Source organism: Aeromicrobium sp. (genome assembly GCF_014378035.1).
GTDB lineage: Bacteria > Actinomycetota > Actinomycetes > Propionibacteriales > Nocardioidaceae > Aeromicrobium.
In genome coordinates this window covers 1-40475 of the sequence record NZ_JACMOM010000383.1, presented here as the reverse complement: position 1 = coordinate 40475, position 40475 = coordinate 1, and the positions used below count along the sequence as shown (strand labels likewise).

Below are 40475 nucleotides of genomic sequence, written 5' to 3'. Positions count from 1 at the left end.
TCGAGGTGGTGATGCTGACCGGCGACAACCGGATCACAGCCGAGGCAGTCGGTCGCCGCCTCGGCATCTCCCGCATCGAGGCAGAGGTCCTTCCGGAGAACAAGAGCGACATCGTCAAGCGGCTCCGCGAGGAGGGACGTGTGGTCGCGATGGCCGGCGACGGGGTCAACGACGCACCTGCCCTGGCTGCCGCCGACGTCGGGCTCGCGATGAGCTCGGGAACCGATGTCGCGATGGAGAGCGCCGGGGTGACGCTCCTGCAGGGCGACCTCACCGGCATCGTGCGCGCCCGCAGACTGTCACAGGCCACCATGTCGAACATCCGCCAGAACCTGGGGTTCGCGTTCGTCTACAACGTGGCGGGCATCCCCGTCGCCGCTGGCGTCCTCTACCCCGCCTTCGGGCTGCTTCTCTCCCCCATCATCGCGGCGGCTGCCATGGCCCTGTCCTCGGTCAGCGTCATCACCAATGCCTTGCGACTTCGGACGCAAAACCTCGAGTGAAAGCCCGTCGGATTCGATGGCGTCGTCAAGACTCGCATCACCGGAGTCGTCGATTGATCACGCTTGCCGAAAGACCCCGACGCAGGGCCTTTCGCCTCTTGGGGCCCCGTGAACGGGAGACGAGCGTGTGAGACATGAATACTTCTGCCACTCCTGCGCAGGTCAAGCGTCGCTCTCGTTGGTTCGCATTGCTCGTGCTGTTGCTCGGGGTCGGGATTGGAGCAGCCATCACGGCGGTGGTCGTGACCCCAGATGGTGATCCGTCCAGCGGGAGCTCCGCGGCTCAGCTCTCACAAGTTCAGGCATCCTGCCGTGACTGGATGGATTCGTCACAGGGCGACGGTGGGACCGACGACCGGTGGTGCGCAGACATGTTCGCGTGGATGCGTGACCAGTCGAGCGGCTCGATGATGAGCTCCATGATGTGGCAGGGCCCAGAACAGATGCGCATTTCCTGCCGCGAGTGGGTCAACCAAGATGGGGCGAATGCTGGAGCCTCTGCCCAGCAACGATGCAGCGCCATGGTCGATTGGATGAGCAGCCACATGTCGACCCGGGGAGGCAACTGGATGATGCAGGGTCGCTGACCTCAGTGGGGACCTGCCCTCGGTGTGCCCGGTGACCACGACGGCCAGTCCGACCGCTGTCGCATCCGATGCCTGCGCCCGCATTGTGCCTTGGCCCTGGACCCCGTCTCAGCGACATCGAGGTGATGTTCCCCTTGATCGAGGACATCACCAAGGCCGTCCGTGCGGTGTTCGTGATCGACCCTGCCGGCGTGATCCGCACGATCCGTACCGGTGCGAGCACCCAGATGACGAGCCTTGCGAACGACGCTGTGAGAGAGGACCGGTCCACCGATCACCACGTAGAGCGGTCAGGTCAAGCATCAGACGGCGGCACCGACGGTGGAGCCGGACGCTGACTGGGACGCTCGGTCGCAGGCACGCACCAGGGCATCGTGGACGAGCTGTTCGTTCCTGACCTCGGAGACGTCCAGTGATTCATCGACCACTGCCCTGGTGAATCCGAAGGTGATCGGCCACGGGGACGATTGCTGGTGTGCCAGGTCAGCGATTGCCAGCAAGTTCCTGCACGCTTGATCAAGGCTCTGCCCGCTCGACAAGAAGAGGACACCGCCGAAGTCGTCAGCGATCGACTCACCGAGAACGGCCAATGTCGATTGGGCGACCTCGAAGGGTGGTGGCTGTGTGCGGTTCGTCGAGCCCGAGATGATCATGTTGACCCTCAGCAGCACCGCGGACGTATCGACATCGGCGTTGACCAGTGCGGCTGAAAGCGCCATCAGCGCGTTGGCTGTCGCGGCGTGGGTCACACCCTGGCTGTGCGACTCCAGGTCAGGCATCGCCACCGTGAGAATCGGCGTGACGCCTTCCGCCAGCGATGCCGCAGCGCCCGCCGCCAGCTGCGCCGCCGCGATGTGGACCCCCCCGCGGGGCACCCTCCCGACCGGCAGGTTCGCTCGCCACTCGGCGAGCTTCACCTTGCGGGAGGCCATGGCGGCGAGGCGGCGGCGCAGATCGCCGGTGGTCCGCCCGCCCGGCAGACGTATGCGTACTCCGACCTCGACACCGTGCAAGTGGGGTGCACCGTCGAGCACGGTGTCCGGCGAGACGATGACAGCCGACAGAAATGGTGACAAGCCGGTCGACTGCAGGACCAATTCGGTATAGCGATCGAAGCTGAGCCCCGGCCACGGCGGCGCCGTGACGGCAGCATGGGCGTAGTCGTCGAGAACCAGCACCCCTCGGTCGTGAGCCATGAAGGACGCTGCCTTGCTCGCCATAGTGTTCACGATTCTGCTCCCTGAAGGCTCTGTGGAGCACCGACGCTAGCCAGGACGACGATCGTCGGTCACCACCCTTAGGGATGGACTGCCGGGTGAGTCGAGGTCTTGCACCCGGTGTTGCCGAGAGCCTTGTCGCGGCGCAGATGTCCGCTGCTCGGACCGAACGTGGTCGCCGCTGTTCTCGTCGGTCGTCCCCTCATCCGCTGTTCAAGCGATGCGGGCTCGAATCCATGCCGTGAGAGCACCGACTTCCAGAGCGCGCGTAGGGTGGCGAATCCGACCAGACCAACCGAGGTGACAGATGGCACGACCGATGATCGTCCAGACCGACGCGCAGATGGGCTTTCATTGGGCTGACCTCACGGGCCAGCCCATCACGCTCTCGGCGCTGGCCGCCAACGACGACGAGCCCGATCGCCTCCTCCCGACGCACCTCGAGGCTCTCGACGACACGCTGATCCAGGCCGCCGGGGCCTACGGTGAGATTCTCGGCGGCGGGCGAGCCCCGGCCGACCGGGCGGAGGAAAAGGGACTCCGCTCCCTGCATCGCGCCATCGATCGGCTGTGCCACGAGTACGCCGATGCCCTCACCAGCCTCGGGCTGGTGACCGAGGTGCGCGGCGGTCAGATCATCGGTACCGCTGCCTTGATGAGCATCTGGGCGCGGCAGGCTCTCGGCCTTCTCGGCCCTGCGCCGTTGGAGGGGCAGCTCGACGAGCCCGACCTGGGCGTCATCAGTGGATTCGGCGACATCCAGACAGTCGATGTCGATCGACCGTGGCTGGGCGGTCGGTGGATTGTTCGCACGGAGACCGGTCGTCGACTGCCCGCCACTCTTTCCATGCTCATGTTCGACAGTTCCGGGGTCAACAAGGACGCGTCACTGAAGGAACATCGGGAGCTGCTCATTTCGACGACTGTCGGCAGCGACAGTCCTGACGCAGACCGCGTCGCCGCGTCGTGTGCGATTGACTGGCTGCTCTACGACTGGTTGATGGCACACCGCGATGGCCCCGACAGCGGAGCGGTTGAGGTTCCTGGCGGCGTCCAGGATGCGACGATGATCGTGTCGGCGGCCGCCGCCTCGGCACGCGCTCGCGCCGTGATCGACCCCGGACTGATCGACCTGCCGGTCGCCTAGCGGGGATGCCTGGGGACGCCGCTTCGTACGGTGGTCCCTCAATCTGTAGGACGGGTGAAGCGGTCACGTCACGCCGACAGGGGCACCGGCCACCCAAAGGCGGGCCCGTGTCCCTGTCGGCGCGACCGCTAGGGGGCCGCCTTGTCGAAGACGCTGCTCCCGAAGACGTCCTCGGATGTCAGGGTGACGAGGTCGTCCCTGATCAGCGGGCGTTTCAGCTCGACCAGCCTCTTGGCCTGTCGAAGTCGGCAGCGCTCCACGGCATTCCTGACGCTCCGCGCGTTCGAGAAGCGTGGTTGTTGCATCCTGAGCTCCAGGTACGTCGAGAAGGCCTCCTGCGCCTCGTCGGCGAAACGGAAGTTCTCTGCGCTCACCATCAGATCTGCTATCTGCACGAGCTCGGCATGGTCGAAGTCGTCGAAGGCAATGTGGTGGGCGACGCGCGACGACAGACCAGGATTGGCCGAGAAGAACGTGTCCATCCGATCGGGGTATCCCGCAAAGATGACGACAAGGTTCGCCCGCTCGCTCTCCATCTCCTGGAGCAGGATCTCGATGACCTCCTGGCCGTAGTCCCGTTCGTTCTCCGGTCTGAACAGGTAGTAGGCCTCGTCGATGAACAGGACTCCGCCGGCAGCCTTCGCGATCGCCTCCTTCGTCTTGGGGGCCGTGTGACCGATGAACTGGCCGACGAGGTCATCGCGCGTCACGGTGTGAACCTTCGGCGTGCGGATGTAACCGAGGGCGTGCAGCATGCGCGCCATCCGCTGCGCCACTGTGGTCTTGCCCGTCCCAGGCCCGCCGGTGAAGCTCATGTGCAAGGTTGGCCTGGAGGACGAGAGCCCGAACTGTTGACGGGCGCGGTCCACCAGCAGGAGAGAGGCGATCTCGCGCACCCGCCGTTTCACGTTGGTCAACCCCACCAGCTCATGATCCAGCGTCGTCAGCAGCTCGTCGACCTCCTTGGTCACCTCATCGGCCGACAGATCGAGCACATCGCCGTCCGCCAACATCATCTCCGCTGGATCGAGGTCATCGTCGGGCGCTTGGCTGGGCAGCGTCGTGCGGAACTCTTCTGAACCCGGACGGTAGTAGCCGAACCCGGACGGTTTTTGTCGTTGGTTGCTCGCCACTGCTCTACTCCTTCGTTGACTCATATCGGTTTCCCGCTGGACCCTCAGTCGCATACGAATGAACGCCATAGGACTGTTGCCGGTCCTTGCCCTCGGTCCTCGTGAGGAGGAAACCCGGCTCGATGTCGGGACGGTGCACCAGGAAGGAGATCGCCGTCGTCTGCCGACCAAGCCGCGCATCGTAGGCCAGAACCCTGATGTAGTGCTGCGGAAAAGTCGCCCGGCAGGCGTTGATCTCGGCGAGAACCCCATCCGGTTCATCGAGGTCGAACAGGGGAAGTCCCCACATCTCCCAATAGATGTTTCGCGGGTGCGGGTCGTCGGTGTACTCGACCGACAACGGCCAGCCCTGGTGGAGGGCATAGCGGACCTGCGCGGCGATCTCCTCATCGCTCAGGTCAGGAAGGTAGGAGAAAGCTCCGTGGCGTAGTTTCATGACAACTCCTGAACACTGGCCGTCGCGACGGCGTCGGGGGCATCGGTCGAGGTGTAGTCGAAAGTGACATCGCCCCAGGTCGCGAGAGCGACTTCGAGCGGCCGGCAGCTCTCCGCCGCCTTGCGAAGCATGTCTGGGCCTTCGATGAGAAGATCCCTGCCTTCGTTGCGGCCTTTGACCACCGCCTCGAGCGCGACGCGGTTGGACTCGGCCCCCGCGGCGATGCCCAACGGATGACCGATCGTTCCGCCGCCGAACTGAAGGACGACATCGTCGCCGAACAGGTCGAGCAGCTGATGCATCTGCCCGGCATGGATGCCACCCGAGGCCACCGGCATCACACCGGGCATGCTGGCCCAGTCCTGGTCGAAGAAGATGCCATTGGCCGGGTTGACCGGAATGTGATCGTCGCGAAGGGTGTCGTAGAAGCCCCTCGTCGTGGCCGGATCACCCTCGAGCTTGCCGACAACGGTCCCGGCATGCAGATGGTCGATGCCAATGAGTCGGCACCATTTGGACAACACGCGAAAGCTCACTCCGTGCGTCTTCTGCCTCGTGAACGTCGAGTGACCGGCGCGGTGCAGATGCAGGAGGACCCCGTTCTTGCGCGCCCAGTGCGACATCGACTGCATCGCTGTGTAGCCGATGGTGAGGTCGATCATGACGACGACGCTGCCAATCTCCTTGGCGAACTCTGCGCGCTCGTACATGTCCTCCATGGTGGCGGCGGTGATGTTGAAGTAGTGGCCCTTCAGCTCGCCGGTCTCGGCCATCGCCTTGTTGACGCCTTCCATGCCAAACAGGAAGCGGTCGCGCCAGCGCATGAACGGCTGCGAGTTGATGTTCTCGTCGTCCTTGGTGAAGTCCAGACCGCCGCGGCAGGCTTCGTAGATGACACGGCCGTAGTTGCGCGCCGACAGCCCGAGCTTGGGCTTGATGGTCGCGCCGAGCAAGGGGCGGCCGTACTTGTTGAGGAGCTCGCGCTCCATGACGATGCCGTGCGGCGGACCCTGGAAGGTCTTGACGTACGCAACCGGTATGCGCATGTCCTCCAGGCGCAGCGCCTTGATGGGCTTGAAGCCAAAGACGTTGCCGATGATCGACGAGGTGAGGTTCGCGATCGAGGACTCCTCGAACAAGTCGATGTCGTAGGCGATGTAAGCGAAGTACTCACCCGCCCGGCCGGGAACATCGTCGACCCGGTAGCACTTGGCCTGATAGTGGGAGTTCGCGGTCAGCCTGTCGGTCCACACGACTGTCCAGGTGGCCGTCGACGACTCCCCGGCCACGGCAGCGGCCGCCTCGATCGGGTCGACTCCGTCCTGCGGGGTGATCCGGAAGACCGCCAGCACGTCGGTGTCCTTCGGCTCGTAGTCGGGCGCGTAGTAACCCATGCCTGCATAGCTCTGGACACCCGGATCCCACCGGTCCTTGATGGTGCTGTCATCGATCATCGTGCGCCTCCATCTGGATTCCTGACCCTCAGGTCCCGCCTCAAGAATGGTCGCCAAACGCCTAAACAACAAGTGAATCTTTAGTTCGCACACTTAACCTTTTGGTTGATCTTGGTTAGACTTCGACGCATGACGCAGGTGACCTGGGGACGAATGCGAACGTTCCTCGCCGTGGTCGAACACCACAGCATCCGTGACGCGGCGGCGGCGCTGCATGTCACCGAATCGGCCGTGTCGGCCGCGATCTCTCACATGGAGAAGAGCCTGTCAGCCGAGCTCTTCGTCCGCGACGGACGAGGGATCCGGCTGACTGAGAGCGGCCGAATCTACGCCGGATACTGCCGGACGATCGTCGCCATGGTCGAGCAGGCTTCCGAGGCGGTCCGATCAGCTGGACACGGCCGGCTTCGCATCGGTGCAGTCGCCACGGCCAGCGAATCTGTCCTTCCGACGTTGCTGGCGTCATTTCGTGACCGTCACCCTGAGATCGAGCTGACCTTGACGGTCCTTCCTCGCGACGACCTGTTCGACGCCCAGACCCACCACGAGACCGATCTGGTGATCGCCGGCCGACCGCCCCCAGACTCGAATCTGACCACGCGGGCGATGCGCGCCAACAGGCTGATCGTCGTCGGTGCTCCTGACAGCTTCGATCATGCGTTGGCGGCGACCTGGCTCCTGCGGGGTCCTGGCTCGGGGACCCGCGACACGGCGCTTGGCCTGCTCGCACAGCTCGACGCGGCCCCGCCGACCTTGACCCTGGGCACGCATGGCGCCGTCGTCGCGGCCGCCCGTGAAGGACTTGGCGTGACCCTGGTGCATGCCGACGCGGTCGAGGACGACCTGAGCAGAGGACTGCTCGCCACGTTCCCGTTGCGTCACACCCCCCTCGACCGCCCATGGCATGTCGTGACCACGGATCTGCTGACCGGTTCGGCGTCGCTGTTCCTTGCCCACATCACTGACTCTGCCCTGGTGGGCAGCTCGGCCTTTCACCTGCTCAAACCCCCGGTGGGGTGATCCCGGAGCGGCCTCGGCCCGCAAGGCTGCAGGCGTTGATTCATTCCCACACCTGGAGGGCCCATGCACGAGCTCCACGCTGTCGCGACGCACCTGGTCGGATCTGGCCGAGGGATTCTCGCCGCCGACGAAAGCGTCAAGACCATGTCGATACGGCTCAATGCCGAGGGCATAGCGGCGTCCCCGACCGCACGACGCGACTATCGTGAGCTGCTGCCCACGGCGCCGGACCTGGCGGCATCGATCAGCGGGATCATCCTGTGCGACGAGACGTTCAACGACTCGCTCGCCGACGGCACCCCCTTCCCGCAGGCATGCCGCGCCCGCGGCATCCTTCCGGGCATCAAGGTGGATACCGGGACGTCACGCCTACCCGGCGGTGGCGGCGCGACAGTCACCGAAGGCCTGGACGGGCTTGGCGCCCGCCTCGCCACCTACGCGGCGTCCGGTGCCGCCTTCGCCAAGTGGCGCGCCGCCATCGACATCGCCACGGCAACCGATCTGGTGCTGGAGGCCAACGCCCACGCCCTTGCCCGCTACGCAGCCCTCTGCCAGGAGCACGGGATCGTCCCGATCGTCGAGCCCGAGGTCCTGTGCGGAGGAGGCCACACCATCGGCGACTGCGCCGAGACCACCTCGCGCGCGTTGACGATGCTCTTCGACCAGCTCGATCGCCAGCGCGTCGACCTCGCCGGTATCGTGCTCAAACCCAACATGGTCACACCGGGACTCCACGCTCCCGCGGCCAGCCCGGCCGAGGTTGCTGCGGCCACCAACGCGGTTCTGCGCGCCACGGTCCCTGATCATGTTCCCGGCATCGCCTTCCTGTCTGGCGGGCATGCGCCACTCGAGGCTTGCCGCTACCTCCTCGCAAGCAACGCGGTCGCCCCGACACCGCCCTGGCACCTCACGTTCTCCTTCGGCAGGGCGCTGGTCAACGACGCCTTGCACGCCTGGCAAGGCCAGAAGGCCAACATCCGGGTTGCCCAGGATGCCCTTCTGCTCAATTGCGCGAACGCCGCCGCGGCACGTGCCGAGAGCTCCGAGCTCGTTCGCCGGTGAGGCCGGTTGTCACAACGGAAGCTCGACGATGACGGCGGTACCCCGGCCGGCGACCGAGTCGATGCGCAAGGATGCGCCGATCAGGGCGCAGCGCTCGGCGACCGACGAGAGGCCAAAGTGCTCGCCGAGCGCATCCACACTTCGCTGTGCCCGCGCTGAAGCCAGATCGAATCCCACACCGTCATCGGTGATCGCCAGGACCACTGCATCCCCTGCCCGGCGCAAGGACAGCACGGCATGCCCCGCCTCGGCGTGTTTGACGACGTTGTTGATGCCTTCCTGTGCGATCCGGAACAACACGGCAGCGCAGTGGTCGGGGACGTCGGAGATCTCGTCCAGATCGGTGCGAAACTCGATGTCGAGCTGGGGCGAGACCTGGGTCAGCGACTCCAGTGCCGACACCAACCCCAGATCCTCCAGGATCAGGCTGTGCAGGCCCCGAATCGCTGCGCGCGTCTCGTCATACGCAAGGGTGGCGAGTCGGCGGGCGGCCGAGATCTGGACCTGAGCATCACCGATCCTGCGTTCGGCAGGTCCGGTCGCCGCCAAGCCCACATCGGCCGCGGACAGGTGGAAGGCGAGCGAAGCACGCGCCTGGGTGACGCCGTCGTGGAGGTCGCCGGCAATGCGTCGGCGTTCGGCCTCCTGCGCCGATGATGCCTGCTCGATGAGCCGGTTTCGCTGCGCCTGGTGCTCCTCGACGTCGCCGAGCAGGCCCTCGGCGAACAGCCGGAGACCGATCAGATCGGCATACACCTGCGCTCTCTTCAGGTCGTCCTCGGTGAAGGAGGTCGACCCGCGACGGTGTACCGAGATCACCCCCACGATCCTGGACGCCGTCCCGTGGGCAGGCGCGCACATGCGGGACACCGTCTGATCCGGCCGCAGGCCCAACAGCGCCCGGTGCACCTTGTTGCGGGGCGAATCGTCGACGAGCGTGACCGCATGTCCTTTCGATGCCACCAGCCCGGTCACTCCATATCCGACCGGAATCTTCAACTGTTTCTCGAGACCGTGGGCGGCCGGGTGCACCGCACCGACGTTCAGCTCGTTCTCGTTCTGGTCGATGAGGAAGACGATCGATCCGTCCGCGTCAAGCGCCTCGGTGAGAAATCGAGACACCGCCGGAAGATTCAGCTCACCGGGGACCAACAGCAGTCGATGTAGTGCGGACACGTCCTTCACTGATAGAGACCTTCTCTCAACGCCACGGCGATCGCACTTCCCCGGTCCGACACTCCGAGCTTGCGATACAGGCCGCGGATATGAGTCTTGACGGTGTCTTCGCTGACGATGAGCTTCGCGGCGATGCCCTTGTTCGAGTGACTTGAGACGAGCAAGGCGAGCACCTCAGACTCGCGTTGGGTGAGCCCCAGGTGAGCACCGGGCCAGAACTCGCCCGCATTGATGCGAGCCGCCGACATCGCTATGCGTCCTGCCAATGACGGATCGATCACCACTTCACCGGTCGTCACCCGGCGCAGGTGCCCCACAAGCTCGACCGCGTCGATGCGTTTGAGGATGTAGCCGGAGGCGTCGACCCTCAGCGCCTGATACAGGTACTGCTCGTCGTCGTAGACGGTGAGGAAGACGACGTGGAGTGCGGGATTGGCCGCTTTCGCCTGCTGACACAGATCGAGGCCGCTGTCCTTCCCGAGCCTGATGTCACACAGCAGCACATCGGGGTCGAGTCTCGCCGTCAGCTCAAGCGCCTCCAGCTGGTTCGTCGCCATCCCGAGGACCTCGACGTCCTCGGGGAATTGCGACAACATCGCCGTGACGCCCTGAAGCACCATCTCGTGGTCATCGGCCAGGACAACCCGGACTACCTGCTTCATCACGTCAACAGAGTAGGTGGGCTTGTCAATGGTGTCCTCGATGGCGGATGACCCTCACGGTCGCTCGTCGGTGTGGGTTGCGTCCTCGGGTATCCGAGCCCGGCCACGTCATCACCCATTCCACCCACCGGGGTGAATACGCCCGCACCGCCGTTGCGGTGTTCTTGTGTGAATCAATTCACGAAGGGCTGGATCACCATGCGACAGAAGAACCTCATCGTCCCCTCCATACTTGCCGCCGACTTCAGCCAGCTCGGGACCGAAGTCGAACACCTCTGCGAGGCCGGCGTCGACCGCATCCAGTGGGACGTCATGGACGGCGTCTTCGTGCCGAACCTGACCTTCGGCCCGGACGTCATCGCGGCCGCTGGCGAGCACTCGACGGTGGGCTTCGAGGCCCACCTCATGGTTGCCAATCCCGACAGGCTGCTGCACCGCTACATCGACGCAGGCTGCGAGGTCGTCATCGTCCACGCCGAGGCCTGCCCGCACCTGCATCGGACCTTGGGTCGGATCCGCGAGCTCGGCGCGCGCGCCGGCGTTGCCCTCAACCCGCACACTCCTGCCTCCGCCGCAGCGCACGTCCTGTCCGAGACCGACCTCATCCTGGCGATGACGGTGAACCCCGGGTTCGGCGGTCAGACCTATATCCCGACGGTCGAGGCGAAGATCGCCGAGATTCGCACCATGATCGACGAATCGGGGTACTCGATCGAGCTCGAGGTCGACGGAGGGATCACCGACCGCACGATCGTCGGCGCGGCCGCCGCGGGCGCCGACGTCTTCATCTCCGGCAGCTGGCTCTATGGCTGGGCCGCAGGCAAGACCGCTGGAGTCCACGAGCTGCGAAGTCGCGCGGCCTGGGCCCAGACCCACCACGACGAAACGGCTGCCTGACATGACGATCACGACCCCCGACACCCACAAGACCACGCCGCGTTCCGGCGCCATCGACCAGCTCGCGATCGACACGATCCGCTTTCTCGCCGCCGACATGGTCGAGGAGGCCAACAGCGGGCACGCCGGTATGCCGATGGGCGCAGCCCCCATGGCCTGGACGCTGTTCAGCCGACACCTTGCCCACAATCCAGCCGACTCCGCCTGGGCAGACCGCGACCGATTCGTCCTGTCGGCCGGCCACGGGTCCGCTCTCCAGTACGCGCTGCTCCATCTGTTCGGCTACGGCCTGCCGCTGTCGGAGCTGCGGCGTTTCCGCCAGCTCGGATCCGCCACGCCCGGTCACCCCGAGCTCGGCCACACCGACGGCGTCGAGACGACCACGGGCCCGCTCGGACAGGGGCTGGCGACCGCGGTGGGAATGGCTCTGGGCGAACGCATGAATGCTGCCCGCTACCCCGAGATCACCGGTCACCACACCTACGCGATCGTCGGGGACGGCTGCCTCATGGAAGGTGTCAGCCACGAGGCCGCCTCACTTGCCGGGCATCTTGGTCTGGGCCGTCTGATCGTGCTGTTCGACGACAACGACATCACGATCGACGGGCCAGCCGGCCAGTCATGCAGCGACGACCAGCTGATGCGCTTTGCTGCCTACGGCTGGCACGTCGCGAGGGTCGACGACGGGACCGACGTCGACGCGATCGATGCCGCCCTCACGGCCGCAAAAGCCGCAGAGCGGCCGAGCTTCATTGCGATCCGTACGGTCATCGGCCACGGGGCACCCGGGATCGAGGGCACGTCGAAGGCGCACGGAGCACCCTTGGGCGCCACGGTTCTCCGCGCGGCCAAGAAGAACGCCGGATGGGGAGACCAGCGTTTCGTTGTCCCGGCGGAGGTGCGCGAACGGTGCGCCGAGCTCGCGATGGCCGGTGCGCGGCAACAGGCCGCGTGGACGCGGCGGTATGACACTTTCGAGCACGCCAGCCCCGTGCGTTGCGCCGAATGGGTTCGCGCCCAGGACCGGGAGCTCCCCGAGCATCTTGAGGAGATTCTCGACGGCATCGAGACCGGCATCGACCGCGCGACCCGGCAGACGTCCCAAGCGGTTCTCGCGGCGGTCGCCGCGCAGATGCCTGAGCTCATCGGCGGCTCGGCTGACCTCGCCGGGTCGACCGGCACCGTGACCGGGCAGGATGCCGTCTCGGCACTGGACTTTGCCGGCTCCGTGATTCATTTCGGTATCCGCGAGTTCGCGATGGCCGCGGTGCTCAACGGGCTGTCCCTGCATGGCGGTTTCCGTCCATACGGGAGCACCTTCCTGGTCTTCAGCGACTACCTTCGTCCCGCGCTGCGACTGTCCGCATTGATGAGGCAACCGGTCGTGTACATCCTGACCCACGACTCGGTCGCTGTCGGTGAGGACGGCCCGACGCACCAACCGGTCGAGCACATCGAGTCACTTCGGCTGATCCCGGGCGTGCGCGTCTTCCGACCTGCCGACGACCACGAGACCATCGCCGCGTGGCGAGCCGCGCTCAGGCACACCAGCGGACCGAGCGTGCTCATCCTCAGCCGGCAGACGCTTCCCTCCCTGGAATCCGCCGACGGCACCGAACCGGACTTCCTCACCTCCACGGGCGCCCGCGTGGTGAGGCAAGCCGAGCAGCCCGACATCGACATCATCGCCACCGGCTCGGAGGTCCACCTTGCCGTGGAAGCAGCGGTGGCGTTGCACGCGCGGGGGCTGGTCACCCGCGTGATCTCGGCACCGTGGCGAGAACGCTTCGCCGAGAACAGCGGAGTATTCGGCCGGGCACCGGTCGTCATGTCCGTCGAAGCCGGGACCACGCTCGGCTGGCAGGGCCTCACCGGCACCAACGCCATCGGTATCGACGAGTTCGGCGCGTCCGGTCCCGGCGACGAGGTCCTCGCCCACTTCGGCATGAGTGCAGACAACATCGTCCGGCGGGCTGTGGCGGCCGCGAACGCGCACCACTCAGCGCCTCATGACAACGATCAACACCCAACCGAAGGGAACTCCTGATGCCAGAGAAGATCATCCAGATCGCACGTTCGCAGGCCGATGGCTCGTCGAGACCGGTCATGCTTGCCATCGCCGGTGACTCCGCTTCCGGCAAGACCACGTTGACGAAAGGGTTGACCGAGGCGATCGGTGAGGACCGCTGCCTCTCGATCTGCGTCGACGATTACCACAAGTTCGATCGTGCAGAGCGCAAGAAGCTGCCCTTCACCCCGTTGCACCCAGACTGCAACTACATCGACATCGTGGAGCAGCACCTGCAGCTCCTGGCACTCGGACGCCCGATCCTCAAGCCGGTGTACGACCACGCGACCGGCACGTTCACCCGACCCGAGTACGTCGAGCCGAAAGAGTTCGTCATCGTGGAGGGCTTGCACCCGTTGGCAACGAAGCTGACCAGGGCGTGCTTCGACGTGACGGTCTTCCTCGACCCGCCTGAAGAGATCCGGCACAAGTGGAAGGTTGACCGGGACTGCGGCAAGCGGGGATACACGCCCGAACAGGTCACCGCCGACCTCGAACGGCGCGAACCCGAGTCGGCGCTGTTCATCCGTCCGCAGCGCCGTTTCGCCGACATCGTGATCCGATTCGCTCCTGTCCCGGGCCGCGAGGATCCGCCCGGATCACCCCTGTCGGCCGAGCTGATGCTTCGCCCAACGATCCAACACCCAGCACTGGACTCGGTGCTGAACGATGATCACACGAGCGCCATGCATCTGAAGATCATCCGTGACCGGGACGGGACCCCGACCGACTGCCTTCTCGTGCACGGGCACGCCTCCGCGGAGGAAGCCCAGCTCTTGGAGAAGGCGATCTGGACGGAGCTCGGTACCGACGGCGGCGCGCCACCTGACCACATCGGCGAGATCAGCCCGGGGACGCGAAGCGAACCCCTGGCCCTCACGCAGCTGATTCTGCTCTATCACCTCTTGCAGGTGCGCGCCAACCAGCGGCGGGCGGCCTGACCGCGATCAGGTCGCTGGCGACCCGGTCACCCCTGCGACCACCCAGCGGGTGGATGCAGGGCCGCCCGGGGACGTGCTCAACTTCGGCTCACGAGCCGGATCGACATCTACCGAAAGAAGTCACCCATGCCCGAACGCGAAAGACCAGACCGCAACCTTGCCCTCGAGCTGGTCCGAGTCACCGAAGGCGCCGCCATGGCAGCAGCTCGCTGGGTCGGCCGAGGCGACAAGAACGGCGGCGACCAGGCCGCAGTCGACGCGATGCGTGCCCTCATCAGCACCGTTTCCATGTCAGGGGTCGTCGTGATCGGTGAGGGCGAGAAGGACAAGGCGCCCATGTTGTTCAACGGTGAGACGGTCGGCAACGGCGGAGGGGTCGCGTGCGATGTCGCAGTCGACCCCATCGACGGCACGACCCTGATGGCAAACGGGCAGCCCAACGCCGTGGCCGTCATAGCCGTGGCGCCGCGGCACACGATGTTCGATCCCTCGGCAGTGTTCTACATGGACAAGATCGCCACGGGGCCGGAGGCCGCGGGTGTCATCGACATCAACGCCCCCGTCGAGGAGAACATTCGGGTCGTCGCCAAGGCCAAGGGGCTCAAGGTGGCCGATGTCACCGTCGTGATCCTGGACAGGCCGCGCCATGTCGATCTCGCGCGACAGGTACGAGCGGCAGGCGCTCGCATCCGCTTCGTGTCTGACGGTGACGTGGCCGGAGCGGTGATGACGGGTCTGCCGGGGACGGGCGTCGACCTGCTGATCGGGATCGGCGGCACCCCGGAGGGCATCATTGCCGCTGCCGCCATGAAGTGCATGGGCGGTGAGATCCAGGGACGACTCCGCGCTTCGTCCGACCTCGAGCGCTCCCGTGCCCATGACGCCGGCCACGACCTGTCTCGCGTACTCACCACCTCCGACCTGGTGAAGGGCGATGAGGCCTACTTCAGCGCAACCGGCATCACTGACGGTGAGCTGGTGCGGGGGGTGCGCTACGAGCACGGTGCGATCCTCACCTCGACCGTTGTCATGCGGGCGAAGTCCGGGACGATCCGCACGGTCGAGTCACGCCACCGGCCCGCGCTTCTCGGCGAGTACTCGGCCGTGGACTTCGACCGGAACACCTGATGCCCACCCGCGGTCGCGTGGCCTTGGCCACGTTGAGCGCGGTCATCTTCGATGTCGACGGGACTCTGGTCGACAGCGAGCGTGACGGCCATCGCGTCGCCTTCAACCAGGCATTCGCCGATTTCGGACTTCCCGACCACTGGGGCGTGGACGTATACGGAAGGCTCCTCACCGTGACGGGGGGCCGTCAACGCCTCCGGGCCCATCTCGAGTCAAGGGGCTACGCCGGCGAGCAGGCGGCCGGTCTCGCCATCGAGCTTCACAAGGCGAAGACGCGGATCTTCACCCGGATGGTCCACGAGGGTGCGATCCAGCTGCGGCCCGGTGTTCGGCAGCTGGTCGAGAGTCTGCACGACGACGGAGTCCGGCTGTTCGTCGCCACGACCGGGAGCAGGGACTGGGTCGAGCCGCTGGTGACTCACCATTTCGGCACCGGCGTCTTCGAGCTCCTCGTCACCGGCACCGAAGTGCACGCACTCAAACCAGAGCCACAGGTCTACCTCACAGTCATGCGCGAGGCGGGCCTGCAACCGGCCGGTGTCGTCGCGGTGGAGGACTCCGAGAACGGCCTGCGGGCGGCGCAAGCGGCCCAGCTGCCCTGCCTCGTCGTGACAAATCCCTACACCGAGAATGACGACCTCAGTGCCGCCGATGCCGTCCTCGACAGCTTTGGGCCCACCGCCCACCAGATTTCGGGCAAGCCCGTGCCCTTGGTCGAGGGGGCGGTGACGGAGGCCTCGCTTCGCGCGCTTGCCGACTGCCCGGAGCGTCGAGCCGACCATGCGGTCCACCCCGCACCGGCAGTCGAAAGCGGCGTGTATGTCGGTACGACTGAAGGGCGCGAAGATTGCCCCTTGCCGCACGCCTCTGCCAGGTCTACCGTGAGGGAAATTGAAGTAGGGGGCCCATGCCCGAGTTGACGATCGCCCTCAGCGACCGGAATCACTCTCTTCGCATCAACGAAGTTCGACCCCCACGCGTCTCTCAGCCAGGCTGCGTTTTCGAAGTCGAAAAAAAGAAATCGCGATGACCGGCCACCACGGGCGACGTTCGCGCCGCCGATTCGACGTCTCCGGAGTCGTGCAGGGGGTGGGATTTCGGCCATTCGTCTATGCGGCCGCCGCCGAGCTCGAGCTCACCGGGACAGTCCACAACGATGTCGCAGGTGTCGTGATCGACGTCGAAGGCCTCCCCGAGCGCCTGATCGACTTTGCCCGTCGCCTCACCGATGCTCACCCGCCCCTGGCGGTCGTCGAAGCGGTCGTGATGACCGATCTGGAGCCTCGTGGAGGGACTGGCTTCTCCATCGGAGCCTCCTCGGCCTCCGGCGGACATCGCACCTTCGCCTCCCCCGACGTCGCTACCTGCGACGACTGTGTCGCCGAGCTCAGGGACCCCACGAACCGCCGTTTTCGTCATCCCTTCATCACGTGCACCAACTGCGGCCCCCGCTTCACGATCATCACCGACCTTCCGTACGACCGTGGAAGCACGACCATGGTCGACTTCCCCATGTGCGAGGCCTGCCAGCACGAATATGAGGATCCAGCAGACCGCCGTTTCCATGCCCAGCCCATCGCCTGCCACGACTGCGGCCCGACGCTACGGCTGGTGTCTGCTGGTGCCGCCGACGAGCTCGGCGAGCAGGCGCTGAGCAGAGCCCGCACGCTGCTGCAAGAGGGAGGCATCGTGGCGGTCAAAGGCCTCGGTGGCTACCACTTGGCATGTGATGCGGGCAATGAGACTGCCGTCGCCGAGCTGCGACGCAGAAAGGCCCGCGGCGGCAAACCCTTCGCGATCATGGTGCGCGACCTCCGTCACCTTCGACGCATCGCCGAGGTCAGCGATGACGAGGAAGCCATCCTCACCGGTGGTCGCCGGCCGATTCTGCTCTTGCGGAGCCGCTCGCACCCCTCGATCGCCGCATCCGTCGCACCCCACAACCCCGATCTGGGCGTGCTCCTGCCTTACACCGCGACTCACGAGCTCCTCATGGGGCGCGATGGGCACGGCACCCAGGTGCTCGTCATGACCTCCGGCAACGTCTCCGGTGAGCCGATCGTGACCGATGACGCCCAGGCGATGACGCGACTTGCCGGGCTGGCCGATGCCTGGCTCATGCACAACCGGAGGATCACCGTTCCGTGTGACGACTCGGTGGCGCGGTTCACCGCCGGAATCGAGCTGCCCATCCGCAGGTCACGCGGCTATGCGCCGCTGCCGATCGCGCTCCCCTTCGAGGTCGAACCGATACTCGCGGTCGGCGCTGACCTCAAGAATGCGTGCGGGGTCGCCCAGGGCCGCTACGCCTGGATCAGCCAGCACCTTGGCGACATGGACGACCTCGCCACCATCGAGGCCCTGACCGCTTCGGCTGCCCATCTGGAGATGCTGACCGGCGTTGAGCCGGCCCAGCTGGTGGCCGACCTCCACCCCGCCTACCGTTCCCCGGCCTGGGCCAAGACCCAGGCCGCGGGCCGACCCATCGTGAGAGCGCAGCACCATCACGCCCACATCGCCTCCGTCATGGGCGAGCACGGAGTCCCCCCGGAGCAGCGCGTCATCGGCATCGCGTTCGACGGCACCGGCTACGGCACAGACGGGGCGGTCTGGGGCGGAGAGGTCATGATTGCCGACTACAAAGGATTCCAGCGGTCCGCCCACCTCGCGTACGTCCCGCTCGCCGGTGGCGATGCCAGCGTTCTGAGGCCCTATCGGATGGCTCTGGCCCACCTGCACAATGCCGGTGTCCCGTGGTCTGCGGATCTACCCTCACTCGCTGCTTGCCCTGACAACGAGCGCGCGATCCTGCGGCACCAGCTCAGCTCCGGCTTCGGTTGTGTGCCGACCTCGAGCATGGGCCGGTTGTTCGACGCCGTTGCGTCGCTTGCCGGAGTCCGTCACGAGGTCGAGTACGAGGCGCAGGCAGCGATCGAGCTGGAGGGCCTCGCCCGCGGCGTCGATCCCGAAGGCGGCTACCGGTTCGCCTTGGTGCCGGGAGACCACCAGGATGCCCCCACGACCGCCGACCCCACACCCGTCGTCGGGGCCATCGTCTCGGACGTGCGCGCCGGAGTCCCTGCCCCCGTGATCGCGGCCCGGTTCCACGATGCCGTCACCGCGCTGATTGTGACCCTCGCCCGCCAGTCACGAGCAGAAACCGGCCTGAGCACCGTCGTGCTCGGAGGAGGCGTCTTCCAGAACGCACTTCTCCTGCCCTCAACAGTGGCCGCTCTCCGAGAGGACGCTTTCGACGTCCTGCATCCCCACCTTCTTCCGCCGAACGACGGCGGAATCTCCCTCGGCCAGATCCTCATCGGTGCTGCCGGCTGAGAAAGCAATACAACGAATGGAGCACGAGATGTGTCTTGCAGTTCCGGGCCGCGTCCTATCTCTCTTTGAGAAGGACGGCCAACAGATGGCTCAGGTCGACTTCGGTGGTGTGCGCAAAGAAGTCTGTCTCGCCTACATTCCTGACGCCCAGATAGGGGAATACGTCGTCGTGCACGTCGGATTCGCGATCCAACGTCTCGACGAGGCGTCCGCCATCGAGACCCTCGCCAACTTCGACAAGCTCGGCATTCTCGAGGAGGAGTTCGGTGATGGTTTCGCCCTCGCGTCCCGACAAGCCGGAATCCACGAAACAGGAGTAGTCACATGAAGTACCTCGACGAGTTCAGCAACCCGGATCTGGCCAAGAAGCTGATCGACGAGATCCACGAGATCACGACCCAGAAGTGGGCGATGATGGAGGTCTGCGGTGGTCAGACCCACTCGATCATCCGCCACGGCATCGACCAGCTCCTCCCCGACGGAGTCGAGATGATCCATGGGCCCGGTTGTCCGGTGTGTGTCACGCCTCTGGAAATCATCGACAAGGCGCTCGCGATCGCGAAGAGGCCCGAAGTCATCTTCTGCTCGTTCGGCGACATGCTCCGGGTGCCCGGCAGCAGCGAGGACCTCTTCCACATCAAGAGCGCCGGCGGAGATGTTCGCGTCGTCTACTCCCCACTTGATGCACTGACGATCGCCCGGGACAATCCCGACCGCGAGGTCGTGTTCTTCGGCATCGGTTTCGAGACGACGGCCCCCGCCAACGCGATGACCGTCTATCAGGCCAAGAAGCTCGGTATCCGCAACTTCTCACTGCTCGTCTCGCACGTCCTCGTGCCGCCTGCCATGTCGGCGATCATGGATTCGCCGAGCTGTCGCGTCCAGGCGTTCCTCGCCGCGGGTCACGTGTGCTGCGTCATGGGTACGAGCGAATATCCTGCGTTGACCCAGAAGTACAAAGTGCCGATCGTGATCACCGGCTTCGAGCCGCTCGACATACTCGAAGGCATCCGGATGACAATCAAGCAGCTCGAAGAAGGTCGGTACGAGATGGAGAACGCCTACGTGCGTGCCGTCCCGGACGCCGGGAATCCGGTGGCGATGGAGATGCTGAACGACGTCTTCGAGACGACCGACCGTACCTGGCGCGGTATCGGCATGATTCCGCAGAGCGGCTGGCAGCTGTCGCCGAAATACCGCGATTTCGACGCCGAATACAAGTTCGAGGTGCGCGATATCCATACGGAGGAATCTGAGCTCTGTCGCGCTGGCGAGGTGCTGCAGGGGCTCATCAAGCCACATGAGTGCGCCGCGTTCGGCAAGGAGTGCACGCCGCGCAAGCCGCTCGGCGCGACGATGGTGTCCTCCGAGGGCGCCTGTGCCGCCTACTACACGTACCGCCGACTTGATCTCGTGGAGGTCTGATGACCGAGGCAATTCACAAGCCCGACCTCGACTTCGAGGGTTGGGTGTGCCCGATGCCACTTCGGGACTACCCCAACGTCGTGATGGGCCACGGTGGCGGTGGCGTGATGTCCGCCGAGTTGATCGAACAGCTCTTCCTGCCGGGCTTCGGTGCCGCGGCCGCCGCCGAGATGGGCGACTCCGCCGTGCTCAGCGTCGGCGCAGGACCCCGGCTGGCCTTCTCGACCGACTCCTACGTCGTCAAGCCGATGTTCTTCCCCGGCGGCTCGATCGGTGACCTCGCGAACAATGGCACCGTCAACGATCTGGCCATGTCAGGTGCCGTGCCGATGTTCCTGTCGACCGCGTTCATCCTGCAGGAAGGCACTCCGCTCAATGTTCTCGGCCGCATTGCCGAGGCGATGGGAGCCGCGGCGCTGGCGGCCGGCGTCAAGCTCGTGACGGGCGACACCAAGGTCGTCGACCACCGAAGCGGCGACGGCGTCTTCATCAACACGGCCGGGATCGGAGTGATCGCGGACGGCGTCGACATCAGGCCAGATCGAGCCGAAGTCGGGGATTCAGTGCTGATCAGTGGGGAGATCGGTGTCCACGGTGTCGCCGTCATGAGCAGCCGCGACGGGCTTGAGTTCGGTACGACGGTCGAAAGCGACTCGGCGGCACTGAACGGGCTCGTCCAGGACATGATTGCGACGGGAGCGGACATCCGCGTCCTGCGTGATCCAACTCGCGGAGGTGTCGCGGCATCACTCAACGAGATCGCGAAGGCCTCAGGTGTGGGGATCGAGTTGATCGAGCGCGAGCTACCCATCCCCCAGACCGTCAAGGATGCGTGCGGCCTGCTGGGTCTCGATCCGCTTCAGGTCGCCAACGAGGGCAAGCTGGTCGCAATCGTGCCAGCCGAGGCCGAGGCCATCGTGCTCGAAGCCATGCGAAAGCACGAGTTCGGTGGTCTTTCCCAGAAGATCGGCGCCTGCGTCTCAGAGCATCCGGGCATGGTCGTGGCTCGAACGGGTCTTGGCGGCACCCGGGTCATTGATCTGCCGATCGGTGAGCAGCTTCCTCGCATCTGCTGAGCCGTCGTCATCAGCGGGTTGCGCGTTCGAGCTGAGCGCGCAACCGCTGCGCTGCCTCGCCCTGGCTGTCGTCATGTGTCCTGTCTTTGCGCGCTCGCGCGACGCACTCCTGACCCGGAAGACATGCCATCTCGACCGTCGGACTATCGCGAAGACGCAGCCGCTATCAGGAAAACGCAAATCATTGCTCTTCCAGCGCACATAGGTGACTCTGAGTGAGTAATCGCGTGATCGGCGCAATCGACAAGGAGGGTGTATGTTCCCGCTGTCCAAGCACGGGCTGGCCGACCCTTCCCTGCCGCCGCGCGTGAAGAACCGCATCCGCTCCCGTGGCGTGCCCACCGCGCTGCTCGGCCAGGACGTGCTCAGCACCGATGACCCGGCCGAGGTGAGCAATCTCGTTGCTCGGCTGCTTGGTCCGAACCACCTTGTCATCCACCCGCCCATCGACGAGTTCTATGCCACGATCAACGCGATTCGCCTGCGTGACGTGACCATGGCGTACCTGGACGTGCGCGCCGAAGTCACCTTCGACATCCCCCTCACCAGCGATGTCTACAGCGTCCACATGCCGATGAATGGTTCGGCTGATTGCAGTTACAACGGCATCAAGGTCGAGGCCAATCCGTTCCAGGCACTCGTCGTCAACCCCGGCACCGACCTCCAGATGACGATGCAGCCAGACTCACCGCAGCTCATCATCCGGATCGAGACCCAAGCCTTGCGCCGACAGTTCGCCAGCATGCTGGGTCGAGGCGTCGGCGGCGCGATTCAGTTCGCACCGATCATGCCGCTGCTCACGGGTGCCGCCAACCGCTGGCACGGCTCGATCCAGCTGTTGTCGAGTGAGGTCATGACCCCCGACTCCCTGATCCAGCGCGGCATCGGCGCCGGCCCTCTCGAGGAGCTGATCATCTCCTCGCTCCTGTGGGTCCACGAGTCGACCCACCACGACGAGCTCACCCGGCCGGCCGGACCGACGGGTCGGCGCTGCGTCCGGCAATCCATGGCGTTCATCGAAGAGAACCTCGCCAACGAGGTCACCCTCGAGGACATCGCCCAGGACGCGCAGGTGAGCATACGGTCGATCCAGCAGGGATTCCGCGACGATCTCAGCACGACGCCGATGAAGTACGTGCGCGACCAACGGCTCGAACGTTCACGAGCCGAGCTGTCCGACGCCATACCCGAAGATGGCGTTTCTGTGACACAGGTCGCCGAGCACTGGGGCTTTGGCCACCTCGGCAACTTCTCGTCCATGTACCGCAAACGGTTCGGCGAAACCCCGTCCCAGACACTTCGACGTTAGGGACGGGGCGAGCTGTGCACGAACTTTCGTTGTGTCGATCGATCTTCTCCATCGTGGATCGGGCGTCGGCCGGACGCGACGTGACTGTCGTCCATCTCCAGGTCGGCAAGTTGCGACAGGTGGTCCCCGACTCGCTGCGCTATTGCTGGACGCTCATGTCGGACCAGACATCGCTCGGCGGTTCCATCCTCGACATCGACCTGATCGACATCACGTTGGCATGCCAAGACTGTGCCGTCGTGTCGCGAGTCGAGCACGACCTCATACTTCTCTGCTCAGGCTGTGGCTCCCGTATGGTCACCGTCGCAACTGGCGAAGAGTTCTTCCTGACATCACTCGATCTAGCGGAGGCATGACCATGGGACGATTCCATCGGCACGACGGCGACGACGATCACGGGCACTCGCACGAGCACAGCCACCAGCATGAGGCGAGCCGCGAACACACGCATGACCAGCACGACTCGGCCGACCCCCAGCACAGCGAGCACGGTGACCACTCGGGTTATGAGACCGGACCAGACCGGATCATGGTGCTTGAACGGATCTTCGATGAGAACGACGCCCGCGCGGCCAGCAACCGTGCGTCCTTCGACGCAGCGGGTGTGATGGCCCTCAACATGATGTCGTCTCCGGGGGCGGGCAAGACCGCGGTGCTGGAGAAGACGCTCGCCGCCGTGCCCCACCCGGAGCAGATAGGCATCATCGAAGGTGACATCGAGACCAGCATCGACGCCGACCGGCTGTCCGGCTTCGGTGCCCGGGTCTCGCTGCTCAACACCGCCAACGGGTTCGGCGGCGAGTGCCACCTCGATGCGCCCATGGTGGCCTCGGCGCTGGAGGGACTGGGCCTCGACGGCCTCAACCTGCTCTTCATCGAAAATGTCGGCAACCTCGTGTGCCCGGCCGAGTTCGACGTCGGCGCCCATCACAACGTCATGGTCTACGCCATCACCGAGGGCGAGGAGAAGCCTCTCAAGTACCCGGTCATGTTCCGGACAGCCGACGTGGTCATCGTCAACAAGCTCGACCTGCTGCCACACCTCGACTTCGACCTCGACCTGTTCGAGCGCAACCTCGCTGCCGTCAACCCCCTGGCCACCGTGATCAAGGTCAGCGCACGGACCTCCGAGGGCCTCGACGAGTGGTACGAATGGCTGGCCGCGCGGCGATAGGTTCCGCGGGCAGGATCCCCGACCTGCAACCTGCCCCGGAGGCGACTGGCTTCTTTAGTCCGGAGGCAGCGGCGCTGCCCTCTCAGCATCAGTCATGGACTCATGACTGATGCTGAGTCACTCCAGGCCTTCTATCGACCCGAGCCATGCCGAAATCGCGGCACCCACCTGCTCGCCGCAGTCTTCCTGCAGGAAATGCCCTGCGCCGGCGATGAGCTTCAACGGCTGCGCCAGAGGCAGCAACTTTTCCATCTGTCGGCCAGGGCCGTCCAGCGGAAGCACCGTGTCGTGCTCGGCCCACAGCAACAGCATGGGCCGAGTGTCCGCTGCCAGTTCCCGGACAACATCGCGACCCTCCGGTGCACCAGGGGCATCCGGCGTCTGCGGGATCAGACCGGGCAGGGCGCGCGGGCCGCCCTTGGCGTCGATGGTGTCGAAAGGCGCCTCGTACGCCAAGGCGACCGCGTCGTCGAGTCCGCCGTGGACGCCGGACTGCACCAAGAAACCGATCGGCAGGTCCGGGGTCGAATCGACGAACTGGCGAAAAGCCTGCCACGTCTCCCCCATTGGCTGGGTGCCGGTGAACACTCCTGAGTCCATCACCACGAGGCGGCTGATGCGGTGAGCCATCTCGGTCGTCGCAACACGCAGGCCGACAGGGCCGCCCCAGTCGTGCACGACCAACGTCACATCGTGCAGGTCGAGCTGGACGAACAGGTCGACCACCGACGCCACGAGACGGTCGTAGGTGTACCAGTCGTCGAGCGGCTTGTCGGACCGGCCGAAACCGGGCAGGTCGGGGGCGATGCACCGGTGACCAGCAGGGACGAGCTCGTCAATGACATGACGCCAGAGGAAGGACCACGTGGGCTCACCGTGCAGCAGCACCACGGGGTCACCCTCACCGACATCGACATGAGCAAGGCGCAGGCCTTCCCACTCGCGGTAGGACGGCTGATGCGCGAAACCGGGCAGGTCCTCGAAGCGATCGTCAGGGGTGCGGTGCACGTTCGGCAGGGGCTCGGCCATCGTGGTCTCGATTCTCGGGCAGGCTCGTGGCGGCGTGGCACCCGTCGGGCGGCATGGGACCATGACAAACATCGATACCCGAGACCGGGAGCCCTGATGAGAACCCTTTCCACGACCAGTTCTCCAAGGAGCCTCGTGTGATCCTCTCCATTCTGGCCGGAGCAGTCGCCGGGATACTCCTGGGGTACGTTCTGCAGCGGGGTCAGCTGTGCTTCAACTCGGCCATCGGCTCCTCGCTCGACGGCCGATTCCTTCTCGCGCGGGGGTGGGCGCTCGGCGTCGCCCTGGCCGCGGTGGGGCTTGCGCTGTTGTTCCTCCTTCCGGGCAGCGGGGGCCTCAGCCGGGGCTTGGCCTTCCGGCCGGTAGCGAATGCGACGGGTGGACTGGTCATCGGCATCGGCATGGTCGTGGCCAAGTCGTGCGTGTCAGGGCTGTTCTACAAGCTGGGCTCAGGCATGCTCGGCGCACTGGTCGGGCTGTCCGGCTGGGCGGTAGGGGAGCTGCTCGCTCGTCAGCTCGCCCTGCCCGGACCCACACTGCTTCCGGGTGGCGAAGGCGCCACGATCCCCGGCCTGCTTGACGTGCCGCGCCTCGTCGTCGCCGTTCTTCTTCTGGTTGCTGTCGCCGTCGCCCTCTGGCTACGGCCGGGTTCGGAGTCCCCGGTCCACGTCTGGCAGTGGGGTTGGCAACGGACCGGGGTCGGCCTCGGGGTGGCGATCACCGCGGGTTGGGCCTTGGCGGCTCTGGGAGATTCCAGCTTCGGCCCCAGCTCGGTCGGAGCCGTCGCGAGCATCGCTGGCGGTTCACCCAACTACTGGCTGATCACGTTTCTGTTGGGCATCGTGGCGGGCGGTGCCCTGTCCGCGCGTACCGCAGGCGGTTTTTGGCTTCGTGGCGAAAAGGAACCCGTGCGCTACCTCCAGCTCGCGGTCGGGGGCCTGCTCCTGGGCGCCGGGGGGTGGATCGCCGGTGGCTGCAACGTCGGCCACGGACTCTCCGGCGTCGCTCAGCTCAACGTCTCGTCGTTCGTCGTCGTGGTGGCGATGGTCGCCGGGGTCTGGGGCGCGCGTCGCGCGGCAGGCCGAGCCGCTCAGGCATCGGTGACCCGCACGTAACGAGAGCCCCGTCCGGGTCCCGGGACGGTCGACGCTGACCTGGGTCCGAGACTCAGTGGGCGGTCGGTACAGGGGGCATCGTTGTCCGTGACGCCGCACGTCGTCCCACGGCGTGCCCGACGAGGGCGCGGTCGAGGTCCAGAACCAGGTCCTCGGGATCCTCCAGCCCGATCGAGAGGCGCACGAGACTCGCCGACGGCCGAGCTTCTGGCGGCACGGGCCGGTGAGTGAGCGCAGCCGGATGCTGGATCAGCGAGTCGACCCCACCGAGGGAGACCGCGTGGGTGAAGAGCCGCACGCTCGAGGTCACCTGCTTGGCCGCCTCGAACCCGCCGCGCAGGCTGATCGAGATCATCGCTCCGCTCCCCCGCATCTGGTGCTGCAGAAGCGAGGCCGGGTCGCCCTCGGACCCCGGGTAGTAGAGACGTTCCACGGCGGGGTGTCCGGCGAGCCATGCGGCAAGATGGCGAGCGCTGGCCTGCTGGGCTCGGATGCGGATGGGGAGAGTGGCAAGGCCTCGGTGCAACAGGTAGGCGCCGAGTGGGTGCAGGAGACCACCGGTGACGGCGCGGACTCGTCGAAGGGCGGCAGCAGTCTCCTCGCCACAGGCGATGACGCCGCCGGTGACATCGCCGTGACCCCCGAGGTACTTCGTCGCACTGTGCAGCGACATCGCCGCACCCAACGTGATCGGATTCTGCAGGACCGGAGTCGCGAACGTGTTGTCGACCAGGACGGGAACCTCGCTGGCCTGAGCGACGACGTCGCGGATGTTGAGCAGGTCAAGGGTCGGGTTCGCGGGCGTCTCCACGACCACCATGGCGGTGTCGGGACGGATCGTCTGGGCAACCTGACCGGCTTCGCAGAACGAGACCTCGACGCCGAGAAGACCGGAGTCCAAGAGGTGGTCCGTCCCACCGTAAAGAGGCCGCACGGCCACGATGTGCCGCTTGCCGCTCGACGCGGTGTGCGCCAGAACTGCCGCAGTCATGGCCGCCATGCCGGAGGCGAAAGCTACCGCGGTCGCGGAGCGCTCCAGCTGAGCGAGCGCGGACTCGAACCGGGCAACGGTGGGGTTCCACAGCCGGGAGTAGACAGCGCCACCCTCAGCGAGCGGGTAGCCGCCGGTCGCCATCGACTCATAGGAGTCGCCACCGCTTTCGATGTCTGGCAACGGGTTGGTCGACGACAAGTCGATAGGGAGGGCGTGGACGCCCAGCGCCGTGAGGTCCTCACGGCCGCCGTGAACTGCGATCGAGTCAGGTCGAAGATTCGCTGTCATGACTCCATGATCGCGACAAACACAACACACACCTATAGTTCCTACTGAAACAACAATCAAGACGTCGATATTGACTTTTAGTCACAACCTTCCGGGGTTGAGGAGGGGTTCTCGTTGCAGAAAGCACAACCCACGACACCCGCTGACCAGCTCGACGAAACCGACATCGCCATCCTGCGCGCTCTCAGCGCTGACGCGAGACTGACGAACAAGGCGCTCGCCGCCCGCCTGGGTCTGGCCGAGTCGACGTGCGCCTACCGAGTCCGAGCGCTGCGCGAGAACGGCGTCACCACCGGAACCTCGTTGAATCTTGACCTCTCAGCGCTCGGATTTCCGATCCAGGCAGTCATCAAAGTGCGCCTGGGCAGCCACAACAAGGCGCACGTGCCCCGGCTGTTCGCCGACCTCGCGAACGCCCCCGGTGTCATCCAGGCCTTCCACGTGGCCGGCGAGGACGACTTTCACCTCCACGTCGCGGTCGAGAGCCCCCGGGCCCTACGTGATCTGGTGCTGGACTACGTGACCGTCCACAAGGTGGTGCGTCAGTCCGAGACCCAGCTCGTCTTCGAGCACCGCGAGGGCGCGGGAGTTCTCCCCCCACCCACGTGAGACCGCGCGCCTCGTTGTTCAGCAGAGTCCCGTCGTCGTCCAGCTCTGATCGGTTCAGCGAAAGGCTGCGAGCCCCGTCATGGCCTGACCGATGACGAGCGTGTGCATCTCGACGGTGCCCTCGTACGTCAGCACCGACTCGAGGTTGTTCATGTGGCGGATGACCGGATACTCCAGCGAGATGCCGTTGGCGCCCAGGATCGTGCGAGCCGTACGGCAGATCTCGATGGCCTCACGTACGTTGTTCAGCTTGCCCAGGCTGACCTGGACGGGCTGGAGCGTGCCGGCATCCTTGCGACGACCCAGGTGCAGGGCGAGCAACATGCCCTTCGTGAGCTCGAGGTTCATGTCCGCGAGCTTCTGCTGGGTCAGCTGGAACCCCGCGATCGGCTTGCCGAACTGTTCACGATCCTTGGAGTACGAAAGTGCCGCCGCGAGCGACGATCGGGCTGCTCCGAGGGAGCCCCAGACGATGCCGTAGCGGGCCTCGTTGAGGCAGCTCAGCGGGCCGCGCAGACCGCGAACCTCGGGGAACGCGTACTCCTGGGGGACACGCACGTCGTCCAGCACGAGCTCGCTGGTGATCGAGGCGCGCAGCGACATCTTGTGCTTGATCTCGGGGGCCGAGAAGCCCGGGGTGTCGGTGGGCACGGCAAAGCCACGGATCCCCTCATCGGTCTGCGCCCACACCACGGCGACATCAGCGATAGAGCCGTTGGTGATCCACATCTTCCGGCCGTTGATGACCCAGTCAGACCCGTCCTGGCGCGCGCTTGTGCGCATGTTCGCCGGGTCCGAGCCGTGATCGGGCTCGGTCAGGCCGAAGCAGCCGATGGCCTGGCCCGCTGCCATGGCGGGGAGCCACCGTTGCTTGACGTCCTCGGAGGCCCACCTCCAGATCGCGAACATGGCCAACGATCCCTGGACCGACACGAGCGACCGAATGCCCGAGTCGACTGCCTCGAGCTCGACGCACGCCAGCCCGTAGTCAGTCGCGCTCATCCCGGCGCAGCCGTAGCCCTCGAGGTGCATGCCGAGGACGCCGAGCGACCCCAGCTCCTTGGCAAGGCCGCGTGGATCGGGCAAGGTCCCCTGCTCGAACCAGTCGGCGACGTAGGGCTGGATGCGCTCCTCGCACATCTGGCGGACCGACGAGCGGACCGCCTTCTCCTCCGGCGTCAGCAGGTCGTCGATGCCGGCCAGGTCCAGCGGGTCGAGGGTGATGCGGGTGCTCGTGCTCATGAGTTCCTCGTCTTCTGTGTGTAGCGCGCGCGCACGGTGTCGTTGTGCTCGCCCAGTCGTGGTGGTCTCCGGTAGTTGTCGACCGGGGTGCGGGAGTATGTGATCGGGTGGCGGACCTGGTCGATGGCGTCAGGCCCGACGTCGACCCGAGGGTCAAGGCCCAGATCTGCAGCGAGTCCGAAGGCCGAGGCGATGTCGCCGACGGCACCTGCGGGCAGTCCCACGTCGGTCAACGCCTTGATCCAGTGCGCGGCGCCTTCGCTGACCAGCACTGACTCCAGGAGAGGGATCAGATCGTCGCGGTGGGCGACGCGATCGGCGTTGCGCGCGAACCTCGGGTCGCCCGACAGCTCTGGCGCACCTATCGCACCGGCGAGTCGCGCGAACTGTCCGTCATTGCCGCAGCACACGGCGATGATGCCGTCGCCGCAGCGCAGCGTCTCGTACGGGGCGATCGACGGATGCCTGTTGCCCATGCGCCCCGGGGACTCCCCGGTGGCCAGGTACGACGATGCCTGGTTGGCCAGCGAACCCAGCAGGCTCGACAGCAGATTGACCTCGACGTGCTGGCCCAGCCCGGAGCCGTGTCGCTCGTTCAGCGCGGCGAGGATGCCGATGACCGCGTCCTTGGACGTGAGCACATCAACGAGAGCCACGCCGACCTTCGACGGCTCCGAGTCCTCAGGACCTGTGATGCTCATCAGCCCACCGACCGCCTGCACCAAGAAGTCGTATCCCGGCAGCGCCGCGCCCTCCGCGGAGCCGAAGCCACTGATCGAGCAGTACACGACACCGGGGTTGACGGCCGCCGCATCGTCATAGCCGAGTCCCTTGGCGGCGAGGGCGCCGGGACGGAAGTTCTCGACGACGACGTCTGCTGTCGCCATCAGCTCGGCGGCGAGGGCGTGGTCGGTGGGATCGTCGAGATCCAGCTCGATGCTCTCCTTCGAACGGTTCGCCGCGTCGAAGTAGGCGCTGGTCGTGTCGGTCCATGGCGGGCCCCAGTGGCGGGTGTCGTCGCCGACACCGGGACGCTCGACCTTGATGACCGTCGCGCCCAGGTCAGCCATGGTCGACGTGGCCAGAGGCCCGGCCAGCACACGGCTGAAGTCAGCAACGAGGATGCCGTCGAGCAGTCCGGTCATGGCCGTTCACCGGTCTCGAGCCGCCCACCGACGCGGCGCGGGATGCCCCACGGGTTGTCCGCCCGAAGTGGTGCAGGCAGCATCGACTCGGGCAGCCCCTGGTAGGCGATCGGTCGCACGAACCGGTCCAGCGCGGAGGCTCCCACCGATGTCGTCGTCGGGTTCGAGGTGGCCGGCCAGGGCCCGCCGTGCTCCTGCGCCCAGGTGTAGGCCACCCCGGTCGGCCAGTCGTTGACGATGACCCGGCCGACCTTGCGCTCGAGGTGCTTCAAGACCCGCGGGGCGTCCGGGTCGTCGTCAGCCGCGATGATGCTCGCCGCCAGCGCCCCTTGGAGGCTGTCGACACCTTTCAGCGCATCATCGACGTGGTCGTACTCGACCACGACGGCCACCGGGCCGAAGCACTCGTTCAGCACCCTGCTCCCGACGTGCAGCAGGTCGACCGATGCGGCGAGCAGCGTTGCCGGGCTCGACCAACCGGCGCCCGTCGACGACGTCTCGGCAATCAGCGTCGCGCCTGCCTCCTGCAGCTCGGCTACGCCGGCAGTGACGGCGTTCGCGATGCCCTTCGTCAACAGGACCGGCTGGGGACTGGCGTCCTCCAGGGCGTCGGCGATGATGCGCGTCGCGTTGACGCCGCGCGGGGCGAGGATCAGCCCGGGCTTGGTGCAGAACTGCCCGCTGCCCAGCGTGAACGAGCTCACGAAGCCTCGGGCGATGGACGCGATGTCAGCGCCGGCTGCCGGGGTGACGACGACCGGGTTGACGGTGCCCATCTCGGCATAGACGGGGATGACGACGTCCCGTTCGTTGGCGAGCTTCCACAGACTCATGCCCCCGGCCTGCGACCCGGTGAAGGCCACCGCCGAGATCAGGGGGTGCTTGACGAGAGCAGCTCCCGCTTCGTACCCGAACACCAGGGCCGCGACGCTCTCGGGCGCGCCTGCGCCCACCATGGCTGTGTGGACGACCTCGAAGGTGCGCTGGCTCGTCATGGGATGCGCGGGGTGCGCCTTGACGACGACCGGGCACGCGGCAGCAAGCGCCGAGGCGGTGTCGTTGCCGAAGGTGCTGAATGCGAAGGGGAAGTTGCTCGCGCCGAACACCGCGACCGGTCCGAGGGGGATGTTGGTGCGAGCGAGGAACGATGACGTCGGCGTGGCCGGGTCGAGGACTGCCCGCAGGTAGGTGCCCTCCACCGCCACCTCGGCGTAGAAGCGCAGCTGGCCGGCGGTGCGCATGACCTCGCCGTCCAGCCGGCTCGAACCCAAGGCTGTCTCCCGGTCGGCCACTCCAGCGAGCTCCTCGCGGTTCGCCTCCAGCGCATCTGCACCCGCACGAATCCACGTCTGCCGCTCTGCGGGCGAGGCGCCCGCCAGGACGTCCGCCGCCGCGGCAGCCCGCACCACCAGCTCGTCGAGCTCGGTGTCGGAGGTGTGGGAGATCGACGCCACCGTGGCGCCCGACCGTGGATCGAAGCTGGTGTCGGCGCTCATCGCTGGGCCTCCACGGCCGCCTCGATGACCGACATCGCGTCCTCGAGAAGCTCCTGCTCGATGACGAGCGGCGGCAGAAGGCGGATGACGTTGCCGAACGTGCCGCACACGAGCACCAGCACTCCTTCGGCGTGGCAGTGAGCCGCCACGGCCTTGGCGACCTCTGGGGCTGGCGTCGTCGTGCCGGGCCTGACGAACTCCATCGCGAGCATCGCGCCACGTCCGCGTACGTCACCGACCAGCGAACCTTCGCCCATCAGCGCCTCCAGGCGGGGCTTCACGAAGGCCTCGATGTCACGCGCCTTCTGCACCAGACCGTCCTGCTCGATGGCCTCGATGGCTCCCAGCGCTGCTGCGCAAGCCACCGGGTTGCCGGCGTAGGTTCCGCCGAGACCGCCTGCGGGGACGGCGTCCATCAGCTCGGCCCGGCCCGTCACCGCTGCCAGCGGCATGCCACCTCCGAGCGCCTTGGCGGTCGTGATCATGTCGGGCACGACGCCCTCGTGATCACAGGCGAACATCTCGCCAGTTCGCCCGAGGCCAGTCTGGATCTCGTCGGCCACGAAGATGATGCCGTGCTCGGTGGCGAACTGCTGAACACGTGCCAGATAGCCCTCGGGCGGGACGATGAATCCGCCCTCGCCCTGGATCGGCTCCATCACGATGGCGGCGACGTTGTGTGCACCGGCCTGCGTCAGGACAAGTTCACGGAGGCTGGCGATGGCCTCGTCGGCCGCTGCGGCAGCGCCACCGGCCCATCGATACGGATACGGCGAGGGCGCGCGGTACACCTCCGGCGCGAACGGTCCGAAGCCCTCCTTGTACGGGATGTTCTTCGACGTCATCGACATCGTGAGCAGGCTTCGTCCGTGGTAGGCGTGGCTGAGGACGATGACCGCGGGACGCCCGGTCGCGACGCGAGCGATCTTGATGGCGTTCTCGACGGCCTCGGCTCCGGTGGAGAACAGCGCGGTCTTCTTGGCGTGGTCGCCGGGCGTGATGCGGTTGAGTGCCGCCGCGACCTCGGTGAAGACGTCGTACTGGGTCACCAGGAAGCAGGTGTGGGTGAACTTCTCGGCCTGCGCCTTGATGCGCTCGACGACGCGCGGGTTGGAGGCGCCGACGCTCGTCACGGCAATGCCGGACGCCATGTCGATGATGTGGTTGCCGTCGACGTCAACCACGATCGCACCCCCAGCCTCCTCGACGAACACCGGCAGCGTCTGGCCAAGACCAGTTGGCAAGGCGTCATCCCGCTTCGTCTGGAGCTCCAACGAACGGGGGCCGGGCAAGGTCGTCTTGATGATCCGTTGCTGGGTCGGCATAGCCATGCGGTGCTCCTCGTGGGCAGTGCGTTGGGGTTCGCTGACCATCATTGACTCTGCGAACGCCAGAGTCCTCGTATGTTCTGCACGATCTGCGCTGTGGATGGATAGATTGTCCAGGTGAGTCTTCCCACCGTTGCCGAGCTGTGCGCTTCGCTGCCGGGCGCGCTGGCACCTGCCGAAGGATTCACTGCACCCGACCTCGAAGTCTCCGCGGTCCACGTCAGCGAGCTGACCGATCCCACCGACTACCTGTCCGGTGGAGAGCTGCTCCTGACCACGGGACTGTCGCTCCCGGACAACGAGATCGGCTGCGTGCGCTACGTGTCCCGCCTCAGCAGCGCCGGACTCAGCGCGCTCGGCGTCGGGCTCGGGCCGTCACTGTCGGCGATACCCGACGCGCTGGCCGCCGCGTGTGCCAAGCACGACCTCTGCCTGCTCGCCGTGCCACCGGCAGCCGCGTTCCTGACCATCAGCAAGGCCTACTGGGCCTCACGTTCGCGCTCCACCGAGCGCGAGCTGACCGACGCCATCACGGCACACCGGTCCCTGGTCGATGCGATGGTGTCCCGCGACCCGGTCGGGGCGACGCTCAAAGCTTTGTCGCGGGCAACTGGCGCCTGGGTGGCCCGGCTTGACCCGGTCGGCGCGGTCGAGCACGTCTTCCCCAGCGGCCGCGTCGCAGATGCTCTGGGCGTCGCCGACCAGATCTCAGCGCTACGTGTCTCCGGGATGCACTCCTCGGCGACTTTCCCGTCTGGCGACGACGTCGTCGCGGTGTTCCCGCTGCCATTGGAGGATCGCGTCGTCGGGTACATCGCGATCGGGTCCGCAACGCCACTTGGTCCAACGGCCAGACGACTCGCGCTGACCGCCGGAGCTCTTCTCAGCCTTGACTCGGTGCAGCGACAACGCGCCGACGCAGCCGAACAGTCGCAGAGGCAGGCCGTCACGGCCCTGATCGACATGGGTTTCGTCGAACCGGCCAGACGACTCGCCGCGCGGGTGGGCCTCCCGGCGCTCGGCGACTCGTCAAGGGTCTTGGTGGTCCGAACCGCACGGCCCGCCGACACCACCGAGGCCGTCCACATATGGATGCCCGCGACGATGCCGGGACCGTCCGACGGCGAACGTCTGTGGTTCCTGATCCCCGAGACCCATCCCCCGGTCGATCGGCTGTCAGCCCTCCTGCTCGCGGTCGACCCACGCACCACCGCAGTGCTCTCCGACATCGTCGCGCCGTCGTCGATCCACCAGGTTCGCGTCGGGCTGTTCGATCGTGTGGCCTCGTTGCCCGACGGCATGGTTGAGTCTCCCCGCGAACACTCATCGGACGAGGCCAGCCTGAGGGACGGCATCCATCGTGTTCTCGACTACCGTCGAGTCGATCTCGGCGAGACGCTGGTGGCCTACCTGCGGAACCGGGGGCAGTGGGACGCCACGTCGCGAGATGTCGGGGTGCATCGCAACACCGTGCGCCATCGCCTGGGCACGATCCGCAGACTCCTGGGCGCGGACCTGGAAGATCCGGACATCACCGCCAGGACATGGCTGTACCTCCGCGAGAACGGCCTGGCGTGAAGCGTTCTACTGCGTGCAGAGCGTCCAGCCGGCACGTCCGAGATCCACCCCGAACGACTCCCAACCTTCGGCATCGAATCGCTCCCCCGGCGCGAGCGTGGCCACCGTCGAGGCGATGACCCGTCCCGTGGCTCCCACCAGCACCGACCGCCCCGGCAGCTCCCGCAGCAGTCGGACCATCTGGATCTCGAATCCATCCACGACGAGGTCTGCACCCGCGACGCCGAGGAAGCGGCCGTCGACGATCACCGGCTCCGTGCAGAGGATGACGAGCTGGTTCACACCGGCGAAGTCGACGAAGGGGCCGAAGACGGTGCGCATGCCTCGCTCGCCCTCGCGGAACCACTGCATCGACTCGTAGGCGTACTCGGCACCCCCGGTGGAGCTCCGCGGCGGGTGCAACCGTCTCACGGACGCCTGGGCATCCGCGCGCGTCCACCACTCCCAGAAGCGGTGGTCACGGTCGACCACGTCGAGCGCTGCGACGAACCCGCCGCCGCCGACCCAGGGGATCGCCGACACCATGCTCAAGACGACGGTGTCCAGACCCTTCAGCCGATCACTCGACAGAGTCGCGCCACTGTCCGGCACCAGTTGCTCCACCAGCGAGTGCAACGAGGCGATGTAGCCGTAGACCTCGTCCAGGTGCGACTCGACCGCGGCGGCTGCCTTGTCCATTTCCGTGGTCATCCGTCCAACCCCCATCTGAGCTCGAGGATGTGTCGCGTGTCGTCAGCCACGTGCGCCTCGGCCAGCGACCTCGCGCGTTCCGCGTCTCCGGCCTGGATGGCTTTCGCAAGATCTCGGTGCTGCGCAGCACAATCCACCTGGTCCAGGCCCACCGCGGGCAGCCACAGGAAGTCGCTGTACTCAGCCTGAAGCGTCACCATCCTGCGGGTCAGCCGTTCGGACTGGCTGGTCACCGCCACCTCGATGCGGAAACGACTGTCCAGACTCAACCGTTGCTCGGGCAGCTCCGCACTCGCGAGCTGCCCGGCCAGCTCCAGGAGGCGGGCGATGTTGTCCTCGTCGAAGCGGCGCGCAGCCAGGCTGGCCACCACGCCTGTCACCGCCATCAGCTCATATCCCAGATCGCGGAGCTGGGACGGGCTCATCGCGGCAAGTCGTTCGGTCGACTTCGCGGACGTGTAGTCGCGCGGCGAGCGGATGAAGCTTCCGCCATGACGACCACGACGGGTCTCCAGCAGTCCTTCCCGCCTGAGGATCGCGAGTGCCGCACGGAGCGAGACGGTCGAGACGGCGAGCTGTGCCGCCAGGTCCGACTCCGGCGGGAGCTGCTCGCCGTCGGCGATGAGCCCCATCGTGATCGCCTCGGAGATCTTCTGCGCCACGGCTGAGCCAAGAGCTCCCTCGACGCCGACGGACGTGAAGAGCGCTGCGCCGAAGTTCGATTGCCGCTGCTGCGACCTCATCATCCGCCCTCCGTCCCCGCTCCACTGAAAAAGAATCCTAGCGTGCCCCTTGCGCAGTAACCTCTAAAAACATAGGTTAATGCAAATCTAGTGAGCCGCGTCACGTCAACTCGACGGACGGCGCTCGCTCTCCGGCCCACGTTGGCCACGACCGAGGGACTTTGCATGACAACTACCACCACCCACCTGCAGACACGAGCCTTGATCGACGGCATGTGGACGGACGGGGAGAACGGCACGTTCGCCGCACGCTCGCCCCACTCCGACGCGATCATCGCGGAGGTGGCGAAGTGTGGGCCCGCCGACGTCGACCGAGCCGTGCAGTCCGCACGGCGCGCTCAGCCGGGCTGGGCTGCGACACCGGTCATCGAGCGGGTCAAGATCCTGCGCCGCATCCACGAGCTGTTCAAGCGCGACGCCGAGAAGATCGCCGTCGTGCTCGCGGACGAGATCGGCAAACCCATCAACAACTCGCGTGAAGAAGTCATCGAGTACTCGGCACCGTCGTGGCAGAAGGCCGGCGAAGAGGTGCTCCGCCACCGCGGCCTGTCGTTCCCGTCGACACAGGAGCAGACGAACAACAAGCGCCTCGTGCTCACACATCGTCCGGTCGGCGTGGTCGCCGCCATCACGCCCTACAACTTCCCGACCGACATCTCCTCGATCGCTCTCGCGCACATCATCGCCGCCGGAAACACCGCGATCTGGAAGCCCTCTGAGCACGCCGCCGTCAGTTGCACGATGGTCGCCGAGCTGTTCGAAGAAGCGGGGCTCCCGCCGGGAGTCATCAACGTCCTGCACGGCGAGGGCGACGTCGGCGCCGCGCTCGTCGGCCACCGCGGCGTGGACGGCGTCTTCTTCACCGGGTCCACCGCCACCGGTGAGCGCATCGCCTCATCCATCCCGCTCAAGCCCATGCTGCTCGAGCTCGGAGGTGACGGGCCGTTCATCATCCTTGCGGACGCCGATGTCGATGCGGCCGTCGACGGCGCCATCCAAGGCTGTTTCTACTACTCCGGGCAGGTCTGCACCTCCGCGGAGCGGGTGCTCGTGCACGAGGACGTCTACGACGAGTTCGTCGAGAAGTTCCGCGCCAAGATGCTGCAGCTCTCCATCGGCGACCCGTCCCTCGAGACCACTGACATGGGGCCGGTGTGCACCGAGACCACACGCACCCGCATCAACGAGCACGTCGAGGACGCCCGTGCGAAAGGGGCCACGATCGAGCAGCACGGCCGTTCCGATGGTCTCTACTTTCCCGCGACGCTGCTCACCAACGTCACGACCGACATGCGGATCATGCAGGAGGAGACATTCGGGCCCGTCGCCCCGATCCTCAAGATCTCGTCGGCCGAGGAGGCAGTCGCCATCGCCAACGAAAGCGAGCTGGGCCTGATCGCCTCGCTGTGGACACGAGACCTGTCCACCGCCTGGCGCGTGGCCGAGGCCCTGCCGCACGGATCGGTCAACATCAACGAGACGAGCAACTACTGGGACCAGCTCGCCCCGTTCGGCGGTACCGGACGCAGCGGCGTGGGCCGCGAGCTCTCGCAGTGGTTCCTGGAGGCCTTCACGGAGGCCAAGCTCATCGTGTTCGACCTCGGGGACGGGGAGGTGAAGAACAACCGACGCTCAGAAGGCGGATGGTGATCCACCCATCTCGTCACATGAACCAGAACCCGATCCGAACACCCTCCGACCCCCGAGGAGCATGACATGACCATTGATGCACCCACCCCGCCCGGCACGCACGACGACGAGTCCCATCTGGCGTCACTCGGCTATGAGTCCCACTTCAAGCGGGAGATGTCCTTCTGGGGCAACTTCGCGCTGGGCTTCACCTATCTGTCCCCCGTCGTCGGCGTCTACTCGCTGTTCGCCTTTGCGCTCGGGACCGGTGGACCGCCGATGATCTGGGCCGTCGTCCTTGCCGCCCTGGGCCAGCTGCTCGTCGCTCTCGTCTTCGGCGAGGTCGTCTCGCAGTTCCCTGTCTCCGGTGGTGTCTACCCGTGGGCACGCAGGCTCTGGGGGAAGCGCTGGGCATGGATGACCGGGTGGGTCTACATGCTGGCCCTGGTCGCCACGATCTCGAGCGTCACCTACGGTGCGGGGCCGTTCGTCGCGATTCTTCTCGGGATCACGCCGTCGACCCACGTGACTGTCATCAGCGCGATCGTCGTGATTCTGCTCGTGACGTTGCTCAACCTCGGCGGGAGCAACCTCCTCGCCAAGGTCGCCTTCTTCGGCTTCGTCGCTGAGCTGCTCGGCGCGCTCGTGGTCGGTGGGTGGCTGCTGTTGTCCGAGCGCAACCATGGACTCGGCGTGATCTTCGACTCTTCAGGCGCCGCCTCCGGCAGTGCCTACCTGCCGGCCTTCTTCGCGGCATCACTGATCGGCGTCTACCTCTACTTCGGCTTCGAGGCCTGCGGCGACGTCGCCGAGGAGGTCGTCGATCCGGGGACGCAGATCCCGCGCGCCATGCGCATGACGATCTACATCGGCGCAGCGGCGTCGATCTTCATCACCCTCGCGCTGATCCTGGCGGTGCCCGACTTCGCTGCCGTGATCTCGGGCAAGGACGCGGACCCGGTCACCTCGGTACTGTCCAACGCGTTCGGACCCGTCGGTTTCCGCATCGTGATTGCCGTCGTGCTGATCTCGTTCTTGTCCTGCGCCCTCAGCCTGCAGGCCGCATCGAGCAGACTGATCTATTCGTACGCGCGCGATGACATGATGCCCGGCAGCCCGCTGTTCAAGACGTTCTCCGCAGAGCGCGGAGTCCCACCGTACTCACTGGCGCTGTCGGCAATCGTGCCGATCATCATCATCCTCGCGTCGCAGCTCTCGGACAACGCACTGACTCGCATCGTCTCGTTCGCGTCGCTCGGTATCTACACAGGCTTCATGATGGTCGTCATCGCAGCGCTCAGGGCGCGATTGAAGGGATGGCAGCCGTCGGGCCGGTTCACTCTCGGTGCCTGGGGCCTTCCGGTCACGATCGCGGCGCTGGCGTACCAGCTCGCAGCGGCCGTCAACATGGCTTGGCCCCGCACCCCGGATGCGGCGTGGTACGACAACTATCTGGTGCTGTTGTCTCTGACGATCGTGCTCGGAGTCGGGGCTGTCTACCTGTTCCTCGTCAAGCCGCACCACACGAGCGGCGCACCCCACGCGGACGCCATCCCCGCTCGGCGACAGGCATGACTCCCTACCGGCACTGAGTCGTCAGCAGTGCTCGGCCTGTGCGGCGGCACCACGCCGCACAGGTCGAGCACCTCTCGGACCCTTTGATCAGAATCAGCTGGGCGCACCGGCCCGGGATGTCCGGAGACTTCAGTGCGTCCTCAGATCCGCGGGTGGTCAGCTCGTCGCCGGCACGATGGTGCCGACACACTCTCCGAAGTCGATGACACTGCCGCTCTCGCCCGGTGCCGTGCCTCTCAGCGTGACAGTCTGGCCGTCCTCAAGGAAGGTCTGCTCTCGCCCGTCGGCGAGCTTGAGCGGCTCCGTGCCGGACCACGACAACTCCATGAGTGAGCCGCGCTCGTTCGGCTGGTCCCCAGACACCGTCCCGGATCCGAAGAAGTCACCGGGTCGCAGGCTCGCCCCGTTGACCGTCATGTGCGCGACCATCTGCGGCGCCGTCCAGTACATGGTGCGGCACGGCGGGCGGGAGACTGCCTCGCCGTCGAGGAGGACCTCCATCGTGATGTCGAGACCCCACGGGCCGTCGACAGAGTCGTCGAGGTAGTCGGCGGGGGTGAGATCTCGCGCCGGCGGGTCGACACGGGCGAGGATGGCCAGTCCGTCGGCACCTCGCTCCAGGAGATGGCGGGCGCCGGCCTGGTAGCTGATGCCGATCGAGCCGCGGACGGACGGTTCGGCCACGGCGATGGCCACCGACTCGGCCTGATCAGCGATGGCGACGAAGGCAGTGCACGACGAGCGATCGGCAAGCTCCTGCACCACCGGTTGTGCTGCCGTGCGGTACTGGTTCATGAAGCGCCCGGCGACCACGAGCGCACCGGTGCCCAGGCGGTAGAGGCCGTCGTGTCCCTTGGTGGCCAGGCGCCGGTTCTGCAGGGTGGCGAGGATCCGGTAGGCGCCGGCCCGATGGACGCCGAGCTGATCGGCCAGCTCGGCGGGAGAGATCCCTCCGGTGCGCCGAGAGATGATCTCGATCGCCTCGAGGCCACGGTCCAGCGTCTGCAGAGTGCTCATGTTGTCTCAACTTCCTTCGACGCCGATGCGGCTGAAGTCTACGCAGGCGCCGACGGCACCCACCTCCTCCGCGTCGCCGAAGGTAGTTGCTCGTCCAACGCCTCGGCCGGGTCACACATCCAAGCCTCCATCAGACCCAGTGCGATGCGCCAACCCGACCACCCCGACATTCACGCGATCAAGACCCTGCCAACAACTTGACTCGGTACGAGGGGCTGCAGGGGATGTGCGTAGGTCAGTCGATTCCGT

Annotated in this window: 37 protein-coding genes; 22 read left to right on the top strand and 15 right to left on the bottom strand. The window is 66.2% G+C overall.

Going from position 1 to position 40475, the window contains the following annotated elements; translation table 11 throughout:
* Together H7290_RS20520 and H7290_RS20515 are read left to right on the top strand one after the other, a co-directional pair.
* The coding region (locus tag H7290_RS20520; RefSeq protein ID WP_290515873.1) for an HAD-IC family P-type ATPase at nucleotides 1-503 on the top strand (503 nt) is incomplete at its 5' end.
* A 320-nt stretch (nucleotides 504-823) separates the two neighbouring features.
* Nucleotides 824-1090: a hypothetical protein gene (locus H7290_RS20515; RefSeq protein ID WP_290515872.1), complete on the top strand. Its 267-nt coding sequence runs from the start codon at nucleotides 824-826 to the stop codon at nucleotides 1088-1090.
* 302 nt (nucleotides 1091-1392) lie between these two features.
* On the opposite strand, the gene H7290_RS20510 is transcribed toward H7290_RS20515, so the two are convergent.
* Entirely contained in the window at nucleotides 1393-2310 is a 918-nt protein-coding gene (locus tag H7290_RS20510; protein ID WP_290515875.1) for a class I fructose-bisphosphate aldolase, read from the bottom strand.
* 304 nt (nucleotides 2311-2614) lie between these two features.
* Between H7290_RS20510 and H7290_RS20505 the strand changes: the two genes are divergently transcribed.
* Nucleotides 2615-3454, top strand: coding sequence for a hypothetical protein (locus tag H7290_RS20505; RefSeq protein ID WP_290515871.1), 840 nt, complete (start codon nucleotides 2615-2617; stop codon nucleotides 3452-3454).
* A gap of 128 nt (nucleotides 3455-3582) precedes the next feature.
* On the opposite strand, the gene H7290_RS20500 is transcribed toward H7290_RS20505, so the two are convergent.
* Genes H7290_RS20500 through H7290_RS20490 form a run of 3 tightly spaced genes read right to left on the bottom strand, consistent with a single transcriptional unit; the run spans nucleotide 3583 to nucleotide 6477 of the window.
* Nucleotides 3583-4587 carry an AAA family ATPase gene (locus H7290_RS20500; protein ID WP_290515870.1) on the bottom strand — a complete coding sequence of 335 codons (1005 nt, stop codon included), beginning with the start codon at nucleotides 4585-4587 and terminating at the stop codon, nucleotides 3583-3585.
* Nucleotides 4588-4591: 4 nt separating this feature from the next.
* Entirely contained in the window at nucleotides 4592-5023 is a 432-nt protein-coding gene (locus H7290_RS20495) for a ribulose bisphosphate carboxylase small subunit (protein WP_290515869.1), read from the bottom strand.
* Nucleotides 5020-6477: a form I ribulose bisphosphate carboxylase large subunit gene (locus tag H7290_RS20490; RefSeq protein WP_290515868.1), complete on the bottom strand. Its 1458-nt coding sequence runs from the start codon at nucleotides 6475-6477 to the stop codon at nucleotides 5020-5022. The genes H7290_RS20495 and H7290_RS20490 overlap by 4 nt, the downstream gene beginning before the upstream one ends.
* A gap of 129 nt (nucleotides 6478-6606) precedes the next feature.
* Here H7290_RS20490 and H7290_RS20485 point away from each other — a divergent pair, with 129 nt between their 5' ends.
* Together H7290_RS20485 and H7290_RS20480 are read left to right on the top strand one after the other, a co-directional pair.
* Nucleotides 6607-7497 (top strand): LysR family transcriptional regulator, encoded by an 891-nt coding sequence (locus H7290_RS20485; RefSeq protein WP_290515867.1) that lies wholly within the window; start codon nucleotides 6607-6609, stop codon nucleotides 7495-7497.
* A gap of 63 nt (nucleotides 7498-7560) precedes the next feature.
* Nucleotides 7561-8559 carry a class I fructose-bisphosphate aldolase gene (locus H7290_RS20480; RefSeq protein WP_290515866.1) on the top strand — a complete coding sequence of 333 codons (999 nt, stop codon included), beginning with the start codon at nucleotides 7561-7563 and terminating at the stop codon, nucleotides 8557-8559.
* Nucleotides 8560-8568: 9 nt separating this feature from the next.
* On the opposite strand, the gene H7290_RS20475 is transcribed toward H7290_RS20480, so the two are convergent.
* Nucleotides 8569-9744, bottom strand: a complete 1176-nt coding sequence (locus H7290_RS20475; RefSeq protein ID WP_290515865.1) for a GAF domain-containing sensor histidine kinase — start codon at nucleotides 9742-9744, stop codon at nucleotides 8569-8571.
* Nucleotides 9741-10397, bottom strand: a complete 657-nt coding sequence (locus H7290_RS20470; RefSeq protein ID WP_290515874.1) for a response regulator transcription factor — start codon at nucleotides 10395-10397, stop codon at nucleotides 9741-9743. Before H7290_RS20470 ends, H7290_RS20475 begins: the two co-directional genes overlap by 4 nt.
* 168 nt (nucleotides 10398-10565) lie before the next feature.
* On the opposite strand from H7290_RS20470, the gene rpe reads away from it, so the two are divergent.
* The 12 genes from rpe to hypB all read left to right on the top strand — a co-directional run bounded on the left by rpe (nucleotide 10566) and on the right by hypB (nucleotide 23748).
* Complete coding sequence (rpe, locus tag H7290_RS20465; RefSeq protein WP_290515864.1) at nucleotides 10566-11294, top strand: ribulose-phosphate 3-epimerase; 729 nt, start codon at nucleotides 10566-10568, stop codon at nucleotides 11292-11294.
* A 1-nt stretch (nucleotide 11295) separates the two neighbouring features.
* A complete protein-coding gene (gene tkt / locus H7290_RS20460; protein ID WP_290515863.1) occupies nucleotides 11296-13341 on the top strand; it encodes a transketolase in 2046 nt (681 codons plus the stop codon).
* A complete protein-coding gene (locus tag H7290_RS20455) occupies nucleotides 13341-14303 on the top strand; it encodes a phosphoribulokinase (protein WP_290515862.1) in 963 nt (320 codons plus the stop codon). The genes tkt and H7290_RS20455 overlap by 1 nt, the downstream gene beginning before the upstream one ends.
* A 126-nt stretch (nucleotides 14304-14429) precedes the next feature.
* Nucleotides 14430-15431 (top strand): class II fructose-bisphosphatase, encoded by a 1002-nt coding sequence (glpX, locus tag H7290_RS20450; RefSeq protein WP_290515861.1) that lies wholly within the window; start codon nucleotides 14430-14432, stop codon nucleotides 15429-15431.
* The gene (locus H7290_RS20445; RefSeq protein WP_290515860.1) at nucleotides 15431-16351 is read left to right on the top strand and encodes an HAD-IA family hydrolase; all 921 of its coding nucleotides are present in this window, start codon (nucleotides 15431-15433) and stop codon (nucleotides 16349-16351) included. Before glpX ends, H7290_RS20445 begins: the two co-directional genes overlap by 1 nt.
* Nucleotides 16352-16457: 106 nt before the next feature.
* Nucleotides 16458-18764, top strand: coding sequence for a carbamoyltransferase HypF (gene hypF, locus H7290_RS20440; protein WP_290515859.1), 2307 nt, complete (start codon nucleotides 16458-16460; stop codon nucleotides 18762-18764).
* A gap of 16 nt (nucleotides 18765-18780) precedes the next feature.
* The gene (locus H7290_RS20435; protein ID WP_366927662.1) at nucleotides 18781-19092 is read left to right on the top strand and encodes a HypC/HybG/HupF family hydrogenase formation chaperone; all 312 of its coding nucleotides are present in this window, start codon (nucleotides 18781-18783) and stop codon (nucleotides 19090-19092) included.
* Nucleotides 19089-20189, top strand: coding sequence for a hydrogenase formation protein HypD (hypD, locus tag H7290_RS20430; RefSeq protein WP_290515857.1), 1101 nt, complete (start codon nucleotides 19089-19091; stop codon nucleotides 20187-20189). The genes H7290_RS20435 and hypD overlap by 4 nt, the downstream gene beginning before the upstream one ends.
* Nucleotides 20189-21265 (top strand): hydrogenase expression/formation protein HypE, encoded by a 1077-nt coding sequence (hypE, locus tag H7290_RS20425; RefSeq protein ID WP_290515856.1) that lies wholly within the window; start codon nucleotides 20189-20191, stop codon nucleotides 21263-21265. Before hypD ends, hypE begins: the two co-directional genes overlap by 1 nt.
* 256 nt (nucleotides 21266-21521) lie before the next feature.
* On the top strand, nucleotides 21522-22574 hold the full coding sequence (locus tag H7290_RS20420; protein ID WP_290515855.1) for an AraC family transcriptional regulator: 1053 nt from the start codon (nucleotides 21522-21524) through the stop codon (nucleotides 22572-22574).
* A gap of 14 nt (nucleotides 22575-22588) precedes the next feature.
* Nucleotides 22589-22930 carry a hydrogenase maturation nickel metallochaperone HypA gene (locus tag H7290_RS20415; protein ID WP_290515854.1) on the top strand — a complete coding sequence of 114 codons (342 nt, stop codon included), beginning with the start codon at nucleotides 22589-22591 and terminating at the stop codon, nucleotides 22928-22930.
* Complete coding sequence (hypB, locus tag H7290_RS20410; protein ID WP_290515853.1) at nucleotides 22927-23748, top strand: hydrogenase nickel incorporation protein HypB; 822 nt, start codon at nucleotides 22927-22929, stop codon at nucleotides 23746-23748. The genes H7290_RS20415 and hypB overlap by 4 nt, the downstream gene beginning before the upstream one ends.
* 117 nt (nucleotides 23749-23865) lie before the next feature.
* Here the strand turns inward: hypB and H7290_RS20405 are convergent, their stop codons facing one another.
* Nucleotides 23866-24777 carry a haloalkane dehalogenase gene (locus H7290_RS20405; protein WP_290515852.1) on the bottom strand — a complete coding sequence of 304 codons (912 nt, stop codon included), beginning with the start codon at nucleotides 24775-24777 and terminating at the stop codon, nucleotides 23866-23868.
* A gap of 137 nt (nucleotides 24778-24914) precedes the next feature.
* Here H7290_RS20405 and H7290_RS20400 point away from each other — a divergent pair, with 137 nt between their 5' ends.
* Nucleotides 24915-25892, top strand: coding sequence for a YeeE/YedE thiosulfate transporter family protein (locus tag H7290_RS20400; RefSeq protein WP_290515851.1), 978 nt, complete (start codon nucleotides 24915-24917; stop codon nucleotides 25890-25892).
* Nucleotides 25893-25944: 52 nt separating this feature from the next.
* On the opposite strand, the gene H7290_RS20395 is transcribed toward H7290_RS20400, so the two are convergent.
* Nucleotides 25945-27174, bottom strand: a complete 1230-nt coding sequence (locus tag H7290_RS20395; protein WP_290515850.1) for an aminotransferase class I/II-fold pyridoxal phosphate-dependent enzyme — start codon at nucleotides 27172-27174, stop codon at nucleotides 25945-25947.
* A 114-nt stretch (nucleotides 27175-27288) separates the two neighbouring features.
* Here H7290_RS20395 and H7290_RS20390 point away from each other — a divergent pair, with 114 nt between their 5' ends.
* The gene (locus H7290_RS20390) at nucleotides 27289-27783 is read left to right on the top strand and encodes an Lrp/AsnC family transcriptional regulator (protein ID WP_290515849.1); all 495 of its coding nucleotides are present in this window, start codon (nucleotides 27289-27291) and stop codon (nucleotides 27781-27783) included.
* A gap of 54 nt (nucleotides 27784-27837) precedes the next feature.
* Here the strand turns inward: H7290_RS20390 and H7290_RS20385 are convergent, their stop codons facing one another.
* Genes H7290_RS20385 through gabT form a run of 4 tightly spaced genes read right to left on the bottom strand, consistent with a single transcriptional unit; the run spans nucleotide 27838 to nucleotide 32997 of the window.
* Nucleotides 27838-29025, bottom strand: coding sequence for an acyl-CoA dehydrogenase family protein (locus tag H7290_RS20385; protein ID WP_290515848.1), 1188 nt, complete (start codon nucleotides 29023-29025; stop codon nucleotides 27838-27840).
* Nucleotides 29022-30170, bottom strand: a complete 1149-nt coding sequence (locus H7290_RS20380; RefSeq protein WP_290515847.1) for a CaiB/BaiF CoA-transferase family protein — start codon at nucleotides 30168-30170, stop codon at nucleotides 29022-29024. Before H7290_RS20380 ends, H7290_RS20385 begins: the two co-directional genes overlap by 4 nt.
* Nucleotides 30167-31666 carry an aldehyde dehydrogenase (NADP(+)) gene (locus H7290_RS20375; protein ID WP_290515846.1) on the bottom strand — a complete coding sequence of 500 codons (1500 nt, stop codon included), beginning with the start codon at nucleotides 31664-31666 and terminating at the stop codon, nucleotides 30167-30169. Before H7290_RS20375 ends, H7290_RS20380 begins: the two co-directional genes overlap by 4 nt.
* Nucleotides 31663-32997, bottom strand: coding sequence for a 4-aminobutyrate--2-oxoglutarate transaminase (gabT, locus tag H7290_RS20370; protein WP_290515845.1), 1335 nt, complete (start codon nucleotides 32995-32997; stop codon nucleotides 31663-31665). The genes H7290_RS20375 and gabT overlap by 4 nt, the downstream gene beginning before the upstream one ends.
* A 114-nt stretch (nucleotides 32998-33111) precedes the next feature.
* Here gabT and H7290_RS20365 point away from each other — a divergent pair, with 114 nt between their 5' ends.
* The gene (locus H7290_RS20365; RefSeq protein ID WP_290515844.1) at nucleotides 33112-34572 is read left to right on the top strand and encodes a PucR family transcriptional regulator; all 1461 of its coding nucleotides are present in this window, start codon (nucleotides 33112-33114) and stop codon (nucleotides 34570-34572) included.
* Nucleotides 34573-34578: 6 nt separating this feature from the next.
* Here H7290_RS20365 and H7290_RS20360 read toward each other — a convergent pair whose 3' ends face one another.
* Both H7290_RS20360 and H7290_RS20355 read right to left on the bottom strand, forming a co-directional pair.
* The gene (locus tag H7290_RS20360; RefSeq protein WP_290515843.1) at nucleotides 34579-35262 is read right to left on the bottom strand and encodes a cache domain-containing protein; all 684 of its coding nucleotides are present in this window, start codon (nucleotides 35260-35262) and stop codon (nucleotides 34579-34581) included.
* The gene (locus H7290_RS20355; protein ID WP_290515842.1) at nucleotides 35259-36008 is read right to left on the bottom strand and encodes a GntR family transcriptional regulator; all 750 of its coding nucleotides are present in this window, start codon (nucleotides 36006-36008) and stop codon (nucleotides 35259-35261) included. The genes H7290_RS20360 and H7290_RS20355 overlap by 4 nt, the downstream gene beginning before the upstream one ends.
* A 162-nt stretch (nucleotides 36009-36170) precedes the next feature.
* Between H7290_RS20355 and H7290_RS20350 the strand changes: the two genes are divergently transcribed.
* The gene (locus tag H7290_RS20350) at nucleotides 36171-37655 is read left to right on the top strand and encodes an aldehyde dehydrogenase family protein (RefSeq protein ID WP_290515841.1); all 1485 of its coding nucleotides are present in this window, start codon (nucleotides 36171-36173) and stop codon (nucleotides 37653-37655) included.
* A 66-nt stretch (nucleotides 37656-37721) separates the two neighbouring features.
* Nucleotides 37722-39209, top strand: a complete 1488-nt coding sequence (locus H7290_RS20345) for an amino acid permease (protein WP_290515840.1) — start codon at nucleotides 37722-37724, stop codon at nucleotides 39207-39209.
* 156 nt (nucleotides 39210-39365) lie between these two features.
* Here the strand turns inward: H7290_RS20345 and H7290_RS20340 are convergent, their stop codons facing one another.
* Nucleotides 39366-40226 (bottom strand): fumarylacetoacetate hydrolase family protein, encoded by an 861-nt coding sequence (locus H7290_RS20340; RefSeq protein WP_290515839.1) that lies wholly within the window; start codon nucleotides 40224-40226, stop codon nucleotides 39366-39368.
* Between the last annotated feature and the right edge of the window lie 249 nt (nucleotides 40227-40475).

Bases quoted from the DNA above. Each gene is read 5' to 3' on its own strand.
- H7290_RS20420 (WP_290515855.1), top strand. From the start codon at position 21,522: ATGTTCCCGCTGTCCAAGCACGGGCTGGCCGACCCTTCCCTGCCGCCG.
- H7290_RS20395 (WP_290515850.1), bottom strand. From the start codon at position 27,174: ATGACAGCGAATCTTCGACCTGACTCGATCGCAGTTCACGGCGGCCGT.
- H7290_RS20360 (WP_290515843.1), bottom strand. From the start codon at position 35,262: ATGACCACGGAAATGGACAAGGCAGCCGCCGCGGTCGAGTCGCACCTG.
- H7290_RS20490 (WP_290515868.1), bottom strand. From the start codon at position 6,477: ATGATCGATGACAGCACCATCAAGGACCGGTGGGATCCGGGTGTCCAG.
- gabT (WP_290515845.1), bottom strand. From the start codon at position 32,997: ATGGCTATGCCGACCCAGCAACGGATCATCAAGACGACCTTGCCCGGC.
- H7290_RS20385 (WP_290515848.1), bottom strand. From the start codon at position 29,025: ATGAGCACGAGCACCCGCATCACCCTCGACCCGCTGGACCTGGCCGGC.
- H7290_RS20505 (WP_290515871.1), top strand. From the start codon at position 2,615: ATGGCACGACCGATGATCGTCCAGACCGACGCGCAGATGGGCTTTCAT.
- glpX (WP_290515861.1), top strand. From the start codon at position 14,430: ATGCCCGAACGCGAAAGACCAGACCGCAACCTTGCCCTCGAGCTGGTC.
- H7290_RS20350 (WP_290515841.1), top strand. From the start codon at position 36,171: ATGACAACTACCACCACCCACCTGCAGACACGAGCCTTGATCGACGGC.
- H7290_RS20345 (WP_290515840.1), top strand. From the start codon at position 37,722: ATGACCATTGATGCACCCACCCCGCCCGGCACGCACGACGACGAGTCC.
- H7290_RS20435 (WP_366927662.1), top strand. From the start codon at position 18,781: ATGGAGCACGAGATGTGTCTTGCAGTTCCGGGCCGCGTCCTATCTCTC.
- tkt (WP_290515863.1), top strand. From the start codon at position 11,296: ATGACGATCACGACCCCCGACACCCACAAGACCACGCCGCGTTCCGGC.
- H7290_RS20445 (WP_290515860.1), top strand. From the start codon at position 15,431: ATGCCCACCCGCGGTCGCGTGGCCTTGGCCACGTTGAGCGCGGTCATC.
- H7290_RS20455 (WP_290515862.1), top strand. From the start codon at position 13,341: ATGCCAGAGAAGATCATCCAGATCGCACGTTCGCAGGCCGATGGCTCG.
- H7290_RS20515 (WP_290515872.1), top strand. From the start codon at position 824: ATGGATTCGTCACAGGGCGACGGTGGGACCGACGACCGGTGGTGCGCA.
- H7290_RS20495 (WP_290515869.1), bottom strand. From the start codon at position 5,023: ATGAAACTACGCCACGGAGCTTTCTCCTACCTTCCTGACCTGAGCGAT.
- H7290_RS20485 (WP_290515867.1), top strand. From the start codon at position 6,607: ATGACGCAGGTGACCTGGGGACGAATGCGAACGTTCCTCGCCGTGGTC.
- hypD (WP_290515857.1), top strand. From the start codon at position 19,089: ATGAAGTACCTCGACGAGTTCAGCAACCCGGATCTGGCCAAGAAGCTG.
- hypB (WP_290515853.1), top strand. From the start codon at position 22,927: ATGACCATGGGACGATTCCATCGGCACGACGGCGACGACGATCACGGG.
- H7290_RS20405 (WP_290515852.1), bottom strand. From the start codon at position 24,777: ATGGCCGAGCCCCTGCCGAACGTGCACCGCACCCCTGACGATCGCTTC.
- H7290_RS20380 (WP_290515847.1), bottom strand. From the start codon at position 30,170: ATGACCGGACTGCTCGACGGCATCCTCGTTGCTGACTTCAGCCGTGTG.
- hypE (WP_290515856.1), top strand. From the start codon at position 20,189: ATGACCGAGGCAATTCACAAGCCCGACCTCGACTTCGAGGGTTGGGTG.
- H7290_RS20510 (WP_290515875.1), bottom strand. From the start codon at position 2,310: ATGGCGAGCAAGGCAGCGTCCTTCATGGCTCACGACCGAGGGGTGCTG.
- H7290_RS20340 (WP_290515839.1), bottom strand. From the start codon at position 40,226: ATGAGCACTCTGCAGACGCTGGACCGTGGCCTCGAGGCGATCGAGATC.
- H7290_RS20470 (WP_290515874.1), bottom strand. From the start codon at position 10,397: ATGAAGCAGGTAGTCCGGGTTGTCCTGGCCGATGACCACGAGATGGTG.
- H7290_RS20375 (WP_290515846.1), bottom strand. From the start codon at position 31,666: ATGAGCGCCGACACCAGCTTCGATCCACGGTCGGGCGCCACGGTGGCG.
- hypF (WP_290515859.1), top strand. From the start codon at position 16,458: ATGACCGGCCACCACGGGCGACGTTCGCGCCGCCGATTCGACGTCTCC.
- H7290_RS20480 (WP_290515866.1), top strand. From the start codon at position 7,561: ATGCACGAGCTCCACGCTGTCGCGACGCACCTGGTCGGATCTGGCCGA.
- H7290_RS20355 (WP_290515842.1), bottom strand. From the start codon at position 36,008: ATGATGAGGTCGCAGCAGCGGCAATCGAACTTCGGCGCAGCGCTCTTC.